Below are 57671 nucleotides of genomic sequence, written 5' to 3'. Positions count from 1 at the left end.
CCCTTATCGCCATCAATAATCCCAATAACCCCACCGGCTCTTTGATGGATGAAAACATGCTCAACGCCATAGTGGAGATTGCCCGCAGCTGTGATGCCTATCTGTTATCTGATGAGGTATACCGGGGCACAGATCAGCAGGGGGATGGCTTTACCGCTTCAGTGGCCGATCTTTATGAAAAAGGCATCAGCACTGCCAGCATGTCCAAATCCTTTTCCCTGGCGGGATTACGCCTGGGCTGGATAGTCGGGCCTAAGCCATTGCTGGGACAGGTGGCCATCCACAGGGATTACAATACCATCAGTGTCGGCTTGCTCGATGATTATTTTGCCGCTATTGCCCTGGAAAACCGTGAAGCTGTCCTCGCCCGCAGCCGGAAGATTACCCGGGAGAACCTGGCGGTACTCGATGACTGGGTGGCTAAAGAGCCGCTGATTTCTTATACCAAACCGCAAAGCGCTACCGTGGCCTTATTGAAGTACAATCTTAATATGAGTTCCCGTGAATTCTGTGTTCAACTGCTGGAATCAAAAGGGGTGATGTTTACCCCCGGTAGCGTGATGGATATGGAAGGTTATGTGCGTATTGGTTTTGCCAATAATCCTGAGGTCTTAGTGGCAGGATTGGCGAAGGTCTCCGAGTTTTTAGCCGAACTTCAACCTTAAAGGCCTGTGTCAGGAAAATAAAAGCCTGATAAGCCTATAGCGTGTTGCTGCTGTCCCGGCAACACGCGTGTTTTACACTTTGCCTGTCGAGATTAGCAGCTGCTTCCAAGTCATTCCGCCTTCCTTTTTTCTGCCTTTCTTCCTGTTTAAGTTGTTGATATTTTGCTTGTTTATTTATTTGTCTTAATGATTGATTTTTGTTTGAGCCAAATCAATAAATTCAGTTGAAAGCTGGACAAATACAACTATTCTTTTGGGGAAAGTGATGAAATTTGGCCTTTGGCCTAAGTGATGATCTGGTTTGTCTACCAAGGTGTGATCTGCTGTTTCTTAGTGCCCGAGGCCGTGAAGCAAGAAACCGGAGAGCCCTATGACTTTTTCACGAAAAAGCTTTTGGCCTGAGTCGGCTTTTTTCCCCAATGATATCGAGCACTGGTTCGGAAAAGATTATCTACCTGCACATGTGCGTGACAGCCAGGTGAGCTTCCCGGCGGTAAACCTGGAAGTCTCTCCCGAAAGTTATGACTATTATATTTTTGCGCCGGGTCTGGATAAGGCGCAAATAGATATTACCCTGGACAAAAACCTGTTAACGGTAACCGGGGAAAGTCCGGTGCTGATCCCCGATGCTGAGGGGGTGACTGTATATCGCAGGGAAAGAAAAACGGGAAAATTTTCCAAGTCATTGAAGTTGGCGAAAGATTGCAGTCTTAACAATATCAGCGCCGGCTATTCCCTCGGGGTTTTGCATATCAAGGTCCAGCGGCTTGCCCACACAAGGCCGGAAAAAATCACCATAACTTAGGAGCATGTCATGGCAAATCAAGTAAATTCCAAGCCTGAAAAAACCTTGCTGACCCCGGCGCTGGATATTTATGAGCAAGCAAACCAGGTGATCATTATTGCCGAATTGCCGGGGGTGAATAATGATAATTTAAATATCCAGGTACAAGACCAAACCCTGAGCATAGAAGGGGTGATTGCCCTGGCCACCGCCGACGGCGAGCAACAAGGCCATGAAGAGGTTACCTCCCCCTATTATACCAGCACTTTACAGCTGAGCCGGGATCTGGACAGTGAAAGTATCGCTGCGGATTTTAAAGATGGTTTACTGACAGTGAAAATCACCAAAAAAACGCTGTCTATACCCCATAAGGTTGATGTCAAGTTTATATAAGGAGGCGATGATGACTGCTTTACACGAGATAAGAGATGGTTTGGGCCGTGCCTGGGACTCAGTGTCTGAAGGCTGGCAGCACCTGTACCGGCGTTGTAAAAGTGCATTGACGCATTTTGATAATAAATCTCAGGAGGTTTCGCTTTCCTCGAGCGGCAATAAGCGTCTTAACTGGGGCCTGTTAAGTACGGATCTGGTGGATGATGATAACTGCTTGCGCCTGACCATGGAAATTCCCGGGTTGGAAAAAGGTGATATCAGCGTCAGTATTGAAGATGACAGGTTAACCATCAGCGGTACCAAGCAATTGCAGGAGGAGCACCACCGGGGCAATTACCATATTATGGAATGCGCCTATGGTAATTTTCAGCGGCGAATTCCCTTGCCTGCCAGCATTGATGAGGCCAAGGTTGAAGCCAGTTATAAAAACGGTATCTTGCGTTTGAGTTTGCCGAAAAAAGAGCAAAGCTTACGGGTGAAAATTGAAGTGAAATAATGATTTATTTCCCTTATCTTGCTTGCCGGGTACTGGTCGGCAAGGCCTGCTTTTACTCGAGCCCCGGCCCCTATTATGCTTAAACTCAAATCTGTCGCTATCGATACCTATAAGGAAAACGTTGCCTATTTACACCGGGATTGTCCTTTATACCGCAGTGAAGGGTTTCAGGCGTTAATGAAAATCGAAATCTCGGTAAAAAATGGCGAGCGGGCCGTGATTGCGGTGCTTAATATCGTCAATGACGACTCCATTATGGATGTGGATGAATTGGGATTGAGCGTACAGGCATTTCAGCAACTGGGGGAGCAGCAGGGGACCCCGGTTTATGTTGCCCCGGCCAGGGCGCCGGCTTCGCTTGAGGAAGTGCGCAAGAAAATTGCCGGAGAGACCTTGTCAAAAAAAAGCTTCGAACTTATTACCCGGGATATTTCGGAAAACCGTTATTCGAAAATGGAGATCGCGGCTTTTTTGGTGGCCTGCAGCCATTCCGGATTAGAGCGTGAAGAGGTTTTATATTTGACCCAGGCCATGGTGGCTTCGGGGAAAAAACTTTCCTGGGGCGGCTCTTTAGTGGTGGATAAACATTGTATCGGCGGTATCCCCGGCAATCGCACCACCATGATCATAGTGCCTATCGTTGCCGCCCACGGTATGTTGATCCCGAAAACCTCAAGCCGGGCCATTACCTCTCCCGCCGGCACTGCAGATACCATGGAAATGCTGGCGAAAGTGGATATCACCAATGAACAAATGCAGCAGGTGGTGCAGCAACACAGGGGCATGCTGGCCTGGGGAGGCACGGCTAAGCTGGCGCCGGTTGATGATATTTTGATCTCGGTGGAGCGGCCCTTGTCTATGGACTCTTCCTGTCAGTTGGTGGCGTCGATACTGGCTAAAAAAATCGCTGCCGGCTCGACTCATTTACTGATCGATATCCCCGTCGGCCCCACGGCGAAGATACATCATACCCGTGAAGCGTTGAAGTTACGCAAAATGTTTGAATATGTCGGCGACCACTTAGGTATCTATATCGAGGTGATCTTAACCAACGGCAGCCAGCCGATAGGTAACGGCATAGGCCCGGCACTGGAAGCGCGTGATGTGATGAAAGTATTAAAAAACCAGGTGGATGCTCCCGGTGATTTAAGGGAAAAATCCCTGCGCCTTGCCGGCCGTATCCTGGAATTTGATCCGGATGTCAGGGGCGGGCAGGGCTATGCCATCGCCCGGGATATAGTAGAGTCCGGGCGGGCGTTAGAAAAAATGCAGGATATTATTCAGGCCCAGGGAGAGCTGCTGCCTGAGCAGGCGCCTGTGCCGCAGGTGTTTGAAGTACGTTGCGAGCTGTCGGGTTATGTACACCAGGTCGATAACCTGCAACTGGCAAAAATAGCCAGTTTGGCGGGGGCGCCGATAGATAAATATGCCGGGGTCGAGCTGTTATGTAAAATTGGCGACAAGGTGGAAAAGGGGGATATTCTCTATAAAATTTATGCCTGTTTCGAGAGTGACTTTCAATTTGCCACTGAGCTGGCGACACAAAAAAATGGCTACAGTATTTATCCCCAGGTGCCGACGGAGCCGGAAATATTTTTGGTATAAGGACAAATAACGGCTTAATCCTGATTTGCTATTACACTTAAATGACTTTATTGAAAGTATTTTTATTTATACGGACGGGCCGTAGCAATAGCAATTGAATGACCGGAGGTTGATGTGGCATTGGTATTAGGATTTGATGATTACTGGCAGGGGGCCAATACACTGGCGGCCGAGCTTGACTTACCCTGCGATAAGGTTGCTGTGCATCACTTCCCGGACGGCGAGTCCAAAATTACCTTGCCCGCCGAGCTGACTGAGACGGTGATTATTTGTCGCAGCCTGCACCACCCGAATGAAAAATTGCTGGAATTAATTTTGGCGGCAGAGACTGCCAGAGGCATGGGGGTGCAAAGATTGTTGCTGGCAGCCCCTTATCTTTGTTATATGCGCCAGGATATCGCTTTCCAACCGGGGGAAGCCGTCAGCCAAAAAATCATCGGTCAATTGTTGGCGCAACATTTTGACGATGTGATCACGGTCGACCCCCACCTGCACCGTATCGACACCCTCAAACAAGCGGTGCCGGCCGCCCATGCGGTCAGCTTAAAGGCCACCGAACCCATGGCGCAATATTTGAGAAGAAATTTTGCCAACCCTGTGATTGTCGGGCCGGATGAAGAGTCCAGGCAGTGGGTCAGCGCCGTAGCTGCGATTTATGACTGGGAATTTTACATTGCAGAGAAACAACGTTTCGATGACCATCAGGTGGAAGTGAATCTGCAGGCATTAACCCTGGATGGCCGCGACCTGGTGATCATAGATGATATCGCCAGTACCGGCGGTACCTTAGTGCAGGCGGCGCGGCAACTGAGGATGTTTAATCCAGCCTCCTTATCCGTGATTGTTACCCATGCCTTTTTTATCGGTAATGCCATGACGGAGCTGAAAAAAGCCGGGGTGCACAATATCTGGAGTTCAGATGCCATTCCGCATCAGAGCAATGTCTTTAGTGTTATTGCTGTTGTAGCCAAAGCTGTTAAAGCCTTGCTGGCGTAAGTAATAACGGTTAGCGCTGCTGTTTATATGGACGCAGGTGTGCGCGCAATCTTTGCTTTTGAGTTCTTAATTTTAATCAAAAGAAACCCCGGCGAAAGCATTGAGAAAAACTATACTTTTAGTGCAAATAGGTGGTTGTCTTCCACAGGTAAAGGATATTGATATGTCTGCAAATACCCCGGCGAAAATACAGGGCGAATATACCTACAGTTTTAAGGAACTTATCGATAACAGCAAGTTACATCTGGTGGAAAATCTTGATGAGCAGCAGCAGGTGTTTGCCAAGATGTCCGCTGCCGGACTGTTAGTTGAAGGGACGCCCGGCTTTGTGATCAGTACCCGCTTATTCCATGACTTTATTGAGAAAAATGAACTTGATGAAGCCATTAAACAGCTGGTGCTGGAATATTCCTATGGTGTTGAGACCTTATCTTCTGCTGCCACGGCGATTCGCGCCCTGATTGGCAAAGGGCAATTTACTCAGACACAGAACCAGGTGATCACCAGTGCCTACCAGCACCTTATGGCAGAGCTGGGACAGCCGGAACTTGTGGTGAAAAGCTTTGTCCCTGAAAGCGGCCGTGAAGCCTATGGTTTTGTCGCCCATCAGGAATGCGAGTTAACAGCCATTTGCCCGCAGACCTTGCTCCAGGCCTGTATAGAGTGCTTTGCCGCTTTGTATAACGATGCTGCTATCCTTTACCGGGAAGAGCAGGGGATCAGTTGTCCGCAAGTGGTGATCTGCGTCAGTGCGGCGGATTAGTTTTCTGCTTTTTGTGTTTGGGCTATAGGCCGACAGCCTTTATTGTCCTTGACTATACTGGGATTAAGAAAAGCAAAAACTGTGGTTAAGGTTATGCGCTACCTGGCAGGTTTTTCGGCTTGTTGTTTGTTGTTCACTGCTTTGCCTCTGGCCGCTGAAACCTTAATCGTGACCCTGTTTTCCGGGGAAGTCCCTCCTTACAGCATGAAAATCAATGGCAAGCGCCAGGGCATCATCATAGACTTGTTTACCCGGCTGGCCAAACATACCCCTCATAAGTATGTCTTGCATGAAGCCCCTGTAGTGCGGGCAATGCGTGAGTTTGATCTGGGGCGGATAGATATCGAACCCGGGGTAACGCCTGCCTGGCGCCAGCATCGGCCGGTGCCGGGCATTTATAGCATAGTCTATGAGGAGGCCGTGGATGTTCTCGTTTTTAAAGAAGAGCATAGGTTTGAGCTAAATAAGGTGTCGGATCTGTATGGTAAAACGGTAGGCATAGTCCGGGGTTATTCTTATCCCGGATACGATCAGGCATTTGCTTCGGGAAAAATTAAAAAAGTAGAAAACAGCATAGAACAGAGCCTGCTGAAACAGTTGGCGCTGGGCAGGATAGAGCAGATATTTATGGGCTATCGTACCGTGTTGTATTTTAAAAAGCAGGGGGGAGTATTTAAGGATTTAGCCATAGGCGATGTCGTTGGCCGCAATAGTATCAGTCTGCGCCTGCATCCGAGTAAAGCTTATTTGTTGCCCGGTATTAATGCAGCCCTGCAAAAAATGCTGGATTCGGGGGAAATACAGGCTATTTTTGATAAATACAAATAACCTGTAAGGCGGAAAATATCAGGCCTTGTTCAACAAATATTGTACCAGTGCCAGATATTGCTCTTTTCCCTTAATTTTATTGTTGACGGGTTTATATTTGCCGTTAATGATCAAGGTCGGTACCGTGCTTATGCCCTGGCTGCGCAGCGACGAAGTATTTTTCTGCATCTTTTTTTGCGTCATATTGACGGTAAAGCTGTTATAAATCTTGTTGAATTTATCGCTATCGACACCTTGCTCAGTGAACAGCTGCCGGACATCCTGTGGTGAAGAAAAGCCTTTTTTACTGACATGGATACGGTGAAAAATGGCTGGAATGATGGTCTTTTCGAGCCCTAATTGTTTGGCGGTGATCATGGCTTTGGTGAGGGCGCCCTGGATTTCATTACTTGCGCCGGGCATGCCATTGACATGATTTTTTTTAAAGCTGGCACCGGGCGGTAAAGCAGCCTTGATTTCCTCCATAAAGGGCTCTTGACGGAAGCAGTGAGGGCAATAAAAAGAAAAGTATTCGACAATTTCTTTTTGTGTGCTCTTTTGTCCTTCAATTTCAATATAATGCTCACCTAAGGTAAATTCCTGCGCCATGGCTGTGGTGACTGAAGCGGTTGTAAGTGCCAGTAAGAGAAATAATTTTTTGAGCATGTAAATGTCCTGATAATTGTTATAAGTATGATGGTGTTACCAGGAAATAATGTACACTAAGTGATTTGTTTTTAAACCGTGACTCACGAATAAGCCTTGAGCTATTTTGTAACTAAAGTTGACTGTCGGTTATCATTGAGGATTTTTTCTGACGGTACATTCGGGCATCTGCCTGTTTCAACAAATCGGCTATCGAGCAGTTGCCATCCGCCGTTACCGCCACTATACCGTCGCTAAAGTCCAGCTTATAGTCCTTGTTCGCCTGGCGGTTATAGCGCTTGAGTTCTTCGCGAAAACGTAAAATGGACTCCCGGGCGAAGGTCTCATCTGAATGGGTCAATAACACCACAAATTCATCGCCGCCAAGGCGGGCGATAATATCCGACTCCCTGAAGCAGGAGCGCATGAGCCGGGAAAAAACCTTCAGGGCCTGATCTCCTTCCTCGTGGCCAAAGCTGTCATTGATGGCTTTGAAACCATTGAGGTCGAAATAGGCCAGGGACAAAGACAAGTGAGCACGGGCCGACAGGGTCAGGGCTTTTTCTGCCAGGGTCAGGAAGCCGCGGCGGTTGGCAATGCCGGTGAGTTCATCGACCGTGGCCAGTTGCACCGCAGCCAGTTCCCGCTCGGCTAATTCAGCCAGGTCTTTTAACAGCATAAGGTCTTCATTGTCTAAGGTTCTGGGGCGGGTATCGGTAATACATAAGGTGCCCAAAATCGTGCCATCGATAAAATGCAGCTGGCTGCCGGCGTAAAAACCGATATACGGCGGCCCGGTTACCAGGGGATTGTCGGCAAAGCGCGGATCTGCTGCAGCATCAGGAATAATAAAGGGATCGTCTTGCAGGATGGCATGACCGCAAAAAGAGATCTCGCGGGGTGTTTCACTGATTTCTATGCCGATGCGGGCTTTAAACCACTGGCGGTTTTTATCTACTAAGCTCACCATGGCACAAGGGACATTAAATATTCTTTTTGCCATGCGAGTCAGGCGGTCGAACCTGTCTTCTGGCGGCGTATCGAGAATATTTAAGGCATGCAGGGTTTTTAAACGTTTTGTTTCATTCTCGGGTTGTTGCGGGGTTTGCATGGCAGTACTCTTGAGCTAATGACGCCTAACCTAGAGTGTATACCAAAGAGATAAAGTCGCCGGGGAGAAATAAATGGACAAATATTTTACCCGGCGATCATGTAAAGTTTTTGAGCATGAGGTTATAAAATTTGTGTTATGTGCTCAGGTAGTAATATGCGCTGCAATACCTGTGGCGATAACCGTATGTTTTCACCGCTTAACTGCGCAAAATAATGATTTGCCGCTGCCTGGTGGTAATTAGCCGACAAGGGGTTCATAAAGCCGTGGGCAAACGGGGTCCGGATACAATCGATACGGGGTTTTTCCGTTAAGCTGTTGATGACCTTATCAAGCGCAAAGTGCGGCTCGTTGTCGGGGAAAACCAGGGTTACCGGGCAGCGGGGATTTATATCTAGGTGATGGCGGATTTGTCCCGGATAAAAACCGATTAAATGCCGGACTGCCTTTTCCTGCGCTGAGCCGTGGGCAAGCTTATCTACGGCCTTGTATGCAGCAGCGGCGCCGACACTAAAACCCAGCATCACTTTTTCCTGGCTGCCGTCAGCAAGGGCTGCCGATATTTGCCTGACATAGGCTGCAAAGCCGCAATCGAGATTAAAGCGCTGATAAGCGATTTGCTCGTTGGCAAATTCTTGTGTTTCCCCCTGGTAAGGGTCGATAATTTCTACCCGGCATCCACAAGTCTCCAGTTGTTGTCCGTAGGCAAATAGCTTGTCGGTGACCCCGAAAATATCAGTAATAATAATAACTTGCATTAAGCGGTTTTATCCTTGCCTTATTGGCTTTGATTAAGGTTTTTTATTGGGCTATCTGCTAACGGGCCAGCCAGGTTTTGCTGAGCAGAACTTGGCCATTGACACTCACCTTGCCGGTAAAGACATCTCCCGGATTAACTTGACCGACACCTTTTGGCGTGCCTGTCATCACGATATCGCCGTCGCTTAAACTCATAAAACTCAAGATTTCTTCTTGTATCTCCCGGGGTTTATAGATCATTAATTCAATATTGCCCGCTTGCACCTGAATGTCGTTAATGGTGAGTTCAAAGCTGAGCTGCTCAAGATCGTCATCGGCTAATTCAACAAAGTCACTAAAGAGTGCCGAACCGTCAAAAGCTTTTGCCCGCTCCCAGGGTAAGCCCTTATTTTTTAGCTGGCTTTGTAAAGTGCGCTTGGTCAGATCTAAGCCTAACGCGACCGCAAAAAAGCGATTGTTTTGCACCAGAAAACATAATTCGGCTTCATAATGCAAGGGTTCCTGGTCAAAGGCGGACAGCTTAGGGGAGATAGCAGAATTAGGTTTTAAAAACAGTACCATATTATCGGGTACTTCATTATTGAGCTCATGGATATGATCGACATAATTTCTGCCGACACAAATGATTTTTGACGGGGTAAAAAGCTGATCGCAGCAACTGACAGAATTCATATTTTCTCCTGAAGGGGTAATGCAGGCCTCTAGTTTACTGTTTTTTCATTGCCTTAGCTTATTTATCTATTAACTTATCACTATTGCCCATTTGAATTTAACCGCTTGTCCTGCGCTTAAAAAATTGCTGTAAACGTCGCGGATAAAACCAGCATCATTATTTTTTAGTTATTTTTCCTCGTTTGATCTCTCCTGACATTATGCTGTCAGGAGAGGGGCTGTATGCTATTGGGGTCCGGACAACAAGATGAATTAATTACTGCGCATTTATTATTGTGCTTTTCTTGTGAATAAATAACACATTGTTATTTATGTTTAATTTTCAAAAGAAAAAGAATATCAGGAGTCAATTATGCAAAACCCAGTGATCGAAATGGTTTCCTATAAATTAAAACCGGGCGTCAGCAGGCAGGATTTAGAGGTCACCCAGGATCAGGTGAACCGTTTTTTACAAACCCTGGAAGGCTTTATGTACCGCTCAGTTGCTGAAAATGAGTCCGGGGTATTATATGATGTCGTTTACTGGCAGGATATGGCCTCGGCAAAAGCGGCGGATGAAGCTTTTATGACACATGCCGCCGGCAAGGCGTTGATGGCCATTGCCGATGAGCAATCGGTCAGCATGTCCCATATGGAGGTATTAAGCCAGGCACAGGGACAATGTAGCGCCAGTTAACCGTGCTGTTTAACCTCATATTAGCAACAAGATACTGATCCACTCTCATGCGTAAAGCCGAACGTTTATTTCAAATTCTTAATATTTTGCGGGGGCGCCGCTCTGTTATCACCGCTTTGCAGCTGGCTCAGCGGCTGGAGGTTTCAGAGCGCACCATTTATCGGGATATGCAGGCGCTGGTGTTATCCGGCATGCCGATAGAATCGGAAGCCGGTATAGGTTACCGCCTGGCGCCCAAATTTGCCATCCCGCCGCTGATGTTTGATGAACATGAACTGGAGGCTTTACTCTTGGGGGTACGTATGGTGCAAAGCTGGAGCGGCGAGAAAATGGGCAGCGCCGCCGACAGCGCCTTGCATAAGATCCACTCGGTATTGCCGGACGAATTGCACCGTCAGTATGTGCAGCAACCGGAATGGTTGATAGTACCTGCGCTACACCGGGAATATAGTGCCCGTAACAGTGATGAAATACAGGCGGGCATTAAGAATAAAAACAAATTGCTGCTGCACTACCGCCGTGAAGATGGTCAGGAGTCACAGCGTACCGTCTGGCCGCTTGGCCTGGTATTTTGGGGGAGCACCTGGACCCTGATCGCCTGGTGTGAAATCCGCGATGATTACCGTATGTTCCGCCTGGATCGGGTGGCGCAATTAACCACCTTAACCGAAACCTTTATCACCACAGATACCTGTAACCTGCAGCATTACTGGCAAAATGCCACTCCCTAGGCGCCAAGTCGGTAGGATTCTTTCTGCCCGTCAACAATTGCTATTAATCCCGGTCAACAATAATGTTAGTATGGGCGGCGCTATTGATGAGGCTAAGGAGTAGTCAAAGCGGTGATCAGGGCTGCAATGGCATTGCCCGATAAGTGTCGTAATATCTTCGGGAGCTCCCCGGGAAAAGTGAGTTGTTAACAGAAAATGAAATTTACCATAGGTTTTAGGAAGGCAACCGAACAAGATATCGCATTTTTGCTTGATCTGCGCCGAAAAACCATGAGCCCGCACCTGAGAAAAGCGGGTATTTTTATGTCCGAAGAGCAACACCTGGAGCGTATTCATGAGTTCTTCAACGACTCCCATATTATTTTACGTGACCGCAAACCCATAGGTTTGTTAAAACTGGGCATGAAACCCGGCAGTTTGCATATCCGTCAGTTGCAGATACTGCCTAAGTGCCAGGGCATGGGGATCGGCAGCAAGGTCTTGGCTGTGGTGAAAAAAAGGGCACTGCAATTGTCTGTACCTATCACGTTAAATGTTCTGCTCGATAATCCGGCGCGCGCCCTGTATATACGTCATGGTTTTCAAATTACTAAAAAAACCAAGCTGGAATACCAGATGTTATGCCCGATGGCGGTGATCGCCGCATAAACCGTCACGGGTGGATGTAATCCGGTGTCATTACTCTAAGTCCAAGAAGTTGCTGCTTTTTATGGCGGCTGGCGCCTGAGGTGAAAAAAGGGAGTTTCTATTAAAGTGGTTATTCGCTATATTAACCGATTAATTCTCATGGAATTAACTTTTTACTAACATTTTTATTTTCCCTTTTTTCGGAAATGCGTTATCGCCGGACGGCCTTAATGCGACAAAAGTAAATGGATAAATCCGGATATCAGGTTAATAAGGACTAATGAATAAATGATCCGAATAGAGAAGTTAAATCGGGTATATGGTAGCGGTGAAACCCAGGTGCGGGCACTGAGTGATGTTTCTCTAAGCATTAGTGAAAATGAGTTTGTTGCTATCATGGGCACCTCGGGCTCGGGTAAATCTACCCTGATGAATGTGCTCGGCTGTCTCGATAGCCCGAGCTCAGGTGAGTATTTACTTTCCGGCGAGTCCGTTAAGGATATTGACGATGAGCAGCTGTCAAAGATCCGCAATGAAAAAATCGGCTTTATTTTCCAGACTTTTCACTTATTGCCGCGCTTAACCGCCCTGGACAATGTTATTTTACCCCTGCGCTATAGTGAACTCAGTGCTGAGCAGGCGCGAAAAAGAGGGGAAGACATGCTGGCTAAGGTGGGGTTATCTGCCAGGGCCCATCATAAACCTTTTGAGATGTCCGGGGGGCAGAGGCAAAGGGTGGCTATTGCCCGTGCTTTGGTCAATTGTCCCAAAGTTATTTTTGCCGATGAGCCCACCGGCAACCTGGACAGTAAAACCTCCCTTGAAATCATGCAGCTGCTGCTTGATTTACATCGCCAGGGACAAACGATCGTCATGGTTACCCATGAAGAGGACATCGCCGCTTATGCCCAGCGGGTGATCAGGATGAAAGATGGTGTGGTTATCGAGGATCGCTCATGTATCAATTAACGTTAATGCTATGCTGGCTTGTGGTAACTGTGCTGGCAAGCAATGTCGCCTCTGCCCAGGCCCGTGGCCTGCTGCTGACCGGGCAAGTAAAAGCCAGTGATAACCAGACCTTTTATTCCCCGAAAACCGACAACTGGCGGGTGCAGCTGCAATGGTTGTTGCCGGAAGGTGAAATTGCCGAAAAAGGCGATTTGGTCGTGGTGTTTGACAGCGGCAATATTCAGTCGCAAATCGAACAGGAACAAGTGAGTTTGATCAGCGCCGAAGAAGAGCTGAAACGCCTGAAAAATAAAGGCGAGCAGAAGATACTTGAAGCAGATTATGGGCTAAAAAAAGAAAAACTACTGCTGGAAAAAGCCCGCCTCGATGCCGGCATTCCCCGTGCTCACCTGAGCAGTTATGATTATGAAAAAAATCAATTGGCCCTGGAAAAGAGCCTAGTGGCAAGCGCCAAGGCAGAAGAAGAGCTGGCACAGGCGAAGGTGGCCCATGAAGTAGCCATAGCCAAACAAACCCTGAAAATAACCCGGCATAAAGATACTTTGGCTTACCAGCAGGGGAAACTGGAGAAAATGAGTCTTTATGCCGAGCGCACCGGGCCTGTGCTTTATGGCTATCACCCCTGGAACGGGGAAAAGGTTTTTGTCGGTATGACGGCGCAGCCTTCCTGGGCCATTGCCGAAATCCCTTCGTTAACCGGTCTTTATATCGAATCCTGGGTGCATGAAGTGGATTACAACCAGCTCAAGTTGGGGCAGAAACTGCAGCTGGTGTTTGATGCCTTCCCGCAAAAGCCCCGGGTCGCCACCTTAACCGAGTTATCGACCCAACCGGAAGAGCGTAAAGAATGGGGCAATGACGTTTATTTTCGCGCGGTATTCAGTTTCCCGGCGGATGAGCAATTAAAGCTGTTACCCGGTATGAGCGCCCAGCTGGAGCTGGGGTCATCACAGGTAAAAAGATCAGAGGGAGAGATCAGTGAATAAATACTTAGTAACCTTGCTTTGCTCTTTGCTGCTTTTGGGCTGCGGCGAAGAAGTGACCACCGAGCGGGTCAAGCAGGAAACCGTGGAAGTTTTTGTTGCCGCCAGCGGTGAACTCGAGTCCCGCCTGGTGAGCGTTATCGCGCCGCCTTCGGTGGAGAGCATGTGGCAATATCAAATCAAGCAGCTGGTACCGGAAAATACCAAGGTCTTAAAAGGCCAGGTGGTGGTTTCCTTTGATGATAAAAAAGTCAGTGAACGTTTAATTGAAAAGCAGGCTGAGCTTGAGCGGGCGCAGCAAGAGCTGGAAAACAAGCAACTTAAGGAAGTGGAAACCGAAGAGGAATTAACCCTGAAGGTGGCCCAGATGCAAATGGAGTATGAAAAAGCCAAGCGCAAGGCCGAAATCATAGATAATTCCCGCTCTGATATCGACCGGAAAAAAGCACAAATTGACTTTACCATAGCACAAAATGAGCTTGCCCTGGCCAAGAGCAAGCTGCTTTACCAGCAGGAGAGCAAAGAGCTCAATATCAAACTGGCCCAGGGGAAAGTTGCCCGGTTAACCTCAGAAGTTGATGCTTTTCTCAGTGATATCGAAAAACTTAAAGTCAAGGCGCCGCGCGATGGCATGGTGATATATAAAGCCAACTGGGAAGGGGAAAAGCCTGCGGTAGGTGAAACGGTGCGCTTTGGTCAGGGGGTGATGGAAATTGCCGTACTCGAACAAATGCAGTTAACCGCTCAGGTGAGTGAGGCGGAAAGTGGCAAGATTGCCGTCGGTCAATTGGTAAAAGTGTATTTAGGCACGGCGCAGGAGCTGATTTACCGCGGCCGGGTACAAAGCTTAGGCAAGGTTTTTCGGGATAAGTCGCATCAGGACAAGCGCCGGATTTTTGATGTCATTATTGAATTTGAACAAACCGATATCGAGGTGATGCGCCCGGGCATGACGGCGCGGGTGGAGGTGATCACCGAAACCCTGGATGATGTTTTAACCATCTCCCAGCAGGCGGTAAAAAATTCCGGCGGCGAGAATATCGTGGTAAAAAGCACCTTAACCGCGAACAAGGATGAGATCATTTCTATCAGCCATGTGCTGGGAACTAAGGTGGTTGTCGATAAAGGTTTAGCCGCCGGCGATGAGGTGGTGTTATGAGCAGGTTTACAGTAAAGCGTGTAGGCTCCCGCCTGACTTTGTTGAGCTTGCTCGGTATCAGTCTGACCGGCTGCGGCCAAAGCAGTAAAAGCGACAATTTGTATCAGGTGCACAAGCAAAACTTTGAGATCAAGGTGCCCGCCGAGGGAGAGCTTTTTGCCGCTAGGGCGACAGTGATCAGTGCCCCCATGGGCGGACGCGGTCCCCAGAATCTTGCCTGGCTGGCTCCTGAATACTCCCAGGTCAAAGCCGGGGATATTATCGCCCGCTTTGACGGTGAAGCCATGCAAAGGGAGAGCAAGGAAAAAACCAATGACATGTCGATCACCGAGCAGGATATCATAGAAAAATCTGCTGCCCTGAACCAGGAACTCAGCGCCATTAACCAGGATATTGGCGTGGTGTTTCAGGAAAAAGGTTTTGCCGAGCAATTCTCGATCGATGATATCCGTATCCGCTCTAAACTGGAGATATTGGACTCGTTGCAAAACACGGTTTTTCTTGGTGCTAAACAGCATTACCTGAAGTGGAAAAAAGACAGCTTCGAGCAAAGTTCGCAGGGGGATATCGGCCTGCTGGAAATGAAACGCTCCCAACAAAGCAGTAAGATTTCCCAGCTCGGCGAGAGTTTATCCCGGTTGGAAATTAAAGCACCCCACGACGGTTTACTGACCTATAAAACCAACTGGCGCGGTGAAAAGCCCAGGGCGGGTAAGTCGTTGTGGCCGGGACAAAAAATTGCCGAATTGCCGGATGTCAGCGAAATGAAAGCCAAGCTGTTTGTTTTTGAGCATGAAGCCATAGACTTAGCTGCCGGGCAGGAAGTGGAGCTGGTATTAAATGCCTTTGGCGATAAGCCGTTTGCCGGTGTGGTTGAGAGTGTCGCGCCATTTCCCGCGTCCATTAAACGCGGCGATCCGCAAAAGTATTTTGAAGTGGTGGTCAGTTTGAATCAGCAGCAAGCGGACTTGTTTGTGCCGGGGCGTAAACTCAGTGCCAGCATTACCGTGACCCCGAGTGCGGATAAAATGATCGTGCCGCTGCAAAGTGTCTTTATAGAAGATAACAAACCTTATGTTTACCTGTTTAGCCAAGGTGCATATCAGCGCAGGAACATTACGCTGGGACAGTCGAGTCTGAGCCATGTTGAAGTGCTTTCCGGGCTGGAGCCAAGCCAGAAAATTGCCCTGATCAAGATAGAGGACGTATAAATGAAGTATATGGCTATTTTGGCAGATACCCTGGCGGAGCTTGCCCAGCATAAGCTAAGAACCCTGCTGACCCTGCTCGGCATGATTTTCGGTGTCGGTGCGGTCATTGCCATGCTTAATATCGGCGAAGGGGCGGAGCGCGAAGCCCTGAGCATGATTGACAGCATGGGGCTGCATAACCTGATAGTGACCGGCAAAACCTTTGAGGAAAATGAACTTAAAGAGCAGCGCAAACATTCCCGGGGCCTGAGTTTACGGGACGGGGAAATCGGGGTCAGCGCCTTGCCTTTTATCGAGGCTTTCAGCGCGCAAAAAGAGATAGATACCTACAGTATTTTCAGTGCCAAAGGTAAAAGCGACGGCGATGCCCTCGGCGTCAGCGCCAGCTTTTTTGAACTGTCTAAATTTGCCCTGTACCAGGGACGTTACCTTGACAGCGGCGATGAACAGGCCTTTGCCCAGGTGGCGGTACTGGGCTCATCGAGCGCTAAACAATTATTCCCTCTGGGCAATGCCGTCGGCCAGAATATTAAAATCAACCATTTGTGGTTTAAAGTGGTGGGGGTGCTCGAAGCGCCGTTTCTGAAAAAAGAAGAGTTTCAGGGGATAAAGCTTGGCGGTGAGCAAAATCAGGTGTTTATTCCGCTGAGCGCCGCCATCCATAAGTTTCCGGCCAAGCAATTGGTCAGTGAAGTCAGCAGCTTGAAATTTAAAGTGAATAAGGATATCGACCCGATTGAAGCGGCCAAGGCGGTTAACCACCTGCTCAACCGCCGTCATAATGATGTCGATGATTTTGATATTACTATTCCCGCGGCCTTGCTGGCGCAGCAAAAACAAACCCAGCAAATCTTTAATATTGTGATGTCCTGCGTTGCCGGTATTTCTTTGCTGGTCGGCGGTATCGGCATTATGAATATCATGCTGGCCACGGTGCTTGAGCGTACCAAGGAAATCGGCCTGTTAAGGGCGGTGGGGGCGACGCAAAAAGATATCCGGCTGCAGTTTGTTGCCGAGAGTTTTACTATCTCTATTTTAGGCGGCCTGCTTGGTGTGGTATTCGGTATTTTACTGTCTGAATTGATCTCCCTTTATTCCCAATGGGCGGTTTACTGGTCGCTGAGTGCCATCGTTTTATCCTTTAGCATTTGTGCTATGGTGGGCATTGTTTTTGGTGTATATCCGGCAATTAAAGCATCAAAACTCGATCCCATAGATGCCTTGCAAAGTGATTAATGTTTGTGGCTAATCTATCGGTGGCTAGTAAAGGGCAGGTTAGCGTTAACCTGCCCTTTTTGATGGTTTAGCGGTGGGAGCGATAATATTATCAAGCAGAAAGCTTTTGTCGCTTCTTGATTTTTTGCAGCGAGTGCCGGCCATTGAAAAAGCCGGCGCAACCCTCGCCTGGTTTGCTTTTGGGGTGGATAACATCTCTGGAATGAGGGCTTTCTACACCTTAACTTGATATGTTTTAGCTATTCTTGCTGTAAAGTTTCTGAGGTGCATGCAATATCCGGCTCTGAGCTATGGGATGACGCCTGAGCCTGGTCGTTTTGGGATGGCTGGCTATCTTCATTGTCTTTATAGGTTCTGGCAACCCTTTCCTGTAGAGTCTTCGAAGCGCAGGCAATATCGGGTGTTGAATTATATTGCGGCGCAGACACCCGGTAGTTCCTGTATAACGAGGGATCTTCGCATGGTTCGCCATTTTCTACCGCTTTAATGAGGTTATAGGTTTCACGGGCGGTCACATAATGCAGGCAATAGTTTTTACCGTCATTATATTTGCTTTCCAGGTAAGTAAAGATATCGTCCATTTCCTGCCCCAGTACGGCATCGCCATCGGTGGCGCCATGGGTGTGCATTTTCACAAATACCCAGTCTTCCTTGCCTTTAACTGAAATGGCAGAGCGGATGCAGGCATCTATTCTGTTGGGTTTTAGCGGGGTGTGGCCGGCAATTTCATCGCCGGAAACCCGCAATTTCGTCAGTTTATTATCCCTAAAATAGGGAAAGGTCGGTCCCTGAACTATCATCAGGTCTTCGGAATCGCACTGGCCGTTTGCCGTCACCGGTTTACCTGTGTTATGGGATTTAGGTTTAGAGGGATCATCTTTGGCGTAAAAAATGGAATTAATCTGCTTCGGAGTCGCCTCATTGGGTGACGGAAAGGTATAGTCGGCATAACAGCCGGTTTCTTTTAATATACTGATCTCATCATTCACACCGCAAAACTGATTATTTCTGGCATTATCCAGCGCCCAGTCCCCATGAATAAAGCCATAGGCGGTTTTGCCATTTTCCTTGCCAAAAATACCGAATTGAGAAAACTCCTCCAGGCAAAGTTTTATCGTTTCCCTGAGGTTGTCCGAGGTATCGGGACAGTGTTTGCCATGGTGCAAATGCAGCTCAACTTCCCCATAACCCTGTTCACAAAGGCTGACAACGTCTCTTAAGTAGTAGTCTTTATGGTAATGGGGGGGAATAAACCAGGTTCTGGTTGGCGGTAAACCTTCACTGTCTTTATGTTTATCGGCAAGTTTCGGGTAGTCTGTCAGTAGTCTGTTGACCCTTTCCCTTGCTTCCTGATCGGATACGTTCCCTGTGCCGGGCTCGTAATGATCCGTCATACAAAAAAATACGTGTATGGGCTGGTTTTTCTTCGTGAGCCGGTGAAATTTTATGGCATTAGGCACCCATTGCAACAGGACGCGGGCCATGAATAATATCTTTTTTAACATACTGCTTTTATCTCGAATTAGTTTACTACTGCGTTATGTTCGTCGCTGGGGTTGGTTTTGACATATTCATCCGCCCAGGCAATCAGGGCTTCACGGGGCCAGACAAGCAAATAGGACTGGGGAGTATATTTACCTTCTTCGTATAGTTTCAGCCGGGATTTGGACTTGCTGATGGCATTGCCGGTTTCATCTTTCCCCATATAAAAGCTTTTAGCCCCGTTTTGTAAAGGGATGGACTGCAGATACATCAGTCGCGGGCTGATATCGGCCAATTGCGGATCATAAAACCAGCTAATACCAAAGAATCCTTTAATTTCCGGGTTTATTTTCATCATCTGGGCCAAGTGGACATAACAGTCGTTCCAGCCCTGCTCATTAAAGCGGCCGAGCTCAGGGGTATAGGTATGGATTTGGTAATAGCCCTTACTGCCGCCGTGTGCGGCGAGAAAGGACAAAAAGGAAAGGGTTCCCAAACGGTTTAAATGGATACCTTGCTTGGCGCTAAAGCCGGAATAGTGTTCGGTAATTTGCGCCCCGGCAGGAAACATCAGTTGTCTGGCCATGGCCAGCTCCTTCCAATAGACATCAAGCTTTTGCTCGCCCCAACCGTCACTGTTTTCACAATTGCCGAGAATGCGGTTAAAGATGATCTGATATTGGTCTAAAACCGATTGGCTATAATTGGCTGGTGTAAAATCGTCCCAGTTTTCAATAAGACAACTGAGGATGACAATTTTTTTGAATGCCTCTTTATCTGCGACATCTTGCATTTGCCCTAAGGCTTTTTTCATATATGCCGGCTGATATGCAACGATGGTTTTGGCCTGATATTGTTTTAGCTCTTGTAAAGTCGGTGCTATTTGATCTGAATACTTAAACTCACCTTTGAGATTTTCTAATAGATCTTTAAATTGTTGAAGCAGCATTATAACCCATTACTTTAAAAGTTGAATTTCAGGATTATTTTACATAAGCATTGAATTGTTAACAATATCTATGGGAGTTGTTAAATCTGGCCCGTTGGCGGATAAGACAACCCCCGGAGACCGCATTTTGTCGAAGGAATGAGCCAAGTTGCTAATTTTATAGCTAATATAACAAAGCATTGATCCCGATCAATGCCGCTATTATTTTGCTCATTATAATGGTTAATATGCGAGAATTGTGAGAGTTGAATATGGTAGCTACCAAAAACCCCATCGTCTATTCCTGCTCGGGTTGCTCTAACCTGGCACAGATAGCACATGATATTTCTTCCATGCTGGACAGTGATGGTATTGCAGAAATGTCTTGTATTTCAGGTGTGATCGGCAAAATAAAACCGGTAGCCGATTTAGCTTATTCCGGCCGTCCTATTATCGCCATTGACGGTTGCGGTTTGGGCTGTACGAAAGCTTGTCTGAGTGCCTGTGATTTGACCCCCGAGTTTTATTTTGATATCAGCCGTTTTGGTTTTGAAAAACGTGGCAAGGATGAAAATTCGCTGATCGAGAACAGTGTTGCCCTGGAGAATATCTATGGCGAACTGCGTAAATCGGGGATCACTTTTCCTTAAGCCCTTATCTGAAAGCATACAGGAGCTTATTTTTAGCTCCTGTATGCTTGCTTTGTTATTTGCCCCAATTAGCCCAGGGATTGCCAGCATTTGAGGCTCTTTCCCTGGATTTTTTCGCTTTTTTCTGGCGCAGGCGTTCAGCGTCTTCAAAGCTTAATACTGCAGGCTCTTTAGGCTTTTGATGTGCCGGGATAATACGTTCGCGCGGCGGTAACTGGAATTGTTCGCTGTCCGCTCTGGGCAGGTTTTTAAACTGATAGAGATAAAAGGCTTCCACTTTTTCCCTGGCCCAGTCGGTTTTCTTCAGGAACTTGATGCTTGAAGCTATGCTGGGTTTGGTTTTAAAACATTTCAGGTTTAAATAGGCGTGTAATATTTCCCAGCCGTAGTGGTCGACAATTTCCGTTAGCAGGGTCTCCAGTTTCAGGCCATGTAGCGGGTTGTTTAAGTACTTATTTTCTGTGTTCATGTTTATACCTGGATGTCTGAGGGGCAGGGGGTTATATCCTGAATAGCGGTATTATAAATTTTACCCGGTGGATTTGATAGTGTTATCTATATAGCCGGTGGCAGAGAAAGCTAATATGCTCATGAAGCAGAAAGCGCTGCCGTTAACCGGCAGCGCTTTTCCGTGGTGGGTATTGTAACAACTGACCCAGGGCTGGTGTGCTTTTAATCGGGAACTTATGGTTGCTGCCTGGTTGCCGCCAGTACGATTTCCCTGATACACACATTTTGCGGTTGGCCGTAGGCAAAAGTTACAGCATTGGCGACATCACTAGCGGCTAATACGCCGCCCATATCCTTTTTCCAAGACTGGTAACCGGCAACGATCTCATCTGATGTCGTATGGGAAAGCAGCTCGGTTTCAACGGCTCCCGGTGCTATGGTGATAACACGGACATTGCTGTCGGCAACTTCTTCCCTGACGTTTTCTGAGATGGCGTGTACCGCGAATTTAGTGCCGCAGTAGGCGGCATGATTACCGAAGGTTTTTCTGCCGGCGACAGAGCTGATATTAACGATAGTGCCTGTATTTCTCTCTTTCATAGCTGCAAGCACGCTTTGCATGCCGTTGAGTAATCCCAGCACGTTAACCTCGTACATGGTTTGCCATTCTGCAGCGCTCTGGTTGTCAACTTGTCCCAGCAACATAACCCCGGCATTGTTGACCAGCAGATCCACCGGGCCATATTGCGCTACGGCGTTATCGATGGCTGCCTGGAATGAAGCTTGATCTGTAACATCGACTTTGGCACAAATGCAGTTCGGTAAGTTCAATGCTTCAAGTTTTTCAAGACGCCTGGCAAGTAGTAACAGCGGATGTCCCTGGGCGCTCATTTGTCTGGCTAATGCTTCGCCGATACCTGAACTGGCGCCTGTGATCACAACTAAATTTTTCATTTTTACCTCGTAAACCTGTTTGTCTTGCTGGTGTGTTTAAAGCGGAGGAAATGATACTTAAGGCGATGCGGCTGATATATGGGATTTTGGCTACATCTGTTGTGACTCAGGGGAAACAATTCGGGAAACTATCTATAAATCATGTGATTAAGCTAAGGTGTTTAGCTTGTTGTTTTGCTTTCTGCTCAGCAACAATTGAATATCCTGGCTTAATAATTGATAATTTTGTTTACTCATTGTTGACAATAAACCAGGCCATGAAACAAAAGATCAGTCTTTCAGATATCCGGACATTTGTTGTCCTGGCACAAAGTGGCAGCTTTACTAACGCTGCCGAAGTGCTGATGTGTTCCCGTTCGCATATTTCAAAGCAACTGGCGCAGCTTGAGTCTGACTTAGGGGTAACCCTGTTAACCCGCACCACCAGAACCCAGAAACTCACGCCCCAGGGGGAGGTATTTTTTGAACGTTGCCAAAGCTCACTGCATAGCATAGATATGGCAGTTGACAGGGTTTTGGAGAGCTCAGCGTCGCTGCATGGGCTGATTAAAATTAACTGTGTTGGTGGTGTTATCGGGGAAGAGATTGTTGCGCCTCTGGTGAATGACTTTATGGCAGCATATCCCGGGATCAGTATCGAGCTGGATTTTAGCAGCCGCCGGGTCGATCTGGTCTCGGGGGAGTTCGATTTTGTCTTTCGTATGGGGCAGCTTGATGATTCGGCGTTAATCGCGAGAAAACTGACCGATATTCATATAGACACTTTTGCCAGTCCGGGTTATTTAAAGCAACATGGCCGTCCCGGTGATCCTAAAGACTTAAAGCAGCACAGATGTATTGTCGGCAGCATGCACCACTGGTCTTTCATCAACCTAGCCAGCGCCAGGAAGCTTGAGGTGCCCGTTAGCGCCAATCTCAGATGCAAAAATGGCCGGGCCATGGTGTCGTCCGCTTTAGCCGGTAACGGTATCATCCGGGTGCCGGAGTTATATTGTCAAAACGAGCTTAAAAACGGTGAACTTGAACCGGTATTTAGCGAGTGGAAAGTGCAGTCGACGCCTTTATATCTGGTTTACCTGCAGGACAAGCATCAGCCGCTGAGGCTGCAAACTTTTAAAGATTTTGTGATGGAAAAGTTCGCCGGCTTTTTGCCTGTATAGCGCTTAATCTGGCCGGTAACAGGGAAGGACAGCTATTAAAAAAGGTTTATTGCTTTTGCTTGTTTAAAGCGGCAATAAACCTTTTTATCTTGTTTCAGCCGCTTTAGTAAATCAGGCCGGTGCCATGTACCTGGGCGGGATCAATTCTTGACGGGGTAACAGTGCCGTCAACCAGGCCCCGGGTACCTGTGGCCAGGGTCTGGATCACCTTAAACATGGAGTCAAGATCCAGGCTGGCCAGGTCATCACTGACCTGGTGGTAATGCTGATCTTTATCCAGCTGGGTGCTGCTGAAACTATGGGCTGGTACCCCTAAACGGGCCAGGGTGGCATTATCCGAGCGGTAAAATAACCCTTGTTCAGGGTAAGGGTCCTGATGAATTTTGTGTTTTTCTTCCTTGATTTGTTTGTTGAGCAACTCGCCCAAATCAGAGCGCTCCATGCCTGTCATCCATATGGTACCTGCGCCGAATTTCGACGGCTTGCCGATCATTTCAATATTGATCATCGCCACCACCTGCTCCGGATTGAGCTGTTTTGAAAAGGCCTTGGAGCCAAAACCGCCAATTTCTTCTGCGGTAAAGGCGCTGAACATCAGGGTTCTGGCATTATCTTTTTGCTGGGCAAAATGCTCCGCCAGGTTGATCATGGCAGTGATGCCGGAAGCATCGTCATCGGCGCCGTTGTAGATGACATCACCTTCTCCTTCGCTGTTGACCCCGATATGATCATAATGGCCGCTATAGAGCACTATTTCTTTTGCCTGGCTTTTACCCGGTAATACCCCGACCACATTGGTCAACCGCTGTTTCTTGGTAGCTGTCGTGCCTGTGATATCCAGGCTGTCAAGGTTGATGAGCTTGGTTAAGGCAATCACGATGGCGCCCTGGTGCCCGAGTTCAAGCTTGGTTAATCCGCGCTTAAAATAATGCTGGTAGCGCTGGAACATGGCTTTTTGGGATGGATGTAGCAATACCAAGTGTTGGCCGCCTTCCTTATTTAATTTTCTCAGGGCATCGCGCAGATTGTCTTTTTCGCCGATGACATGGGTTTTTACCGCACCGGTTTGTTGCCAGGAAAAAGCGGGCATGGTACTGGCCATGGCCAGGTTTTCTTTATCAATCACCTGGTTGTTTAAACTGACCTTAAGTGATTTTGGGCTAATGCTGTAAATGGAAAAACTTTGTTTAAAGCTGGTGTGGCCCGCCATGGGCTTAAGGCCGATATCGGTAAAGCGTTTGCTGATGTAGTCGGCGGCCTGGTCGATTTCCTTGGAAAAACTTGCCCGCCCCCTGAGCTCATCGCTGGCCAGGTAAGTAATATCCCGGGTCATGTTCTCCATGGAAAGTTTTGCCATGCCCTGGCTCAAGGGCATCAGGGCGAATGCTGCGGCCATTGCCAGCGGCAGCTTATGTTGGCAGAAGCTGCGTTTTACTCGTCGTTTATTTAAGTTCATAGCTGTTGATATCCTCAAGACCCTTAACGGGCTCTTATTGTTATAAATGGCTTGCTATTGCAGATGCTCAGTGTTGTAAAAAGCGCCTGAGATTGCAAGAGTGAAAAGGTAACAGCTTTTGTCCACCGGTTACCTTTTCTTGTTTTTTCGTCACTTTTTTGATGAAGGGCGGGGAGTTATAACAGTTTTTTGGTTTCAACCAGAACGGTTTTATCGCCGGAGGTCAGCCATAGCTGGCCATCCTGGATGCTGCATTGAAACTCCATGGTGCGGCTGACTAAATCGGTAAGGGCAGTTGTTGTTTCAACATCAAATTGCTCTATGGATAACTTGTCGAACTGGCGCATTTTACCGGCCACCTGCGACCACCAGGTATCAACGCTGCTGCCGTAACAATAGAGCTTGACTTCATTGGCGCGGTTACAGGCCTTTTTAATTCTTTTACTGTCCACTTGTCCCAGCTCGATCCACAGCTCAATGTCTTCGGCGTAATTCATTTGCCACAAGGCGGCTTCGTCTTCGTCGCTGACGCCTTTACCGAACTGCAGATTTTCATTGGCGTTTAAGATAAAGGCGACGATGCGTACCATCATGCGCAGATCGGTTTCCGACGGATGCTGGGCAATGGTTAACTGCAGGGTATCGTAATAGTTACGATCCATGTCTGAGAGTTGGATGTTGGCTTTAAAAATGGTTGCTTTAAGTGCCATATTTACTGCTGCTTAGCTGGTTATTAGCTTGTTAAGAATTAGGTGCCGGTATAGTACCTTTTACTATAGCACCCGGCCAGCAATACTCATGATATTGATTAAATTGTTTATTTTAGCAACAAGTGAAATTTGTCCAGCTTTATTGCCGTTAATTTATTTGCCGGATATTTGAACTGGGCAAGTTTTCAATGTTAAGGTGAGGAACCACTTTTTTAAGGATACTGCTATGCCAATTCAGTCTTTTATTCCTCCCCAGCGGACATTAATGGGTCCGGGTCCTTCAGATGTTAATCCCCGCATTTTATCTGCCCTGGCCAGGCCTACGGTCGGCCATTTAGATCCTACGTTTGTCGGCATGATGGATGAAGTGAAATCCCTGTTGCAATACGCCTTTCAGACGGAAAATGCCTTTACCATCGCCGTGTCTGCTCCCGGCTCTGCCGGAATGGAAGCCTGTTTTGTTAATTTGCTGACGCCAAAAGACACCGTGGTGGTGTGCCGTAATGGTGTCTTTGGCGCGCGCATGATAGAGAATGTACAAAGGGTCGGCGCTAACTTGATTGTCGTTGACAGCCCCTGGGGCAGGGCGGTCGATCCCCAGCAACTCGAAGATACCTTAAAGCAAAACCCGCAGGCAAACTTTGTCGCTTTTGTGCATGCGGAAACCTCAACCGGTGCCTTATCCGATGCCAAAACCTTGTGTGAAATTGCCAGCAAGCATGACTGCCTGACCATAGTGGATGCGGTAACCTCCCTCGGCGGTGTTGAGCTGAAAGTGGATGACTGGGGCATAGACGCCATTTATTCCGGTAGCCAGAAATGTTTATCTTGTGTGCCGGGTTTATCGCCGGTGAGTTTCAGCGAGCGTGCCACACAAGTGATTAAAAACCGTAAAATGCCGGTACAAAGCTGGTTCCTGGATCAGTCGCTGGTGATGGGCTACTGGTCGGGTGAAGGAAAACGCTCTTACCACCATACCGCTCCGGTAAATTCGCTTTACGCCTTACATGAAGCTTTGGTGATCTTGCAGCAGGAAGGGCTGGAGCAGAGCTGGGCCAGACATAAGGCACAGCATCAGAAATTTGCCAGCGGATTAACTAAATTGGGTCTGGATTTTATCGTGCCACAAGAAGAACGTTTGCCTCAGCTTAACTCTGTTTTTATTCCTAAGGGCGTAGATGATGCCGCAGTACGCAATTATTTGTTAAACGAATATAACCTGGAAATCGGTGCCGGTTTAGGGGACTTTGCCGGTTCGGCCTGGCGTATCGGCCTGATGGGGTATGCGGCAAGGAGTGAAAATGTTGCCCTGTGCCTGAGCGCTTTAGAAGATGCTTTAGGGCGTTTTTCTGCTTAAGGGTTGGGGTTGAAGGCGGTTAACTGGCTTTACTTAACCGCCTGCAGGATGTTCTGCGCCGGGAGGATAAACAGCGGCTTACCAGCTGCCGGTATTTTCCATGCTTAACCAGGGCTCTTGTGGTGGCAGGGCGCCGCCTTTTTGTAACAGCTCTATCGAGATCCCGTCGGGGGATTTGATAAAGGCCATATGACCACACCGGGGCGGGCGGTTGATGATCACACCTGATTGCTGCAGTTTTTCACAGAGTTGATAGATGTCATCCACTTCAAAGGCCAGGTGACCAAAATTACGGCCTTGGCTATAAGTTTCGCTTGCTCCCCAGTTATGGGTCAATTCCACTTCCGGTGCGCCGGGCTCAGTGGCCAGATAAATCAGGGTAAATTTTCCTTCGGGGTAATCGCTGCGCCTAGTTTCCACTAAACCTAACTGATTGATGTAAAAGTTGAGTGAGGCATCCAGATCCAGCACCCGCACCATGGCATGTAAAAATTTCATTGTTTGTTCCTGCTTATTGGGAAAAGTCTGCTTAAAGCTCTGTTTTATCTTTAAATTCACATAAATCTTCGATAATACAGGAGCCGCATTTGGGTTTACGGGCAACACAGGTATATCTGCCGTGTAATATCAGCCAGTGGTGGACATCGACTTTAAATTCTTTCGGCACTACCTTTAACAGTTTTTGCTCCACCAGGTCGACATTTTTACCCATGGCGAGTTTAGTGCGGTTGCTGACCCTGAAAATATGGGTGTCCACCGCTATGGTCGGCCAGCCAAAGGCGGTGTTTAATACTACGTTGGCGGTTTTTCTGCCGACCCCGGGCAGGGCCTCGAGCGCCTCGCGGTTTTCCGGTACTTCGCCGCCATGTAAGTCCACCAGCATCTGGCAGGTTTTCATGGTGTTGACTGCCTTGGTATTAAACAGGCCTATGGTTTTGATATAGGATTTAAGTCCTTCCAGGCCAAGGTCTAAAATGCCCTGCGGGGTATTGGCGACCGGGAACAATTTGTCGGTGGCTTTATTGACGCCGACATCGGTGGCCTGTGCCGATAATAATACCGCGATCAGCAATTCAAACGGGCTGGAGAAATTCAGCTCTGTGGTCGGGTGAGGATTGTCGTCCCGTAACCGGGTCAATATTTCCAGGCGTTTTTCTTTATTCATAACAAGTTTCTTTTCTATCTCTTATCTCAAGTCAGTGAAGACTTATTGGGCATCAAAATTGACCCGTACCCTTTCTATATTTTGTTCTTCTGGTTGCGGCTGGGCCTGGGCTATTTTGCTGTCGATAACATTTTTGATGGCGATTAAAAAGCCCATGGCGATAAAGGCGCCCGGGGGCAGGATCGCCAGTAAAAACTGGCTGTCGAGGTTGTAGACTTCAACACGCAAACCCGCGGCCCATTCGCCAAGCAATAAATTGGCGCCGTCAAACAAGGTTCCCTGGCCGAGGACTTCACGGATAGCCCCTAAGGCCAACAGCACTAAGGCAAAGCCGGTGCCCATCATCAGGCCGTCAAAGCCGGCCTGTTTGACCGGGTTTTTCGAAGCATAGGCTTCTGCCCGGCCGATAATGGCGCAGTTGGTAACGATCAGGGGCAAAAATAATCCCAGCGACTGGTAGATGCCGTAAGTAAAGGCATTCATCAGCAATTGCACGCAGGTCACAAAGGCGGCTATGATCATCACAAAAATCGGGATGCGGATTTCTTTCGGTACCCATTGGCGAATAGCCGATACCGTGATGTTGGAGCCGATTAAGACCAGTAAGGTCGCCAGGCCCAGTCCCAGGGCGTTGGTGACGGTTGAGGTGACCGCCAGCAGCGGACATAAGCCCAGTAACTGTACCAGGCCGGGGTTGTTTTTCCATAGCCCCTGCCTGGCGAGTTCTTTATATTCATTGCTCATTAGCTTTCTTCCCCGCTGGTGTCGGAGTTCTGGTTCTTGCTCAGGCTCTGGCCTTCATCACGGCAGCTGCCGCTATTGCTGCTACCTTCGAGGGCAAACAAGGCCTGCTGATGCTGCTTAAAATAAGTGACGGTTTGTTTTACCGCTTTGACCACGGCCCTGGGGGTAATGGTGGCGCCGGTAAACTGATCAAACATGCCGTTGTCTTTGGTGACGGCCCAGCGGCTGTCTTTTTCATCGCGTATTACTTTGCCGTTGAAACTTGTGATCCAGTCACTTTTTCTGATTTCAATTTTATCTCCCAAGCCCGGGGTTTCATTGTGCTTTAACTGGCGTACGCCGCTGACCGAGCCGTCGGCATTGACGGCGACAATCAGTTGGATATTGCCGTTATAGCCGTCAGGGGCGGTGGTGCTGATGGCGGCGGCAACCGGCTCGCCGTCGAAGCGGGCCAGATAGACGGTTTGCGGCTCACTGCTGCCGAGTAAGGGATCGGTTACCAGGCGACAGTCATTGGCGAGATTATTATTCAGGCGCTGTGGCTCGATAATACTGTGCAAAATCGTCAGCAAATGCTGTTGTTGCTGGTTTTGAATATGACCCTTGGTAAATTCATTCACCAGACCCACCACCGCAGTGCAGGCAATGGCGAACAGGGCGAGAATTTTACTGTTTTTCTTAATGGCGATGCGCATTACTTAGTTCCTGACTGGTGGCCATAGGTACGGGGACGGGTATATTGGTCGATAAGCGGCGCCGACATATTACAGAGTAAAACGGCAAAAGCGACCGCATCCGGGTAACCGCCAAAGCTGCGGATCAAGTATACCAAGAGTCCTGCCAGGGCGGCAAAAACGATACGCCCTCTGGTGCTGGTGGCGCCGGAGACGGGATCGGTGAGGATAAAGAAGGCGCCGAGCATACAGGCACCGTTGAACCAGTGGAACATAGTCGAAGCGCTGCTGTCCGGGCTGATTAAAAAGGCAATCAGCGAGCAGATAAATAAGCTGGCTAAAAAGCTGGCGGGGGTGACCCAGTTAATGGCTTTTTTGGCAATTAAGATCAGCCCGCCGATCAGGAAGCCAAAGTTGATCCATTCCCAGCCGACACCGAAATAGTCGCCAAAGACCGGTGACTGTAAGCTCTCACTCACGGTAAGCCCCATGGTAGTACCGGTTTTTAGGGTGTCTAACGGCGTGGCCATGGTAAAGCCGTCAATATGGGTACGTAGTTGGTCCGGGGAAAAACCTTCGGCGGTAAAGCCGGTGAAAATGGTGCTTAAGGTATTGCTAAAGGTCAGCTCCATGCTCATCAGGCTCAGCGGCGGCTGCCATAAGGTCATTTGCACCGGGAAAGAGATCAGCAACATCACATAGGCCGCCATGGCCGGGTTAAAGGGGTTATGTCCCAAACCGCCATAAAGCTGTTTTACCACGACAATGGCAAATACCGCGCCTATGACTGAAACCCACCAGGGGGCCAGGGCGGGTAAGCTGATGCCGAGTAATACCGCGGTTAAGATGGCGCTGCCGTCGAACAGCTGTTTTTTGATGTTTTTATTCCTCAGTGCCAGCACGGTATATTCGGCGACAAAGGCGCTGAAAATTGCCAGGGCGATATGTATGATATTGCCCCAGCCAAAAAAGTACCACTGGGCGAAGATGCCGGGCAGGGTTGCGTAAATGACCAGGCGCATTAACGCCGAGGTTTCATTCTGGGTATGGTTGTGAGGCGAGCTCGCTATCCAAAAGGCCATAGTTTTATTCAGACTCTAAATGTTGTTGTTCTTTTGCTTCGGCTTTTGCCTTAGCTTTTGCTTTCGCTTTTGCCACGGCGGCAGCAATGCGCTGAGCTTTTTGATCTTTTTGTGGGCTTTGTTCACTATCGGCAGCGGTAATTTCTTCCTGCTCTGTAGGCTCAGTAGCCGTTGAAGGTGCTGTTGGCGCTTCACTATCCTGGTTTTGCGGGGATAACTCTGGTTCAGCTTCCCGGGCATTTTTCGCTTCGGCTTTTGCCTTGGCTTTGGCCCTGGCTTTTTCTTTGGCCTTGGCGACCGCAGCCTGAATTTTATCCTGCTTACTGGGCTCGGCAGCCTCGAGCGGCTCGCTTGTCTGCACGGGCTCTACGGCGTCATTTTCTGCTTTACTGACTTTTGCCGGCTCTTCGCTGACATCATTTGCCGGGTTTTCATCCTGATTTTCTGACGCTGATCCTGCCTTTTTCTGGGCGCTGAGCTTTTTCGCTTTGGCGCGGGCAATGGCGGCAGCAATTTTTTGCTTTTTATCTGAGGGCTTATCTTCAGAGGGGGCATCTTCGGGACCTTTCTCTTCAGGGCTTTGGCTGCTATCTGCGTCCTCAGCTGTCCCGGCCTGGCCGGGGGCTTCAGCACTTTCCGGCGCTTGAGCGAGTACCTGCTCTTGCTCGGCATCTTTTATGCCTGCTTGCTCTTGCTCGTTTTCAGCTTTTGCCTTGGCAGCTTGCTTTTTGGCTTTCGCCCGGGCAATGGCGGCGGCAACCTGACTTTTTTGCTCGGCCTTAGGGTCTTGTGTTTGTTCCTGGGCCTGGGATGAAACCTCTTCGCCATTGGCGTTAGTACTTACTTCATCTGCCTTGCCTGTTGCTGCTTTGTCCTGCGCAGCAGCATTGCCTGCTGTCTGGGCCTTCTTCGCTTTTACCCGCGCCAGTGCGGCGGCAACGGCGGATTTGGCGCTTTGGCCTTCTTCCGTTGGTTTGTTCATGGCGGCGCGGCGGGCTTCTGCTGCCTTTTTGTGTTTTTCTTCCCGGGCTTTTTTCTCTCTTTCCAGCCGGGCTTTACGGGCTTCGAAGCGGTCTTTGGCTTTTTCGGCCTTTAACTCCTGTACCTGCAGCTGGCGAATTTCCGCCTTGGCCACCCGGTAATATTGCACCAGGGGGATCTGGCTCGGGCAGACATAGGCACAGGCGCCGCAGTCGATACAGTCAAATAAGTTCAGCTTTTGCAGCTGCGGATAATCTTTGGCCTTGGCGCTCCACTGCAGTTCCTGGGGTAACAGCTGGCTCGGGCAGACTTCTGCGCACTGGCCGCAGCGGATACACTCCACTTCTTTATTATCGGCAGGAATTTCGCTTTCTTCGGGAGCGAGCAAACAGTTGGTGATTTTGACGATCGGCACCTGGGTGCTCGGCAGGCTAAAGCCCATCATGGGGCCGCCCATGATCAGGTGCCGGCGTTTGCCCGCCTGGTAGCCGCATTGCTCCAGTAAGTATTCCACCGGGGTGCCGAGCAGGGCCCAGACGTTTCTCGGTTTGCTTAATGCCCGCCCGGAAACCGTGACCACCCGGCGTATCAGCGGGGTATCGTTGAGTACGGCTTCGGCGATGGCAAAGCAGGTGGCGATGTTTTGCATCACTATGCCCAAACTAATGGGCAGGATGCCGCTGGGCACTTCCTGGCCGGTTAAGACTTTGATCAGTTGTTTCTCACCACCGGCGGGATATTTGGTGGGGATCACGCATAATTTGACCTTGTCGTAATTTTTCGTGGCCTGGCGCAGTGCTTCGATCGCTTCGGGCTTATTGTCTTCGATGCCGATCAGGATAAAGGCTGGCAGCAGTAGATGATCCAGTATTTTGATACCGTCGACGATTGCTTCGCTGTGTTCGCGGATCAGCAAGTCATCGGCGGTGATATAAGGTTCACATTCGGCGGCATTGATGATCAGGTAATTAATTTCCGGTTTATTATTGACCTTGATATGGGTAGGGAATCCTGCTCCCCCCATACCGGCAATGCCTGCCTGGGCTATTTTTTTGACGATTTCCTGGCGGCTGAGCTCATGAAAATCATCGCAGACCTGGCGTTCGCGCCAGCGGTCTTCGCCGTCCGGGGTAATAAAGATGCAAGGTTCGCTCAGGCCCGACGGGTGGGCAATAACCGAGTCTTTGATGTCGGTGATGGTGCCGCTGGTGGGGGCATGCACCGGCAAGGTCATCGGCGCCGAGTTTTGCGTCAGCGGTTGGCCTTTTAATACTTTATCGCCGACGGCGACCAATAATTCTCCGCCATTGCCTATATGCTGGCGCAGCGGAATAATCAGCTGCTTGGGCAGGGGTAAATGACGTATCGGTTTGTCGTTGGTGAGAAACTTTTGCTCCGGCGGGTGTATGCCGCCGTGAAACTTCCAAAAATGTCCGCGTTCTATGCGCTCAATTACAGATTCCACTAATGTCCTTCCCTAATCAAGCTGTACTACAGGTATGTTGTTGAGATCCCATTGCCAGTTATGCGTGCCCACGGGGATGGGGCGCATTTCGATGCAATCGACCGGGCAGGGGGCGACACAAAGATCGCAGCCGGTACATTCATCGGCAATGATGGTATGCATTTGTTTGGCGGCGCCGATAATGGCATCGACCGGGCAGGCCTGGATGCATTTGGTGCAGCCGATACAGTCTTCCTCAATAATAAAGGCGACTTTCGGGGTATTGTCCTGTTCATGGGCGGCATCTAACGGCTGTACCTCAACCCCCATCAAATCGGCAATCTTTTTGATGGTTTCATCGCCGCCGGGGGCGCATTTGTTGATGGCTTCGCCATTGGCCACGGCTTGGGCATAAGGTTTACAGCCGGGGTAGCCGCATTGTCCGCATTGGGTTTGCGGCAAGAGTTCATCAAGCTGCTCGACTAAAGGGTCGCCTTCGACCTTAAATTTAACCGAGGCATAGCCGAGCAAGGCACCAAACAAGAGCGCCATTAAACCAAGCACAAGTACTGCAATTAACGTGCTCATTAAAACTTCACCATGGGGTTATTTTCCATCACTCGATAATTCATATAACTAAACGACATTACAATTTTACCAGGCCGGTAAAGCCCATAAAGGCCAGCGACATTAATCCTGCGGTGATCATGGCAATCGCGGCTCCCTGGAACGGGGCGGGGACGTCGGCATTGGCAAGTTTTTCCCGCATCGCAGAAAACATAATCAGCACCAGGGAAAAACCTGCTGCGGCGCCGAAGCCGTAGACAATCGACTCAAGGAAATTATGCTGCTCATAAATGTTGAGCAGGGCAACCCCGAGTACGGCGCAGTTGGTGGTGATCAGCGGCAGGAATATGCCCAGCAGGCGGTAGAGGTTGGCGCTGGTTTTATGCACCACCATTTCGGTAAACTGCACCACCACGGCAATGACCAGGATAAAGGCCATAGTGGTTAAATATTCCAGTGCCAGCGGCGCCAGGATATAGGTATTGATCAAATAACTGAGTAACGAGGCCAGGGTCATGACAAAGGTGGTCGCAAAGGACATGCCGATGGCGGTTTCTGTGCGTGAAGAGACCCCCATAAAAGGGCATAATCCGAGAAATTTTACCAGCACAAAGTTGTTTACCAATACTGTACCGACAAGCAGCAGTAGATATTCAGTCATTATATTCTAAATTAACGTTAAAATTCGTACTATTATCCGTCTTTCTTCGTCATATAACAACAGATCAGTTGTAGGGTTATTACCTTAACGGGTTTGTTTGCTGCTAATTTGTGCCAGATCATGTAGCAAGGCAGTATAAAACGCTGATGCAGAAGGTTTGCCCGGCAATGACCGTTGGCTCAGAGTTTGTTCGGTTTGCCGATATAAAACCCCTGGTAGCCGTCGATAAAGAGTTTTTGCAGGGCATGTTTTTCTTCCTGGCTTTCTACGCTTTCTGCCAGCACACTGATACTGAGGCGGTGGGCCAAATCCACCATCAGGCGTAAAAAGTACTGGTTGTTTTTATCTTCATCGATATCCCGGGTATAGGTGCTGTCCATTTTAATAAAATCGGGTTTGAGATCCCGGAAAAATTTGAACGAGGTCAGTCCGACGCCAAATTTTTCTACCGTGACCCGGGAGCCTACCCGGTGCACCATATCAATAAAACGTTTACTCGATTGAATATTCTGTTGCAGGCCATATTCGCTGATTTCAAAAATCAGCCGGCTGGTGATGGCCGGCTCCCTGAGCAGGCGACGTTCGAGCCAGATAAGAAAATGTTCGTCGTTGATGCTTCTGGAGCTGATATTCAGGCCGAAACTTTGTTCCGTCAGGTTCTTGCTTGAGATTTCACCGATAGCGGTTTCGACGATAAGGCGGTCGACGGCAACTATTTTATCCAACTTTTCCGCCATGGCGATAAAAGAGGCGGTGGGCAACATCTCGTTATTGGCATTGAGAAAGCGCGCCAGCACTTCTCCATAAACCTTATTAGTACTGCTTGGCTGTATCGGCTGGACAAACAGGCTCAGACGCTGGTTTTCAAGTACGCTGTCGATTTCCTGGCGCCAGTTCTGATTGCCGTAATTGGCACTGGCACTTTTTAAGATATCGGTATCTTTTTGTGCGAACCAGGCATTGATACCCTGGGTTTGCGCCAGGCTGATGCCGGTATCCGCCAGCGCCAGCAATTCCCCTAGAGGTTTGTTTTGATCGAAATACACCAGTCCGGTATAAGCAACCGAGTCCAGATCTGAGGCTTGCTGGTAGCCGTTAAACTTATCGGTTAATTCCTGGGCAAATCTTTCCGCTTCTTTGAGCACTACATTGGGTAAAATACTGGCAAAATCTGAGCTGTTTAACCTGAATAACTCCGCACCGGGATAGCTGCTCAGGGCGGCGGCAATAATTTTTGCCACCCTGGCAATATAATTGTCTCCCTCATGATAGCCGTGGATCTGGTTGACGGTTTGTAACTCAGAGCAACGGGTGATCAATAACACGCCAAAATTTTCTCCGCCTTCCTGGTTGAGCTGGCTTTCAAAATACTGGATAAAACGGCTGCGGTTGTTGAGCTGGGTCAGGGGATCGGTATAGGCTTCTTTTTCCAGGGCGGTAGAGGCGGCGACCTGGGCTTCAATCAGGCTCTTGATCTCTGCTATGCCTTGCTTTAATGCCGGGATTTGAAAAATATCTTCCCGGGTTTCGCCTTTGCTTTCGGGGCTAAGCAAAGACATATCCAGCTTGATTTGCTGGCTGACGCTGGCAAAAAACTGCTTATATCTGCGGGTACTTAATACCCCGGCAATGACAATGACAACGCAGGTGGTGATCATGATAGCCAGTAATATCTTGACGATAAGCAGCAAGCCTTTATCTGCCGCCAGCTGAAAATTAATTTTTATATTTTGCTGCTTGAGGAAAAATTCGCGGCTCTTGGGCATGAGCTGGGGCAGGGCAAAGGCCTGTTCTGTTTTGGTAAAATGATAAAGACTTTCGCCGGCGGCATTGGACAAGGTCAAAAGGTTATAGTCAAACCCTGCGCGCAAGATTTGCGTGAGATCTTTGATTTCTCCCCGGGGCAGTATGCGCGCCACCAGCTTAGTTAATACCTGCTGATGTTCAACTTGCTGCTGTGTAAGGTGTTTGTTTAAAAAAAACAGGGAGCACGATGAGATCACCAGGCAAAATAGCAACCCAAGAACGGCATTTCTGGCCAATAGCTGAGAAAATGTATACATAAAGGCTTGATTAGCTCCCAAAGACCCGGTTATTTTTATTCGTGCGCGATTAAATTTTTTGTTAAATAAGCGTTCCTTCCTTAACTGTTATAGCATGTTCGCCCTTATTATACTAACTACTTGTAAAGCATGTAATATTTTAAAGGTGGCAGCAGCGGTCCCGCCAAAGCCATCAAAGGCGCTGTTTAAGGGGATAAGCGCCGGGGATCACAGGCGAAAAAAGTAAAAGTTTTTATACGGGGGAATTTCGATTGAATTGCCATTTCTCCTTGCGATATTTGCCCACTAACTATATAATTCGCGCAGCTTTACTATTACAGGTCGACACTGAAAGATATCTGCGCCGATGAAACGCCGGTATTTACGGCCTGTAGTATCGAGTCAATTATTGTGCTGTTGATGCCAATAATTGATGAACACAAAGGGTTCAGTGAAATAAGCCCCGAGTGATGGGGCTTTTTTGTATTTGTTTCTTTGTTATGCGTTTCTTTACCATCGGCTTTGACGGAAAGAAAGATGATAAAGAAACAAATACAATCACAGCAAGAACTATTCGCTGGGCTATATGCCCTTTTTTTGTATCTGGAGAAATCGATTGGCTAAATTTGAGCAAAAATTGACTGAAATGTTACGACCTGCCGTTGAGGAAGTCGGAAAAGAGCTGCTGGGCATTGAATATATCAGCGCCGGCAATCATTCAGTTTTACGTTTGTTTATTGATCACGAAAACGGCATCAATGTAGATGATTGTGCCGAAGTTAGCCGCCAGGTCAGTGCGATACTGGATGTGGAAGATCCCATCAGTACCGAATATAACCTGGAAGTTTCATCGCCTGGCCTGGACCGCCCTTTATTTGAAAAGGCGCATTTTGAAGCTGTTATTGGTGAAACGATAGAAGTGAGATTGTCAATGCCGCTAAATGGTCGACGTAAATTTAAAGGTTTACTAGAAGCGATAGAGAATGACACTTTGATTGTCACGGTTGATGGCCAGGATTATGAGCTGGTACTCACCAATGTCGACAAGGCAAACCTTGTTCCGAATTTTACAAAATAATGATTAACTAGGGCTAAGTAGCATGAGTAAGGAAATATTACTGGTTGTAGACGCCGTTTCCAATGAGAAGGCAGTGCCTCGTGAAAGCATTTTTGAGGCCATGGAAACCGCTTTAGAAACAGCCACTAAGAAAAAATATGAAGGCGATATTCTGGTACGTGTCAGTATCGATCGCCAAACCGGTGAGTTTGATACTTTCCGCCGCTGGTTAGTTGTCGATGACGACCAGGAAATGGAAAATCTGTTTGCCGAGATCAGTTTATCTGCCGCCAAGTTCGACAATGAAGAGGCCGAAGTTGGTCAGTATATCGAAGAGCAGATTGAATCGGTTAAATTCGATCGTATCACCACACAAACCGCCAAGCAGGTTATCGTACAGAAAGTACGTGAAGCCGAGCGTGCCCTGATTGTTGATGCCTATCAGGATCAGGTGGGCGAGCTGATCACAGGTGTGGTGAAAAAAGCCAGCCGCGACAGCGTGATTTTGGATTTAGGCAACAATGCCGAAGCCATCATTTATCGTGACGATATGTTACCGCGTGAAGTATTCCGTCCGGGTGACCGTGCCCGTGGTTTATTGTACGCCATTAAGCCGGAAGCACGCGGCGCCCAGTTATTTGTCAGCCGTACCAAGCCGGAAATGCTGATGGAGCTGTTCCGGGTTGAAGTACCTGAAATCGGTGAAGAAATGCTGGAAATCAAGGGAGCTGCCCGCGATCCCGGTTCCCGTGCGAAAATTGCCGTTAAAAGTAACGACAAACGTATCGACCCGGTCGGTGCCTGTGTTGGTATGCGCGGCTCACGTGTTCAGGCGGTTTCCGGTGAGTTGGCCGGTGAGCGTGTTGATATCGTGTTATTTGATGATAACCCGGCGCAATTTGTTATCAATGCCATGGCGCCTGCCGAAGTTGCTTCCATCATTGTTGATGAAGACCGCGGCACTATGGATATCGCCGTTGAAGAAGGCAATTTGGCCATGGCCATCGGCCGTAGCGGTCAGAACGTACGTTTAGCCAGCCAGTTAACCGGCTGGGAATTAAACGTGATGACGGTTGCCGACATGAACGAGAAGCACCAGGCGGAAAATGACAAGGTATTAACCCTGTTCACCGAAAAGCTTGATATCGATGATGATTTCGCCACTATGCTGGCCGAAGAAGGTTTTACGTCTTTAGAAGAAATTGCCTATGTACCGGTGGGTGAGCTACTGGCCATCGACGGCATGGATGAAGATATTGTTGATACCTTACGTGAGCGTGCCAAAGAGGCATTAACCACGCAGGCATTGGCCAGTGAAGAAAGCCTGGAAGGGGCCGAGCCAGCCGAAGACCTGCTTAACCTTGAAGGTATGGAGCGCCACCTGGCGTTTGTATTGGCAAGTCGCGGTGTGTCAACGCTGGAAGAGCTTGCCGAGCAAGGTGTTGATGATATCGCTGATATTGAAGAATTAGATGAAGATAGGGCTGGTGAGCTGATCATGGCTGCCCGCAATATTTGTTGGTTTAACGAAGAATAACTAGCGCCGGGAGAAAATTATAGATGGCAAATGTAACAGTTGAAGAACTTGCCAAAGAAATCGGTACACCGGTAGAACGCCTGATTAGCCAGTTGGCTAGCACAGGTGTTCATAAATCGGAATCGGATTCAGTGACGCAACAAGAAAAAGAAGCGTTATTAGAGCATTTGAAAAAGCAGCATGGCGATGACTCTGCTGCAAATCCAAATAAGATGACATTAAACCGTAAGAAAAAATCAACCTTAGTGATGGGCAGCGGCAGCAAAGCCAAATCTGTCCAGGTTGAAGTACGTAAAAAACGCACCTATGTCAAACGCAGTGAATTAGAAGAGCAGCAAAAAGCAGAAGCCGAAGCCAAAGCTAAGGCGGAAGCCGAAGCGAAAGCAGCGGCAGAAGCCGAAGCGAAAGCGGCAGCCGAAGCACAAGCGAAAGCCGAGGCCGAAGCCAAAGCAGCAGCCGAAGCCAAAGCGGCAGAAGAAGCCAAAGCTGCAGCGAAAGCCGAAGAAGAGCGCAAATTGAAACAAGAAGCACAAGAAAAAGCGAAACAGGCAGCTAAAGCGCCAGAAGCAGCGCCTGCTGCCACCACTTCAACCGAGTCTGAAGAAGCGAAGAAACTTCGTCTGGCCCAGGAAGCAGAAGCTGCTGCCAAGGTAGAAGAAGAAGCCCGTCAGTCTGCGGAAGCCGCGAAAAAATTAGCGGAAGAAAATGAAGCCCGCTGGAAAGCACAGGAAGCAGAGCGTAAAGCGAAAGAAGCCGAAGTTGTGCATCTGACTTCTTCTAAATATGCCCAGGAAGCCGAAGATAAGGTTGATTCTGAGGAAGAAGGTGGCGGTCGCCGTCGTCGTAAGAAGAAAGGCGGCAAGCAAGATAAAAATGCCCGCGGCGGACGTGACAGGGGCGGCAAGCAAACCTTGTCGGCACCGCAAAGCTTACGTCATGGTTTCCAGAAGCCGGTTGAGGCGAAAACTCAGGAAATTCGCATCGGTGAAACCATCTCTGTTGCTGAATTAGCCAACAAAATGTCGGTGAAAGGCGCTGAAGTGGTTAAGGTGATGTTCAAAATGGGCGCTATGGCGACCATTAACCAGGTGATTGACCAGGAAACTGCTGCCCTGGTTGCTGAAGAAATGGGTCACGACGTAGTATTGGTGAAAGAAAATGCCCTTGAAGAAGCGGTACTTTCAGATCGCGGCGCTGCCGGTGAAGAGATTTCCCGTGCTCCTGTCGTCACCATCATGGGTCACGTTGACCATGGTAAAACTTCACTGCTTGACCATATCCGTGAAGCAAAAGTTGCCGCGGGCGAAGCCGGTGGTATTACCCAGCATATCGGTGCTTATCACGTAGAAACCGGTCATGGCATGATCACTTTCCTTGATACCCCAGGTCACGCTGCCTTTACCGCGATGCGTTCACGTGGTGCCAAAGCCACGGATATCGTTATTATCGTGGTTGCCGCCGATGACGGTGTTATGCCACAAACGATTGAAGCGATTCAGCATGCTAAAGCGGCTGGTGCGCCGATTATCATTGCCGTGAACAAGATGGATAAAGAAACCGCCGATCCGGACCGCGTTAAAACTGAGCTTTCTCAGCACGACGTTATCCCGGAAGACTGGGGAGGCGATGTACAGTTCGTTCACGTATCGGCGAAAACCGGTTTAGGTATCGATGAATTGCTTGACTCTGTCTTGCTACAGGCGGAAGTATTAGAGCTGACGGCTGTTGTTGATAAACTTGCCAGCGGTGTTGTCGTAGAGTCTAAACTGGATAAAGGCCGTGGTCCTGTTGCCACTATCCTGGTTCAGGAAGGTACCTTAAACCAGGGCGATATCGTGTTATGTGGCCTTGAGTACGGCCGTGTACGTGCGATGCGCGATGAGCTTGGCCGTTCAATCAAAACTGCCGGTCCTTCAATTCCTGCTGAAATCATCGGCCTGAGCGGTGTGCCGCAATCGGGTGATGAAGCTACCGTGGTTAAAGACGAGCGTAAAGCCCGTGAAGTTGCCTTGTACCGTCAAGGTAAATTCCGTGACGTGAAACTTGCCCGTCAGCAGAAAGCGAAACTGGAAAACATGTTCTCCAACATGGCCGAAGGTGATGTTTCTGAAGTGAATGTGGTACTCAAATCTGACGTGCAAGGTTCCCTTGAAGCGATTTCCGATGCCCTGACCAAGCTGTCTACCGATGAAGTAAAAGTGAAGATTATCGGCTCAGGTGTTGGTGGAATTACCGAAACCGACGCTACCTTAGCCGCGGCTTCTAACGCGATTGTGGTTGGTTTTAACGTACGTGCCGATGCAGCTGCCCGTAAGGTTATCGAAACCGAAAACATCGATTTACGTTACTACAGCGTTATCTACAGCTTGATTGATGAAGTGAAGCAGGCGATGAGCGGTATGCTGGCGCCTGAATTCAAGCAAGAAATCATTGGTCTTGCCCAGGTTCGTGACGTCTTTAAATCGCCGAAAATCGGTGCTATTGCCGGTTGTATGGTGACCGAAGGTATCATCAAGCGTAACAACCCGATCCGCGTATTACGTGAGAACGTGGTTATTTACGAAGGTGAGCTGGAATCACTGCGTCGCTTTAAAGATGATGTTCAGGAAGTTCGTAACGGTACCGAATGTGGTATCGGTGTTAAGAACTACAACGATGTTAAAATTGGTGACCAAATCGAAGTATTTGAAACAGTTGAAGTTAAACGTTCTCTTTAATTGTTGAAACTAAAATTTGATCATCTAAATGGGGGCTAGGCCCCCATTTTATATTCAGGGATGAATCATATGTCATGGGTACAGGATGTATAGGAATGACGATATTCAGGGATGAATCATATGTCATGAGTACAGGATGTATAGGAATGACGATATTCAGGGATGAATCATATGCCGTAGTTATAGAGTTATTAGCGCGGCGATATTTAAGATTTTATACTTGCCACTTATACCTGATGTACATAAGCGGCAATTGCAGGAGTTACTTATGGCAAGAGAATTTGCCCGTACTGACCGTGTAGGTCAGCAAATACAAAAAGAAGTGGCCATTATTCTACAGCGGGAAGTTAAAGATCCGCGTTTAAGCATGGCGACGGTTTCTGCGGTAGAAGTATCCCGTGACCTTGCCTACGCCAAGGTATTTGTGACTTTCTTTACCAACGAAAAAACAGAAATTGACGAGTCGGTCGCCATTTTAAATGAAGCGGCGGGTTTTATCCGCTCTTTACTGGCTAAGCAGTTAAGGGCGCGTATCATGCCCCAGTTACGCTTTGTTTATGATCACTCTATGGCAGAAGGTGTGCGCATGACTTCTCTGGTTGATCAAGCCATTGCTAAAGATCAAGCGCGCAGTGGCAACGGCCAGTCTGACAGCGAAGCTCCCGAGCAGGCAGAGGACAAATAATCATGGCAAAGCGTAGAAAAGGCCGTGCTATCAACGGCATTTTATTGCTGGACAAGCCCTATGAAATGTCGTCCAACCATGCCTTACAGGCGGCAAAACGGGTTTATTTTGCCAATAAAGCCGGTCATACCGGGGCATTAGATCCGCTGGCTACCGGCATGCTGCCGATTTGCTTTGGCGAAGCCACCAAGTTTTCCCAGTTCTTGCTTGATACCGATAAGGTCTATCAGGTCACGGCGAAATTGGGCATACGTACCACCACCAGTGATGCCGATGGCGAAATCGTCGCGGAAAAGCCGGTTGATGTTACCGACAGCCAGCTGGCCCCGGCGCTGGATAGCTTTCGCGGCACCAGCAAGCAAGTACCTTCTATGTATTCGGCGTTAAAATATCAGGGGCAACCTTTATATAAATATGCACGCGAAGGTATCGAAGTTCCGCGTGAAGCACGTGATATTACCGTGTTCCGCCTTGATTTGCTGCGTTTTGAAGGGGACGAGGTCGAGCTGGAGATCCATTGCTCCAAAGGCACCTATATCCGCACCATTGTCGATGACTTAGGCGAGTTATTAGGCTGTGGCGCCCATGTCGCCGAGCTTCGCCGTGTCGCGGTCGGCAGTTATCCAGCGGATAAGATGGTGACCCTGGAGCAGGTTGAAAACTTGCTGGCTCAGGCAAAAGAGCAGGACATTTCTCCTTCTGAGTTACTCGATCCCTTGCTATTACCTATGCACACGGCCGTTGACGGTATTCCTGCCGTTTATATCGATGAAGCATCGGCCAGTTATCTCAGGCATGGTAATCCGGTACAAGTTTCCGGCGCGCCTGTTGATGGCCTGGTACAGGTCCATATCGGTGATGAAGGCCAGGAGAGTGAAAGCGAGTTTATCGGCATTGGCCAAATCAATGACGATGGCCTGGTGGCGCCTAAACGTATTGTTGTTGCCTGAATTTGATCGTCGGCCGGGTTAATTCCCGGCAATTGCGATATTCTCGGGTGAAACGGTTGCAATCACCGGATTTACTGATAGAATGTCGCCTCTTTCGTTGCCCGGGCTGAATTAGTGATCGGCAGGGTATATTTTAACTTTATAAAACTTGGAGTTTTATTATGTCGCTAAATGCAGAGCAAAAAGCAGCTATCGTTGCTGAATACGCACAAAAAGAAGGTGATACAGGTTCTCCTGAAGTACAGGTAGCTTTATTAACTACTCAAATCAACCACCTTCAAGGCCACTTTAAAGAGCACATCCACGATCACCATTCACGTCGTGGTTTGTTACGCATGGTAAGCCAACGTCGTAAATTACTTGATTACCTTAAAGGTAAAAGCGTAGATCGCTACACCTCGTTAATCGGTAAGTTAGGCTTACGTCGCTAAGACGAGTTTAACATATAAAAAAGGAGCCTTACGGCTCCTTTTTTATACATGGAAGTATTTATCCTGCGTGCTCAGGACGAGTATAAGCAGGGTTTATACATGGAAGTATTTCAGCTTACTCGCTCCTGGCGTAAGCTAAGTACTTACATCCTGTAAGTAATCATGCGTGCTCAGGATGAGTATGAGCAGGGTTTTTGCCTGCCTTTTGGCTTTACTCAAGTTGAGTCAAACTGTAAGCCAAAGTTTCATCATTAAAGTTCAGCAGGTAAGTGCCACTAACCTGGCTATAAATATCCCCGCCATTGGCTTCAAGATAGCCGTCATCATTATTGTCGCCATAGTTTTGCGACCAGTCGCCATTAATGTCGAGCTTGAACCTCTGCTGCTCCCGGCCGTCAAAACTGACCGCTACTTGCCAGTGATGATCGCCCACTAAGGTCATGGCACTGGTTTGCCAGTTATTGGCGGTACCGCGAAAATAGACCTGGTCAAAGTTGGTTTGATAGTCAGGCGCCGGATCTAAGGGGAGCAGTTGGTAGTTTAAGCTTTGATCATTGATTTTAAGGCGGTAAAGGCCGCGGATATCGGTAAAAATATCATTGCCGGTGAGTTCCAGATAACCGTCAGCGTCATTATCACCGTAATTGACGGACCAGTCGCCATTGATATCCAGCTTAAATCTTTGCTCAGCGCGGCCGTCAAAGTTAATGTCCAGTTGCCACAGGTGATCGCTTACCAGCTCCATGGCTGAGTTGCTCCAGCCATTACTGGTGCCGCGGTAATATAATTGTGGGAAATTCTTCATCGGTTCGTCACTGGCTACGGTAATGAAAATACTGCTGCTATGGCTTGCCCCCAGGTTGTCGGTGACTGTCAGGGTATAGCGCTGGCTGCTGGCAGGGGAGACGGTGATCTCCTGTGTGTTTTCGCCGGTGCTCCACAGGTAACTGTCAATTGTGCCATCGCTGTCGCTGGAGCCGGCTGCGCTTAAGGTTACTGCCATGCCGGGAGGAATGGTTAAATCTTGCGGGGAGATATGGGCGACCGGCGGCTGGTTTTGCTCCAGGGAGTCGGGGATCCCTTGCATTATTGTGCCCTGATCTAAATGCCAGCTGCCTGCGCCGACCTGATAATCTGCCCCCCCATTATTGTCCCAGCGGCTGCTGCAATCATTGGTGACAAAAATAAGCTGTTCTGTAGCTGTCAGCTCAAGGGTATATTTAAACCAGTTATTGGCGAGGGCCGTCATGGCTGCTCCCGGCACCTGGGTCCAGGTGCCGGCATTGTCCAGGCTGTAATGCAGGCAAACTTGTCCCCAATTACTGCTATCCCGGTAGTAGAGGGTGGTCGTCAAGGTCTCGCCGATAATGCCTATGGTAATGCTGGTGGTGGCGGAACTGCCTTTATCGTCGGTGACTGTCAGGCTAAGGTTTGTCCGTTCATTAACGGTGATCTGAATATTGGCGGTGGTTTCGCCGGTACTCCATAAATATGAGGTAATTTCTCCGTCTTCATCGCTTGAAGCTGTTGCCGATAAAGTTACCTGTGTTCCTGCATCAACCTTATGGCTGCCGGGAGTGATCACGGCAATAGGTGCTTTATTGCCGGGGATCAGGTGGTCGGTGAAAAAGGCCGGTGTGCCGGCGATATTTCCCTGGGGATCTTCAATCAGTTTACCGTTTTCATTCTTATAGCGCCCGGCGCCGACATAAACTTGCTGGATATCGGTTTTGCGGATATTACCCCGGCTGTCGGTGGCTTCGATATAATAATCGAGCAGTTGTTCGGAGAATTGATCCAGGTAGGTATAGTAGAGGTCGGCAATCTGCTGTGCCGGTACTACATCAAACATGGCTTTTGAAGCGGGCTGCCAGTCGACACCGTTGATGTCCGGTGTCAGATCACGTTTTAACATGGCAAAGCTTTGCCATGGCCCTACCCGGGACGGGTCGACATCGGCATCGTTTTTATGGGCCTGGGGGTCATAGAGCTTAAAGGTTTTATCTTTGGCATCTGCCCGATTATTGGTGTGCACGCGTACCTTGAGCTTGATGTCTGTGATACCGCTGGCATCAAAACCATAGCTGTAAATGACAAATTTGTTATCGGCATAAAGGGCATCCCACCCTTCGGCTTTGCTTTTATTGGCGCTGCCGGGATTATAGGGATAGCGCTGCGGCCACCACAGGGAAGGGGGGGTTTTGTCCTGGGCAATATTGTCACTGACATAGGGCTTGGAAAAATATAACGACTGGTTGAAGGAGATGGTGGGTTTGACGCCGTCATCGACATTTTCGTCATAATAGCCAAAACCCGAATCGATGGAGGCGATCAAAAAATACCAGCTTAATTCTGCCGGATTGGCGCCGCCGGCATAGTTATTGGCAGCATCGCCTTTGACCGGATAAGACATCATCCAGGGATTTAGCTGGTTGCCGGCATAGGTGACTTCATGATCCAATGCCGTTGTCGGCTGCCAGTGATTGGGGTTGGCATCAAGCCAGATCTGCTCTGCGGTGTTGGCGTAGTTCTCGGCCACTTGCAGCAGGGCAAAGTTTCGCTCCAGGTAATGATAACCATATTCCATGGACACCATATGGTTGCGGTTGACGTTAAAATTTGTGCCTAAGGCATTATTAAAGTCTGTCATTTGCCCGGCCCAGACCCCCATAGGCAAATGCCAGTGGTACCAGGTGGGATCCGCCGATGAATCCCTGGTATCTATCCAGGAGCCGTCCTGGACATGTACAATATCATCTTCGGGAATCGGAAAAGCACGTAAATACTCATCTACCCCCATGCCGGTCACCGAGCCGTCGGCATAGGTCACATTGCCGGAATTGGCCCAGGTTCCGCCGTCACCGGCGCGGCCGCTGGAATTGTCGCCGTCATGGGCAATGACAAAATATTGCCGGCGATCACCGGCTGCTGCGGTAAACGGCTTGAGTACGTCGGCGGTGACGCTGCCTTGGTAGCCTTCTTCCCACGAACTGGCCTGCTCGACCGGGATACCGGCAATTTTATGCTGCTCGCCGGTATCCGGGTCTATGTATTGTACCCAGTGGGGGATGGAGGCAAAGGGAAACTTGTTATGGGTAACCTGCTGCTCGTTAAACATGGGGATGGCTAACCAGCTGCCGGCATCGCTTTCATTTTGCAGGTCGGCGCGGTTGGGGGGAGAGATCAGGGTATCGATACCCGGGTCATTTAAATAAGGGTAATCGCGCAAGGTCCGGGAGTAGTGGACATTGCCGAGCACAGACCATTCTATACCCAGCTTGGTCAGCACCGGGATAATACGCTCGGAAAAGCCCAGCTCGGTGGGGAAAAATCCTTTGGATGAGGTGAACTGGTTGCCCAGCATATAATCCTGCGCCAGGGTCACGTTTTGATAAATTAAATCTTTAAGAAAATAATCATTCCCCACTAACGGCCCCATAGAGTGATGGCCGGTAAAATGTATGGTATCGAGTGCCTTGTTGCCATTGGCGGTAAGGGTATTTTGCCATGTGTGTCGCCAGTAATCTCCCCAGCCGGGATTATAACCGGATAAATTGCCCAATTCGGCAAAGCTTTGCACATTATTAACCACAGAAGCCGACATAGTGACATGAGTCTGGCTCAGGGGATGATTTTGCCTGTTGTTATTGGCGGTATCCATGGGCCAGGAAAGATAGGCGCCGGTTTTGGCATGGTGGGAATAATAGGAAACGAGGTCGTCATGGGGCATAGGTGCGCCGCTGCCGGGAATAAAAAAGCTGTAATTTGGTGGCGGATTATTTTTGAGGTTAATCACCTGGCCGTCATAGGCATAACGTATCGGGGCCCCGACGGCCAATCCCGGGTATTTGCTGACATCATAATAAGGCCAGAAATTGGGCATATGGTTATGGTAGATATGGGTGGCGGCAACGTTGGCCAAAGCCGTTGACGGGCTAAGCACATTCAGTGTACCGCACAGACACAGTAACAACAGCGACGGCTTTAAGGGGATATCTGGACGGTTTTTTTGAGACAGTTCCATTTTCTCATACCTTTCATTATTTTATTTTGACGTTTTATCTATTTGTTTTGTTGATTTTTTTTGTGGGCATTTCCCGGTTAGCACATTAAAGCTGATGCATAAACAACCGGAATTACCGGTTTCAGGTTAGGCGTAGCGGGAAGAAAGTACAATGGTGCCCGGGGGCGGGAAGCGCTATTTAATGGCTGGAAAAAGCGCTGGACAACTTTATTTTATTTTAGGTTAGTCTTTGTATTTTAAGGAGTTAATTTTTTGTGATTCCTTAACTGCATACGCCTGATGTTTATTTTATGAATACGAATGCAGTTATGATACAAGTTGCTGCTTAACAAGCTGATTTTCTAACCGTCTACTTCCGGCACAGTTGAAAATGCTGGCTCATCAGCAGCTTTTGGGTGTATTTATGCTTGGGTTTTTGCATGATTTGGTGGGTGGGGCCGTATTCGACCACCTTGCCGCCGCATAACACCATCATTTCATCGCTGAAATGCCGGACGATCCCCAGGTTATGGGAAATCAAAATAAACGCCAGTCCCATCTGCTGTTGTAAGTCCAGCAGCAGGTTGATCATTTGCGATCGCAGCGAAGGATCCAGGGAGGCCAGTGCTTCATCGAGGATGATGACTTGTGGCTGTAAAATTATCGCCCGGGCCAGTGAAATACGCTGTTTCTGGCCACCTGAAAACATATGGGGATAAAAATTCATATGATCGCTGAGCAGGCCGACCTTTTGCAGGGTCATGCGGATCAGCTGGCTTCTGGCGGCTTCGTTGAGCTCGGTATTGAGTTTTAACGGCTCGTCCAGCAGCTGGTGTATGGTCAGGCTGGGATTTAAGGTGGTGCCCGAGTCCTGGAAAATCATCCGGATATGCTGACACCTTTGCTTAAAGTTTTTCGGCTCCAGGGTCTGGCCATTTAATTTTATCGTGCCGGTATTGGGGGTTTCCGCCCCCACCAGCAATTTAGCCAGGGTAGATTTTCCCGAGCCGATTTCGCCGACGATGGCCAGGGTTTTATAGGCCTTTAATTCAAAGGAAAGCGGCTCCAGTGCGGTAAAAACCCTGCGGTTATACCAGTAACCTTTGAGTTTATAAGACTTGCTGACATCGGTAACCTGCAACAGGGACGGCATCTTAATAGGTATCCTTTAACGAATAGTGGCAGCTGACCTGATGGCCGTGATGGTTTTTTACCTTAGGGGCCTGGACACAGGCCTGCTGTGCCCGGGGACACCTGGGACCGAGGCGACAACCTATCGGCAGGTGCTGCAGGATAGGGATACTGCCGGGCAAGGTCATTAATCTTGATTTTGCCGGCAGCAACATATTGGCCTTGGGGCTGGAGTCCACCAGGGCCCGGGTATAGGGGTGAAACGGGTGGTTAAAGATCTGCTCTGTGGTACCTGCTTCGACAAACTGGCCGCTGTACATTACGGTAATGGTATTGGTCCAGTGGGTGACATTTTCCAGGTCATGGCTGATCAATAAGATTGACATGTTTTTCAGCTGGTTCAGGCTGGCCAGCAAACGGAAAATCTGCCCCTGGTTGCTGCTTTCCATTGCCGCTGTCGGTTCATCGGCAATGAGCAGTACCGGGCGGGTGGCCAGGGCGATGGCGATCATCACCCGTTGGCACAAGGCCTCGGTTAACTGGTGCGGGTAACTGCGGATACAAAATTCGTGGTGTTTGATGCCGACCTTATGCAGTAATTTAATCGCAGCGGCTTTGCGCTGCTGGCGTTTTTGCCAGAAATAACCGCTTAGCTGGCGGCTGTCTACCGCTTCTTCGAGCTGCTCCCCTATGGTGGTGGTGGGATCCAGGCAGGCCATGGGCTCCTGGAAAATCATCGCGACATCTTTGGAGATAATGGCCTTGCGCTCTTCCAGGGACAGGCGCAGCAGATCTGTGCCGCGCCAGTGGAAGCGGTCGGCATCGACCTGCCATTTGTCATCAAGAACCCCGACGATTGCCTGGGCCAGTAAAGACTTGCCCGAGCCGGACTCTCCCACCAGGCCGCGCACTTCGCCTTCTTTCATGCACAGGCTGACACGGTCAACCGCCAGGATGGGTTTGTTGCCGGATACCAGTTCAATCGAAAGGTTACGGATATCAAGTAGGTTCATTAGCTTTCTTTCCGTTGTCTTATCGCGTGCCGCATGCCTTCCCCGACTAAGTTAGTGGCCACCACGGCAAATAATATTGCCAGACCGGGTAAATATACCGTCCAGGGGGCAATATAAAACAGATCTATACCGTTAGACAACATGGCTCCCCATTCCGGCAAAGGAATTGGCGCGCCCAGGCCGAGAAAGCCCAGGGCGGCAATATCCAAAATGGCCGCCGACTGCGCCAGGGTCGCCTGGCTGACAATTTTTTCTATGATATTGGGAAAGACCGAATAGCTGAGGATCCTTAACGAGCCGGCGCCGTCGAGCCGGGAAGCGAGTACATAATCCTTGGTGAGCTCTTCTTTGACGGCATTTCGGGTAATATGGACAAATTGCGGGATCAACACCATGACAATGGCCCATAAGGTATTGTCCAGTCCCGGGCCGAGAATGGCGACGATGACTATCGCCAGCAATAGCGAAGGGATGGATAAAATCACATCGAGAAAGTGATTCAGAAAGCTGGATTTTATGCCTTTGGTCAGCGCGGATAATGAGCCGATAATGACGCCGATCACCAATGAGATAATCACCACGATAAAACTTAAGCCAAAGGTGAGGGAAGTGCCGTGCATCAAGCGTGACAGCATATCCCGTCCCAGGTTGTCTGTGCCCAGCAGATAACTGATATCGCCGGCATCGTCCCAGGCCGGCGGCAGTAATAAGCTGTTTAAATGGCTCTCAACCGGGGAATAGGGGGTAAGCAGCGGCGAGAACACCGCCAGTACCGTTAAAAATAAAAAACTGCCAAAGCCTATCATCACCACCGGGCTTTGCCTGAAAATGAGCCATAGCTGAATAAAAGGGGAAGGAAATTCTTCCTCCTGGTAAATCTTATGACGTGCCATGGTTATGCTCTCTTGCCAGTGGATTTAACGCGGCATAAATAAAATCGGTCACTATGTGGACGATAAAAATAAAGGTGGAAAGCACCAGCAAACCGCTTTGGATACCGGTGTAATCCCGCTGATAAATACTTTCTATCAGCCAGCGGCCGATACCGGGCCAGCTGAAAATGACCTCAGTGATCATCGCGATAGTCACCAAATTGGCAAACTGCAAGCCGATATGGCGGATGATCTGCAACAGGGAGTTTCGTACCGCATGGCGAAAGATAATTTGCCGGAAGGTCAGGCCTTTGGCCCGGGCAGCTTTAATATAATGGGTTTCGAGCACCGCCAGCATGGAAGAGCGGGCCAGGCGGATAAAAATGGTCGCCGGCGCCGTGGCCACCACGCAGGCAGGCAACACAATATGGGCGCTGGCATCCCTGAACGCCTGCCATTTATAGACGCTGTCGCTGAGCAAAATATCGATAAACTGGATGCCGGTCACATGTTCGATTTCATACACCAGGCTTAATTGTCCCGCCGACGGGAACCAGCCCAGCTGGATGGAAAACACTAAAATTGCCACTAAACCCAGCCAGAATACCGGCACTGAGTACCCCAGCATGGCAACGGATAAAATGATATTGTCGGCGGTTTTTCTGTGGTTGACGGCGGCAATAAACCCCAGGGGGATGCCGACAAACATTGCCAGCATTAAGGCGATCAGGCTCAGCTCTATGGTGGCGGGTAATAAATTGATGATTTCCGAGGTGATTTGTGTCTGGCTGGCCATGGACAAGCCGAGATCACCTTCGGCCAAATGGCTCAGGTAGGCAAAATATTGCTGCATGATGCCCTGATCGCTTTTATAGGCCAGTTTAAGTTGTTCCAACTGCTGCGGCGTGGCATTGATTTGTCCGCTTAAATTGACCAGGGGATCGCCGGGAAATAAAAACGACAGACTAAAGGTCAGCAGGGTCAGTAGCAACATAGTAAAGAAGAACAGGTTCAGCCTGCGGATAATAAAGACCAGCATATCAGTTTTTACTTACCCCGCTAAAGTCGATGCCGCCAAAGGGATGTAACAATTCTCCCTGAACGTTTTTGTGCCTGGCCTGATAACGCCTGGAGTGGGCGATGGGCAAGAGCGGGACTTCCTCGGAAAGGATCCTTAAGGCCTGGGCGTAATGTTTTTTCCGCTCCCGGGTATTGGTGGTTTGCAGCGATTGATAAAGGAAGTCATCAAAGGCGGGATCACACCAGAAGGCGCGGTTATTGCCGGTATTCATGGAGGCGCAGCTTAAGATCGGGGTGAAAAAGTTATCGGGATCCGGATGATCCGCCGACCAGCCGAGCAAGACCGCCTGGTGCTCACCCCTTGCCAGCAAACGGGAAAAAGTACTCCATTCGTAATTACTGACGATATTGACGGTGACGCCGATTTGCTGCAGATCCGCCTGGATGAGCTTGGCAGTCGTCAGGGCATTGGGGTTGTAGGCTCTTTGCACCGGCAAGGCCCAGATATCCATGGTCAGGCCGTCGGGGTAACCCGCTTGTGCCAGCAGTGCTTTGGCCTTGTCGATGGAAAAGCCGTGGCCTGAAATACTTTCATCATGAGCCCAGGAAGAACCGGGTAATAACGATTTGGCCACTTCGGCATGGCCGAAATAGATGGCTTCGATGATGGCCTGTTTATTAATGGCATAGGCGATGGCCTGACGGACTAGTTTATTATCAAACGGGGGTTTTTGGGTATTAAAACCTAAATAACTGACATTAAAAGAAGTCACCGCTTCCAGGGTCAGGTTGGGATGCTCGGTGATTTTTTCATGGGCTACCGGGTAGGCAATAACATCACATTCATTGGCCAGCAACTTGGTCAGACGGGCGGTTTTACTCGGGGTAATATCATATACCAGCTGCTCTATCGCCACCTGGTCACGCCAGTAGTTCTCATGGCGGTAATAACGGATTAAAGAGCCGACCCGGTATTCTTTAAATTTATAAGGGCCGGTACCTATGGGTTGCAGGTCGATTTTTTGATGGTTACCTGCTGCCGCCAGTTGCTGGGCATATTCGGCGGATAAGATCACGGCAAAGTCAGTGGCCAGGTTAGCCAAAAAAGAGCTGTCGGCGCGGCTGAGTTTAAAGCGCACCGTATAATCATTGATTTTTTCTATGTCTTCTACCAGGGAGCTAAAGCCGACACTCTGGAAAAACGGGTATTTGCCTCCGGAAACATGGTGGAAGCCATGAGCGGGATCTAACAGGCGGTTAAAGCTGAATAAGACATCATCGGCATTGAGGGGACGGGTAGGGGTAAAATAATCGGTTTGGTGGAAGGAAACATCTTTGCGCAGGTAAAAAGTGATCATTTTACCGTCCCGGGTGACGTGCCAGGACTTGGCCAGCGAGGGGCCGATTTCGTTGTCTTCGGTTTGGAAACTGATCAAACGGTCATAAAGCTGATAAGACACCGCGTCTATGGTGGTGCCCGAAGTCACGGTTTGCGGATTAAAACTTTCCGGTGAGCCTTCGGCGCAATAAATCACGCTGTTGGCGCTTAAGGAGCCTTTGTCATCGCCATAACAGCCGCTTAAAAGTAAAAGCAGCACACTCAGCATATAAAACTGTTTCATCTGGATAAGTGGCCGCGAAACCTTACTCTTCATCATTGATGTTTCCATCAAGCAAATTGTATTTTTTCAGATAACCCCTGAGCTGGTGATAGGTGAGCTTGAGGGCTTCTGCGGTTTTTTTCTGGTTGAACTGGCAGGCGGACAGGGCGTTATTAAGCAGTTCTATTTCATAATCCTGGGACAAGTCTTTTAATGACACAGGAAACTGCAGTCCCTGGCCGTTGGTTTTCACTTCTTGCTTTATTTCTGCCTGGGCTGTGTCGGTATGGGCCTGGGGCTTGACCGCTTCGTTTCTGGGCTCGGCTATCCTGTCCTGGGTTTTTACCCGGCCACTTGGCCGGTAGGGGGACTCAAACGGGTCGATCACCAGTTCATGTACCGGCAGATGCGGGTTGTTGCAGCGGTAGACACTGCGTTCAACGACATTTTTCAGTTCACGGATATTGCCCGGCCAGTGATAATCAAGCAGGGCTTTTTTCGCTTTGGCGCTAAAGCCGCTGAATAATTCAAATTCCAGCTCGCGCGCCATATTAATGGCAAAGCTTTCCGCCAGCAGCAGAATATCTTCTACCCGCTCCCTCAGCGGCGGCAGGGTAATAACATCAAAGGCAAGACGGTCAAGTAAATCGGCGCGGAACTCTCCGCGCTCGGCCAATGACGGTAAATCTTCATTGGTGGCGGCAATCAGCCTGGCATCGGTTTTAATGGTTCTTGAGCCGCCGACACGTTCAAATTCACCGTACTCCACCACCCGCAAGAGTTTTTCCTGGATAAGGCCGGAAGTATTGGCAATCTCATCTAAAAATAAGGTGCCGTTGTCGGCACGCTCAAAGCGGCCTTCATGACGTTTATTGGCGCCGGTAAAAGCGCCGCTTTCATAACCGAACAATTCACTTTCCAGTAAATTTTCATTGAGTGCTGCGCAGTTGAGCTTGAGATAATTCTGCTCCCAACGCTTGGAAAGGTAATGCAGGCGGGCGGCGACCAGCTCTTTACCGGTACCGCGTTCGCCGATAATAAGCACGGGTTTGCTTAACGGCGCGATTTGTGAAATTTTTTCCAGCACTTCAAGAAAATTGTTGGATTGACCCAGGAGGTTGTCTTGCTGGTTAAAACGTGCCATTTACTGACCTAATTATTGGTTTATTTCACTAACAAATAGTGTATTTTATTAAACAAGAGGATTAAAGGTTTTTTTATAAATATAATAAAGCCTTAAAAAACAAACTATTACCTGAAGTGTGAATCTTGGCTTAGAAAGTGAATAGCTATTTAGCAAGTATTACCGCTCAATTTTTAGTAAGAGGAAGTCGTTATGGGTGTTTTTTCAAGATTTACAGATATTATTAATTCCAATATTAATAGCTTATTGGATAAAGCGGAAGATCCCGCAAAAATGGTGCGTTTAATCATTCAGGAAATGGAAGATACCCTGGTGGAAGTACGCTCTTCATCGGCGAAAACCCTGGCAGATAAAAAGGAACTTAGCCGTCAGGTAACCCGCTTTGAAAATGAAGCGCAGCAGTGGCAGGAAAAAGCCGAACTGGCGCTCAATAAAGGCCGTGAAGATCTCGCCCGTGCTGCTTTAATGGAGAAAAAGAAAGCGGCGGACAATGCCCAGTCCCTGCTGGAAGAGCTCAGCCATGTCGATGAGCATATTGCCAAGCTACAGGGAGAAATCTCTCAGCTGCAGGATAAGCTGGCAGATGCCAAAGCGAGACAAAAAGCGATCATCATGCGGGAAAAAACCGCCAGTTCACGGTTAAAGGTTAAGAAAAACATCAGCAGCGACCGGGTGAATGATGCGTTAAGCAAATTTGACCGTTATGAGCGTAAAATTGATGATATTGAAGCCCAGGTGGAGTCACATGATCTGGGGAGCAAGTCGCTTGCCGATGAAATCGCCGAGCTTGAAGCCGATGAAAAAATTGATGATGAATTAGCGCAATTAAAGGCTAAAATGACGTCTGATAAAAAGAAAAAATAAACCGTTTGTTTAAGCGCTAATAGAGGAAAAGAATTGTGCAAGAAATCATCATGGTGCCGTTTATTATTTTTATGTTAATTGTGGCGCCTATGTGGCTGATATTGCATTACCGCAGCAAACGCCAGGTCAGCCAGGGGTTAAGTGAAAAGGAATATTTTCAGTTATCCGAACTGGCTGAAACGGCGGATAAAATGGCCGAGCGCATCAAAACACTCGAAGCTATTCTCGATGTGGAGTCGCCCAACTGGCGAGATAAAACCTGACATCTGAGGCAAATATCGAATTCCCGGCAAAAGTGGGGACAGGTTTTTTACCAGGAAAGCCTGGGTGAAGTTTAACTAAACCGTCAAAGTACGGGTAGGGGAGAGAGATTGTGAATGACATCATTATGGCACCTGTGATTATTTTTATGTTGGTTGTGGCGCCTATCTGGCTGATATTACATTACCGCAGTAAGCGCCAGGTCAGCCAGGGCCTGAGCGAAGAAGAATATATCCAGTTATCTGAATTGTCTGAAACCGCAGATAAAATGGCTGAGCGCATTAAAACCCTGGAAGCCATCCTGGACGTGGAAACCCCTGACTGGAGAGATAAAGTATGATTGAGCGTAAACGAGGTGAACTGTACCGTATTCCCAGCCAGGGCAGGGTTGCCGGGGTCTGTGCCGGGGTAGCCGATTATTTCGGCTGGGAAACCTGGCTGGTGAGAATCCTGCTGGTATCCGGTATTTTGTTAGGCATGGGCTGGTTTATTGTTATCTATATTGCCGCCTGGTTTATTTTAGATAAAAAAGAGGGTGAGCCTAAGGTCAGAGGGGCAAAAACCAAATATCAGCAGACCGTTAAAAAACAGCCGGTTAAGGAAGATATCACCACTGAGTCTATCAAGGTTAAGGCGCGTATCTGGCAAGCCGGAGAGCCGCCGAAGCAGGCGCTTTATGATATCAGGCGGAAATTTATGGCGTTAGAGAAACAGCTGCGCTCAATTGAAAGTTATGTGACTTCGGCTGAGTTTACGGTTTCGAGGGAAATTAACCGCCTGTAAGCCATAAAAAGCCTCATCTTGCCATTTAGCTTAACATCAGCGGGGCGATATTGCCCCTGATGGATATTATCTCTAAGAAAAGTCAGAAAAGGATCTGCTCATGAAGTTAACTCAGAAGATGTGCCTGCAAGTAAAAGATAACTATAGGTTTATTCTCTTTATTGCCTTAATGCTGGTTTTTCGCAGTGCCGTTGCCGACTGGAATAGCGTACCTACCGGCTCGATGAAACCGACAATTGTCGAAGGGGACAGAATTTTAGTCAACAAAATGGCTTATGATCTGCGTTTGCCCTTTACCAATATTTCACTATTAAAACTTGCAGACCCCCAGCGGGGAGATGTCGTGATTTTTGACTCACAAGTCAGTGATATCCGCCTGGTGAAACGGGTGATAGGGTTACCCGGCGATACGGTGGAAATGCAGGATAATGCTTTGATAATTAATGGCGAGCAGCTTAGCTACCAGGCCCTTTCCCTGACAGCGTCCCAGGCTGACAGCATTGAATACTTACCGGGCATGAAACACCAGATCCGGGTACGGCAAAACGGTTCAACATTGTCGAGTTTTAGGGAAGTTACCGTGCCACAAGGCCACTATCTGGTGCTGGGAGATAACCGGGATAACAGCACGGATTCACGTGTCATCGGTTTTGTGCCAAGGCATGAAATCGTTGGCCGCTCAAAAACCGTGGTGATGTCTTTTGATTATGATAACTATTATTTGCCCCGCGGTGAGCGTTATCTGCATACTTTATAAAGCTCATGCTTGCGAGTTTTTCACGACGATAGGGAAATTTTAGAATTAGATCTCCCCGGGCCTTAGCTATTATCTAAGGCCCGGGTTATTTTTTTGCAGGCAAAGAGCTAGGAACTCACGCAGTATGGCGTTAATAAACAAAGAGAAAATTAAAAAATTAAAGAATAAAACCAATGAATGGTTTAACCGCTCGATAGACCAGCATGTTACCCTGGCGGTAACCGGGCTAAGCCGCAGCGGTAAAACCGCTTTTATCACCTCTTTAGTGAACCAGCTGATCAATGAAGGCAACGGCGCCCAGTTAAGTTTTTTTAACCCGGTACACCAGGGGCGGTTTATCGGCGCCAAGCGGGTGCCGCAAAAGCATTTTAATGTGGCCCGTTTTGATTTTGACCAGGCGATGACGGCGTTTTGTGCCGAGCCTGCCGTCTGGCCCGAGCCGACGCACGGCATTAGCGAATTGCGCCTGGCGATCCGTTACCAGCCAGAGGCGTCTTTATTAAAATATGCTACCGACATGGCTACCCTTTACCTGGATATTACCGATTATCCGGGGGAGTGGCTGTTAGACTTGCCGATGATGAACCTATCTTTTAAAGCGTGGTCGGCGCAAACCTGTGAATTATTAAACCAACCGCCGCGCCAAGCGGCTGCGGCTGATTTTATCGAAAAACTTCAACAGGTAGATCTGTTGCAAAAGGCGGATGAGGATTTACTGGCCGCGCTATCGCAGGAATATACCCAACTGTTGCACCATTTTCGTTATGAGCTGGGTTTGTCTGTTATCCAGCCGGGACGTTTTATCCTACCCGGCGAACTTGCCGGCGCCCCCGTGCTGCAGTTTATTCCTTTTCCCGGCCTGGAGTTGCTTGATAACGAGTTATATCAAAAAGCCGGCGACGATACCCTGCTCGGCATGTTAAAAGCCCGCTACCAGGCCTATAAGCAGGATGTGGTAGCGAAGTTTTATAAACAGCATTTTGTTAACTTTGACCGGCAGATTGTCCTGGCGGATTGTTTAACGCCGCTTAATAACGGCCGGGAGAGCTT

Annotated in this window: 57 protein-coding genes (2 of these 57 cut by a window edge); 31 read left to right on the top strand and 26 right to left on the bottom strand. The window is 48.8% G+C overall.

The genetic code is table 11. The annotated features are described in order from the left end of the window. From QL234_RS14640 to QL234_RS14605, 8 genes are all read left to right on the top strand, one after another. A protein-coding gene (locus tag QL234_RS14640; RefSeq protein WP_281558569.1) for an aminotransferase crosses the window boundary here: on the top strand, positions 1 to 665 show its 3' portion. It extends 460 nt beyond the left edge of the window; the window shows 665 of its 1125 coding nt (coding positions 461–1125); the start codon falls outside the window, past its left edge; its stop codon occupies positions 663 to 665. A 370-nt stretch (positions 666 to 1035) separates the two neighbouring features. Then, entirely contained in the window at positions 1036 to 1470 is a 435-nt protein-coding gene (locus QL234_RS14635; protein WP_281558568.1) for an Hsp20/alpha crystallin family protein, read from the top strand. Positions 1471 to 1479: 9 nt separating this feature from the next. Continuing rightward, on the top strand, positions 1480 to 1842 hold the full coding sequence (locus tag QL234_RS14630) for an Hsp20/alpha crystallin family protein (RefSeq protein ID WP_281558567.1): 363 nt from the start codon (positions 1480 to 1482) through the stop codon (positions 1840 to 1842). Between the two features lie 7 nt (positions 1843 to 1849). After that, positions 1850 to 2338 carry an Hsp20/alpha crystallin family protein gene (locus QL234_RS14625; protein WP_281558566.1) on the top strand — a complete coding sequence of 163 codons (489 nt, stop codon included), beginning with the start codon at positions 1850 to 1852 and terminating at the stop codon, positions 2336 to 2338. Positions 2339 to 2413: 75 nt separating this feature from the next. Beyond that, positions 2414 to 3943, top strand: a complete 1530-nt coding sequence (locus QL234_RS14620) for a thymidine phosphorylase family protein (protein ID WP_281558565.1) — start codon at positions 2414 to 2416, stop codon at positions 3941 to 3943. A gap of 114 nt (positions 3944 to 4057) precedes the next feature. Further along, on the top strand, positions 4058 to 4939 hold the full coding sequence (locus tag QL234_RS14615) for a ribose-phosphate diphosphokinase (protein ID WP_281558564.1): 882 nt from the start codon (positions 4058 to 4060) through the stop codon (positions 4937 to 4939). Positions 4940 to 5102: 163 nt separating this feature from the next. After that, entirely contained in the window at positions 5103 to 5702 is a 600-nt protein-coding gene (locus QL234_RS14610; RefSeq protein ID WP_281558563.1) for a PEP/pyruvate-binding domain-containing protein, read from the top strand. Positions 5703 to 5783: 81 nt separating this feature from the next. Continuing rightward, entirely contained in the window at positions 5784 to 6530 is a 747-nt protein-coding gene (locus tag QL234_RS14605) for a transporter substrate-binding domain-containing protein (RefSeq protein WP_281558562.1), read from the top strand. An 18-nt stretch (positions 6531 to 6548) separates the two neighbouring features. Here the strand turns inward: QL234_RS14605 and QL234_RS14600 are convergent, their stop codons facing one another. From QL234_RS14600 to QL234_RS14585, 4 genes are all read right to left on the bottom strand, one after another. Continuing rightward, on the bottom strand, positions 6549 to 7175 hold the full coding sequence (locus QL234_RS14600; RefSeq protein WP_281558561.1) for a thiol:disulfide interchange protein DsbA/DsbL: 627 nt from the start codon (positions 7173 to 7175) through the stop codon (positions 6549 to 6551). 112 nt (positions 7176 to 7287) lie between these two features. Continuing rightward, entirely contained in the window at positions 7288 to 8265 is a 978-nt protein-coding gene (locus QL234_RS14595) for a sensor domain-containing diguanylate cyclase (protein ID WP_281558560.1), read from the bottom strand. A 122-nt stretch (positions 8266 to 8387) separates the two neighbouring features. Beyond that, positions 8388 to 9023: a dienelactone hydrolase family protein gene (locus QL234_RS14590; protein WP_281558559.1), complete on the bottom strand. Its 636-nt coding sequence runs from the start codon at positions 9021 to 9023 to the stop codon at positions 8388 to 8390. Positions 9024 to 9081: 58 nt separating this feature from the next. Then, positions 9082 to 9696 (bottom strand): fumarylacetoacetate hydrolase family protein, encoded by a 615-nt coding sequence (locus QL234_RS14585; RefSeq protein ID WP_281558558.1) that lies wholly within the window; start codon positions 9694 to 9696, stop codon positions 9082 to 9084. 352 nt (positions 9697 to 10048) lie between these two features. On the opposite strand from QL234_RS14585, the gene QL234_RS14580 reads away from it, so the two are divergent. The 8 genes from QL234_RS14580 (at position 10049) to QL234_RS14545 (ending at position 17288) form a co-directional block, all read left to right on the top strand. Then, positions 10049 to 10372 (top strand): hypothetical protein, encoded by a 324-nt coding sequence (locus QL234_RS14580; protein WP_281558557.1) that lies wholly within the window; start codon positions 10049 to 10051, stop codon positions 10370 to 10372. Between the two features lie 47 nt (positions 10373 to 10419). Continuing rightward, on the top strand, positions 10420 to 11103 hold the full coding sequence (locus tag QL234_RS14575) for a YafY family protein (protein ID WP_281558556.1): 684 nt from the start codon (positions 10420 to 10422) through the stop codon (positions 11101 to 11103). A gap of 195 nt (positions 11104 to 11298) precedes the next feature. Further along, positions 11299 to 11751, top strand: coding sequence for a GNAT family N-acetyltransferase (locus QL234_RS14570; protein ID WP_281558555.1), 453 nt, complete (start codon positions 11299 to 11301; stop codon positions 11749 to 11751). A gap of 267 nt (positions 11752 to 12018) precedes the next feature. Next, positions 12019 to 12699 (top strand): ABC transporter ATP-binding protein, encoded by a 681-nt coding sequence (locus tag QL234_RS14565; protein WP_281558554.1) that lies wholly within the window; start codon positions 12019 to 12021, stop codon positions 12697 to 12699. Beyond that, the gene (locus QL234_RS14560) at positions 12687 to 13685 is read left to right on the top strand and encodes an HlyD family efflux transporter periplasmic adaptor subunit (protein ID WP_281558553.1); all 999 of its coding nucleotides are present in this window, start codon (positions 12687 to 12689) and stop codon (positions 13683 to 13685) included. The genes QL234_RS14565 and QL234_RS14560 overlap by 13 nt, the downstream gene beginning before the upstream one ends. After that, positions 13678 to 14841 carry an HlyD family efflux transporter periplasmic adaptor subunit gene (locus tag QL234_RS14555; RefSeq protein WP_281558552.1) on the top strand — a complete coding sequence of 388 codons (1164 nt, stop codon included), beginning with the start codon at positions 13678 to 13680 and terminating at the stop codon, positions 14839 to 14841. Before QL234_RS14560 ends, QL234_RS14555 begins: the two co-directional genes overlap by 8 nt. Further along, positions 14838 to 16052, top strand: coding sequence for an efflux RND transporter periplasmic adaptor subunit (locus QL234_RS14550; RefSeq protein WP_281558551.1), 1215 nt, complete (start codon positions 14838 to 14840; stop codon positions 16050 to 16052). The genes QL234_RS14555 and QL234_RS14550 overlap by 4 nt, the downstream gene beginning before the upstream one ends. Next, positions 16053 to 17288 (top strand): ABC transporter permease, encoded by a 1236-nt coding sequence (locus tag QL234_RS14545; RefSeq protein WP_281558550.1) that lies wholly within the window; start codon positions 16053 to 16055, stop codon positions 17286 to 17288. A 239-nt stretch (positions 17289 to 17527) separates the two neighbouring features. Here the strand turns inward: QL234_RS14545 and QL234_RS14540 are convergent, their stop codons facing one another. Both QL234_RS14540 and QL234_RS14535 read right to left on the bottom strand, forming a co-directional pair. Further along, on the bottom strand, positions 17528 to 18682 hold the full coding sequence (locus QL234_RS14540; protein ID WP_281558549.1) for a hypothetical protein: 1155 nt from the start codon (positions 18680 to 18682) through the stop codon (positions 17528 to 17530). A gap of 128 nt (positions 18683 to 18810) precedes the next feature. Next, positions 18811 to 19719 (bottom strand): hypothetical protein, encoded by a 909-nt coding sequence (locus QL234_RS14535; RefSeq protein WP_281558548.1) that lies wholly within the window; start codon positions 19717 to 19719, stop codon positions 18811 to 18813. 251 nt (positions 19720 to 19970) lie between these two features. Here QL234_RS14535 and QL234_RS14530 point away from each other — a divergent pair, with 251 nt between their 5' ends. Further along, positions 19971 to 20348 (top strand): putative zinc-binding protein, encoded by a 378-nt coding sequence (locus tag QL234_RS14530; RefSeq protein WP_281558547.1) that lies wholly within the window; start codon positions 19971 to 19973, stop codon positions 20346 to 20348. 55 nt (positions 20349 to 20403) lie between these two features. Here the strand turns inward: QL234_RS14530 and QL234_RS14525 are convergent, their stop codons facing one another. After that, on the bottom strand, positions 20404 to 20817 hold the full coding sequence (locus tag QL234_RS14525; RefSeq protein WP_281558546.1) for a VF530 family DNA-binding protein: 414 nt from the start codon (positions 20815 to 20817) through the stop codon (positions 20404 to 20406). Positions 20818 to 21032: 215 nt separating this feature from the next. Then, positions 21033 to 21752, bottom strand: coding sequence for an SDR family oxidoreductase (locus QL234_RS14520; protein ID WP_281558545.1), 720 nt, complete (start codon positions 21750 to 21752; stop codon positions 21033 to 21035). Between the two features lie 257 nt (positions 21753 to 22009). Here QL234_RS14520 and QL234_RS14515 point away from each other — a divergent pair, with 257 nt between their 5' ends. Beyond that, complete coding sequence (locus QL234_RS14515) at positions 22010 to 22912, top strand: LysR family transcriptional regulator (RefSeq protein ID WP_281558544.1); 903 nt, start codon at positions 22010 to 22012, stop codon at positions 22910 to 22912. A 103-nt stretch (positions 22913 to 23015) separates the two neighbouring features. Here QL234_RS14515 and QL234_RS14510 read toward each other — a convergent pair whose 3' ends face one another. Both QL234_RS14510 and QL234_RS14505 read right to left on the bottom strand, forming a co-directional pair. Beyond that, complete coding sequence (locus QL234_RS14510; protein ID WP_281558543.1) at positions 23016 to 24368, bottom strand: M20/M25/M40 family metallo-hydrolase; 1353 nt, start codon at positions 24366 to 24368, stop codon at positions 23016 to 23018. 176 nt (positions 24369 to 24544) lie between these two features. Beyond that, the gene (locus tag QL234_RS14505; protein ID WP_281558542.1) at positions 24545 to 25078 is read right to left on the bottom strand and encodes a YaeQ family protein; all 534 of its coding nucleotides are present in this window, start codon (positions 25076 to 25078) and stop codon (positions 24545 to 24547) included. 226 nt (positions 25079 to 25304) lie between these two features. Between QL234_RS14505 and QL234_RS14500 the strand changes: the two genes are divergently transcribed. After that, positions 25305 to 26435 carry an alanine--glyoxylate aminotransferase family protein gene (locus QL234_RS14500; RefSeq protein ID WP_281558541.1) on the top strand — a complete coding sequence of 377 codons (1131 nt, stop codon included), beginning with the start codon at positions 25305 to 25307 and terminating at the stop codon, positions 26433 to 26435. Between the two features lie 78 nt (positions 26436 to 26513). Here QL234_RS14500 and QL234_RS14495 read toward each other — a convergent pair whose 3' ends face one another. The 9 genes from QL234_RS14495 to QL234_RS14455 form a co-directional block, all read right to left on the bottom strand. After that, positions 26514 to 26933, bottom strand: coding sequence for a VOC family protein (locus tag QL234_RS14495; RefSeq protein ID WP_281558540.1), 420 nt, complete (start codon positions 26931 to 26933; stop codon positions 26514 to 26516). 31 nt (positions 26934 to 26964) lie between these two features. Next, positions 26965 to 27600 carry an endonuclease III gene (nth, locus tag QL234_RS14490; protein ID WP_281558539.1) on the bottom strand — a complete coding sequence of 212 codons (636 nt, stop codon included), beginning with the start codon at positions 27598 to 27600 and terminating at the stop codon, positions 26965 to 26967. 42 nt (positions 27601 to 27642) lie between these two features. Continuing rightward, complete coding sequence (locus QL234_RS14485) at positions 27643 to 28344, bottom strand: electron transport complex subunit E (RefSeq protein WP_281558538.1); 702 nt, start codon at positions 28342 to 28344, stop codon at positions 27643 to 27645. Further along, positions 28344 to 29039: an electron transport complex subunit RsxG gene (gene rsxG, locus QL234_RS14480; protein ID WP_281558537.1), complete on the bottom strand. Its 696-nt coding sequence runs from the start codon at positions 29037 to 29039 to the stop codon at positions 28344 to 28346. Before rsxG ends, QL234_RS14485 begins: the two co-directional genes overlap by 1 nt. Further along, the gene (gene rsxD, locus QL234_RS14475; protein ID WP_281558536.1) at positions 29039 to 30100 is read right to left on the bottom strand and encodes an electron transport complex subunit RsxD; all 1062 of its coding nucleotides are present in this window, start codon (positions 30098 to 30100) and stop codon (positions 29039 to 29041) included. The genes rsxG and rsxD overlap by 1 nt, the downstream gene beginning before the upstream one ends. Positions 30101 to 30104: 4 nt before the next feature. Beyond that, complete coding sequence (gene rsxC / locus QL234_RS14470; RefSeq protein WP_281558535.1) at positions 30105 to 32546, bottom strand: electron transport complex subunit RsxC; 2442 nt, start codon at positions 32544 to 32546, stop codon at positions 30105 to 30107. 12 nt (positions 32547 to 32558) lie between these two features. Beyond that, on the bottom strand, positions 32559 to 33113 hold the full coding sequence (gene rsxB, locus QL234_RS14465) for an electron transport complex subunit RsxB (RefSeq protein ID WP_281558534.1): 555 nt from the start codon (positions 33111 to 33113) through the stop codon (positions 32559 to 32561). Positions 33114 to 33171: 58 nt separating this feature from the next. After that, positions 33172 to 33753, bottom strand: coding sequence for an electron transport complex subunit RsxA (rsxA, locus tag QL234_RS14460; RefSeq protein ID WP_044835051.1), 582 nt, complete (start codon positions 33751 to 33753; stop codon positions 33172 to 33174). Between the two features lie 179 nt (positions 33754 to 33932). Continuing rightward, entirely contained in the window at positions 33933 to 35816 is a 1884-nt protein-coding gene (locus QL234_RS14455; RefSeq protein ID WP_281558533.1) for a GGDEF domain-containing protein, read from the bottom strand. Positions 35817 to 36411: 595 nt separating this feature from the next. Between QL234_RS14455 and rimP the strand changes: the two genes are divergently transcribed. The 6 genes from rimP to rpsO all read left to right on the top strand — a co-directional run bounded on the left by rimP (position 36412) and on the right by rpsO (position 43172). Next, positions 36412 to 36873 carry a ribosome maturation factor RimP gene (gene rimP / locus QL234_RS14450; protein ID WP_281558532.1) on the top strand — a complete coding sequence of 154 codons (462 nt, stop codon included), beginning with the start codon at positions 36412 to 36414 and terminating at the stop codon, positions 36871 to 36873. Positions 36874 to 36895: 22 nt separating this feature from the next. Continuing rightward, positions 36896 to 38389 (top strand): transcription termination factor NusA, encoded by a 1494-nt coding sequence (gene nusA / locus QL234_RS14445; RefSeq protein ID WP_281558531.1) that lies wholly within the window; start codon positions 36896 to 36898, stop codon positions 38387 to 38389. 23 nt (positions 38390 to 38412) lie between these two features. Next, positions 38413 to 41106 (top strand): translation initiation factor IF-2, encoded by a 2694-nt coding sequence (gene infB, locus QL234_RS14440; RefSeq protein WP_281558530.1) that lies wholly within the window; start codon positions 38413 to 38415, stop codon positions 41104 to 41106. A 268-nt stretch (positions 41107 to 41374) separates the two neighbouring features. Further along, positions 41375 to 41791, top strand: a complete 417-nt coding sequence (gene rbfA, locus QL234_RS14435) for a 30S ribosome-binding factor RbfA (RefSeq protein ID WP_281558529.1) — start codon at positions 41375 to 41377, stop codon at positions 41789 to 41791. A gap of 2 nt (positions 41792 to 41793) precedes the next feature. After that, on the top strand, positions 41794 to 42741 hold the full coding sequence (gene truB / locus QL234_RS14430; RefSeq protein ID WP_281558528.1) for a tRNA pseudouridine(55) synthase TruB: 948 nt from the start codon (positions 41794 to 41796) through the stop codon (positions 42739 to 42741). Positions 42742 to 42902: 161 nt separating this feature from the next. Continuing rightward, a complete protein-coding gene (gene rpsO / locus QL234_RS14425) occupies positions 42903 to 43172 on the top strand; it encodes a 30S ribosomal protein S15 (protein WP_044835044.1) in 270 nt (89 codons plus the stop codon). Positions 43173 to 43383: 211 nt separating this feature from the next. On the opposite strand, the gene QL234_RS14420 is transcribed toward rpsO, so the two are convergent. The 7 genes from QL234_RS14420 to pspF all read right to left on the bottom strand — a co-directional run bounded on the left by QL234_RS14420 (position 43384) and on the right by pspF (position 53956). Next, positions 43384 to 47196, bottom strand: a complete 3813-nt coding sequence (locus QL234_RS14420) for a carbohydrate binding domain-containing protein (protein WP_281558527.1) — start codon at positions 47194 to 47196, stop codon at positions 43384 to 43386. A gap of 349 nt (positions 47197 to 47545) precedes the next feature. Continuing rightward, positions 47546 to 48328, bottom strand: a complete 783-nt coding sequence (locus QL234_RS14415) for an ATP-binding cassette domain-containing protein (protein ID WP_281558526.1) — start codon at positions 48326 to 48328, stop codon at positions 47546 to 47548. A 1-nt stretch (position 48329) separates the two neighbouring features. Next, on the bottom strand, positions 48330 to 49319 hold the full coding sequence (locus tag QL234_RS14410; protein ID WP_281558525.1) for an oligopeptide/dipeptide ABC transporter ATP-binding protein: 990 nt from the start codon (positions 49317 to 49319) through the stop codon (positions 48330 to 48332). Beyond that, positions 49319 to 50212, bottom strand: a complete 894-nt coding sequence (locus QL234_RS14405; RefSeq protein WP_281558524.1) for an ABC transporter permease subunit — start codon at positions 50210 to 50212, stop codon at positions 49319 to 49321. The genes QL234_RS14410 and QL234_RS14405 overlap by 1 nt, the downstream gene beginning before the upstream one ends. Next, entirely contained in the window at positions 50199 to 51230 is a 1032-nt protein-coding gene (locus QL234_RS14400; RefSeq protein WP_281558523.1) for an ABC transporter permease, read from the bottom strand. The genes QL234_RS14405 and QL234_RS14400 overlap by 14 nt, the downstream gene beginning before the upstream one ends. Position 51231: 1 nt before the next feature. Next, positions 51232 to 52869, bottom strand: a complete 1638-nt coding sequence (locus QL234_RS14395) for an ABC transporter substrate-binding protein (protein ID WP_281558522.1) — start codon at positions 52867 to 52869, stop codon at positions 51232 to 51234. Beyond that, on the bottom strand, positions 52856 to 53956 hold the full coding sequence (gene pspF, locus QL234_RS14390; RefSeq protein ID WP_281558521.1) for a phage shock protein operon transcriptional activator: 1101 nt from the start codon (positions 53954 to 53956) through the stop codon (positions 52856 to 52858). Before pspF ends, QL234_RS14395 begins: the two co-directional genes overlap by 14 nt. Positions 53957 to 54148: 192 nt before the next feature. Here pspF and pspA point away from each other — a divergent pair, with 192 nt between their 5' ends. From pspA to QL234_RS14360, 6 genes are all read left to right on the top strand, one after another. After that, a complete protein-coding gene (gene pspA, locus QL234_RS14385; protein ID WP_281558520.1) occupies positions 54149 to 54820 on the top strand; it encodes a phage shock protein PspA in 672 nt (223 codons plus the stop codon). 50 nt (positions 54821 to 54870) lie between these two features. Next, complete coding sequence (gene pspB / locus QL234_RS14380; RefSeq protein ID WP_044835150.1) at positions 54871 to 55083, top strand: envelope stress response membrane protein PspB; 213 nt, start codon at positions 54871 to 54873, stop codon at positions 55081 to 55083. Between the two features lie 107 nt (positions 55084 to 55190). Beyond that, positions 55191 to 55421, top strand: a complete 231-nt coding sequence (gene pspB, locus QL234_RS14375; RefSeq protein WP_281558629.1) for an envelope stress response membrane protein PspB — start codon at positions 55191 to 55193, stop codon at positions 55419 to 55421. Next, positions 55418 to 55864, top strand: a complete 447-nt coding sequence (pspC, locus tag QL234_RS14370; RefSeq protein ID WP_281558519.1) for an envelope stress response membrane protein PspC — start codon at positions 55418 to 55420, stop codon at positions 55862 to 55864. The genes pspB (QL234_RS14375) and pspC overlap by 4 nt, the downstream gene beginning before the upstream one ends. A gap of 100 nt (positions 55865 to 55964) precedes the next feature. After that, entirely contained in the window at positions 55965 to 56621 is a 657-nt protein-coding gene (gene lepB, locus QL234_RS14365; RefSeq protein ID WP_281558518.1) for a signal peptidase I, read from the top strand. A gap of 124 nt (positions 56622 to 56745) precedes the next feature. After that, on the top strand, positions 56746 to 57671 hold the 5' portion of the coding sequence (locus QL234_RS14360) for a YcjX family protein (RefSeq protein WP_281558517.1). It continues 505 nt past the right edge of the window; 926 of the gene's 1431 nt are visible here — the first part of the coding sequence; the start codon lies at positions 56746 to 56748; its stop codon lies off the right edge, out of view.

Source organism: Thalassomonas sp. RHCl1, from assembly GCF_947387555.1.
Classification (GTDB): domain Bacteria; phylum Pseudomonadota; class Gammaproteobacteria; order Enterobacterales; family Alteromonadaceae; genus Thalassomonas.
Note: the sequence above shows the minus strand (reverse complement) of the source record. Positions and strands in the feature narration are given on the sequence as shown.

Bases quoted from the DNA above. Each gene is read 5' to 3' on its own strand.
- QL234_RS14530 (WP_281558547.1), top strand. From the start codon at position 19,971: ATGGTAGCTACCAAAAACCCCATCGTCTATTCCTGCTCGGGTTGCTCT.
- infB (WP_281558530.1), top strand. From the start codon at position 38,413: ATGGCAAATGTAACAGTTGAAGAACTTGCCAAAGAAATCGGTACACCG.
- QL234_RS14625 (WP_281558566.1), top strand. From the start codon at position 1,850: ATGATGACTGCTTTACACGAGATAAGAGATGGTTTGGGCCGTGCCTGG.
- QL234_RS14630 (WP_281558567.1), top strand. From the start codon at position 1,480: ATGGCAAATCAAGTAAATTCCAAGCCTGAAAAAACCTTGCTGACCCCG.
- QL234_RS14560 (WP_281558553.1), top strand. From the start codon at position 12,687: ATGTATCAATTAACGTTAATGCTATGCTGGCTTGTGGTAACTGTGCTG.
- pspC (WP_281558519.1), top strand. From the start codon at position 55,418: ATGATTGAGCGTAAACGAGGTGAACTGTACCGTATTCCCAGCCAGGGC.
- QL234_RS14510 (WP_281558543.1), bottom strand. From the start codon at position 24,368: ATGAACTTAAATAAACGACGAGTAAAACGCAGCTTCTGCCAACATAAG.
- rsxA (WP_044835051.1), bottom strand. From the start codon at position 33,753: ATGACTGAATATCTACTGCTGCTTGTCGGTACAGTATTGGTAAACAAC.
- QL234_RS14575 (WP_281558556.1), top strand. From the start codon at position 10,420: ATGCGTAAAGCCGAACGTTTATTTCAAATTCTTAATATTTTGCGGGGG.
- QL234_RS14585 (WP_281558558.1), bottom strand. From the start codon at position 9,696: ATGAATTCTGTCAGTTGCTGCGATCAGCTTTTTACCCCGTCAAAAATC.
- QL234_RS14455 (WP_281558533.1), bottom strand. From the start codon at position 35,816: ATGTATACATTTTCTCAGCTATTGGCCAGAAATGCCGTTCTTGGGTTG.
- QL234_RS14400 (WP_281558523.1), bottom strand. From the start codon at position 51,230: ATGCTGGTCTTTATTATCCGCAGGCTGAACCTGTTCTTCTTTACTATG.
- rsxB (WP_281558534.1), bottom strand. From the start codon at position 33,113: ATGAGCACGTTAATTGCAGTACTTGTGCTTGGTTTAATGGCGCTCTTG.
- pspF (WP_281558521.1), bottom strand. From the start codon at position 53,956: ATGGCACGTTTTAACCAGCAAGACAACCTCCTGGGTCAATCCAACAAT.
- QL234_RS14505 (WP_281558542.1), bottom strand. From the start codon at position 25,078: ATGGCACTTAAAGCAACCATTTTTAAAGCCAACATCCAACTCTCAGAC.
- QL234_RS14610 (WP_281558563.1), top strand. From the start codon at position 5,103: ATGTCTGCAAATACCCCGGCGAAAATACAGGGCGAATATACCTACAGT.
- rbfA (WP_281558529.1), top strand. From the start codon at position 41,375: ATGGCAAGAGAATTTGCCCGTACTGACCGTGTAGGTCAGCAAATACAA.
- QL234_RS14420 (WP_281558527.1), bottom strand. From the start codon at position 47,196: ATGGAACTGTCTCAAAAAAACCGTCCAGATATCCCCTTAAAGCCGTCG.
- QL234_RS14580 (WP_281558557.1), top strand. From the start codon at position 10,049: ATGCAAAACCCAGTGATCGAAATGGTTTCCTATAAATTAAAACCGGGC.
- lepB (WP_281558518.1), top strand. From the start codon at position 55,965: ATGAAGTTAACTCAGAAGATGTGCCTGCAAGTAAAAGATAACTATAGG.
- rsxD (WP_281558536.1), bottom strand. From the start codon at position 30,100: ATGGCCTTTTGGATAGCGAGCTCGCCTCACAACCATACCCAGAATGAA.
- QL234_RS14540 (WP_281558549.1), bottom strand. From the start codon at position 18,682: ATGACGGATCATTACGAGCCCGGCACAGGGAACGTATCCGATCAGGAA.
- QL234_RS14590 (WP_281558559.1), bottom strand. From the start codon at position 9,023: ATGCAAGTTATTATTATTACTGATATTTTCGGGGTCACCGACAAGCTA.
- QL234_RS14620 (WP_281558565.1), top strand. From the start codon at position 2,414: ATGCTTAAACTCAAATCTGTCGCTATCGATACCTATAAGGAAAACGTT.
- QL234_RS14600 (WP_281558561.1), bottom strand. From the start codon at position 7,175: ATGCTCAAAAAATTATTTCTCTTACTGGCACTTACAACCGCTTCAGTC.
- QL234_RS14495 (WP_281558540.1), bottom strand. From the start codon at position 26,933: ATGAAATTTTTACATGCCATGGTGCGGGTGCTGGATCTGGATGCCTCA.
- QL234_RS14515 (WP_281558544.1), top strand. From the start codon at position 22,010: ATGAAACAAAAGATCAGTCTTTCAGATATCCGGACATTTGTTGTCCTG.
- pspB (WP_044835150.1), top strand. From the start codon at position 54,871: ATGGTGCCGTTTATTATTTTTATGTTAATTGTGGCGCCTATGTGGCTG.
- truB (WP_281558528.1), top strand. From the start codon at position 41,794: ATGGCAAAGCGTAGAAAAGGCCGTGCTATCAACGGCATTTTATTGCTG.
- pspA (WP_281558520.1), top strand. From the start codon at position 54,149: ATGGGTGTTTTTTCAAGATTTACAGATATTATTAATTCCAATATTAAT.
- QL234_RS14485 (WP_281558538.1), bottom strand. From the start codon at position 28,344: ATGAGCAATGAATATAAAGAACTCGCCAGGCAGGGGCTATGGAAAAAC.
- QL234_RS14565 (WP_281558554.1), top strand. From the start codon at position 12,019: ATGATCCGAATAGAGAAGTTAAATCGGGTATATGGTAGCGGTGAAACC.
- QL234_RS14545 (WP_281558550.1), top strand. From the start codon at position 16,053: ATGAAGTATATGGCTATTTTGGCAGATACCCTGGCGGAGCTTGCCCAG.
- nth (WP_281558539.1), bottom strand. From the start codon at position 27,600: ATGAATAAAGAAAAACGCCTGGAAATATTGACCCGGTTACGGGACGAC.
- QL234_RS14395 (WP_281558522.1), bottom strand. From the start codon at position 52,869: ATGATGAAGAGTAAGGTTTCGCGGCCACTTATCCAGATGAAACAGTTT.
- QL234_RS14595 (WP_281558560.1), bottom strand. From the start codon at position 8,265: ATGCAAACCCCGCAACAACCCGAGAATGAAACAAAACGTTTAAAAACC.
- QL234_RS14525 (WP_281558546.1), bottom strand. From the start codon at position 20,817: ATGAACACAGAAAATAAGTACTTAAACAACCCGCTACATGGCCTGAAA.
- QL234_RS14550 (WP_281558551.1), top strand. From the start codon at position 14,838: ATGAGCAGGTTTACAGTAAAGCGTGTAGGCTCCCGCCTGACTTTGTTG.
- QL234_RS14500 (WP_281558541.1), top strand. From the start codon at position 25,305: ATGCCAATTCAGTCTTTTATTCCTCCCCAGCGGACATTAATGGGTCCG.
- QL234_RS14410 (WP_281558525.1), bottom strand. From the start codon at position 49,319: ATGAACCTACTTGATATCCGTAACCTTTCGATTGAACTGGTATCCGGC.
- nusA (WP_281558531.1), top strand. From the start codon at position 36,896: ATGAGTAAGGAAATATTACTGGTTGTAGACGCCGTTTCCAATGAGAAG.
- QL234_RS14415 (WP_281558526.1), bottom strand. From the start codon at position 48,328: ATGCCGTCCCTGTTGCAGGTTACCGATGTCAGCAAGTCTTATAAACTC.
- QL234_RS14535 (WP_281558548.1), bottom strand. From the start codon at position 19,719: ATGCTGCTTCAACAATTTAAAGATCTATTAGAAAATCTCAAAGGTGAG.
- rsxG (WP_281558537.1), bottom strand. From the start codon at position 29,039: ATGCGCATCGCCATTAAGAAAAACAGTAAAATTCTCGCCCTGTTCGCC.
- QL234_RS14570 (WP_281558555.1), top strand. From the start codon at position 11,299: ATGAAATTTACCATAGGTTTTAGGAAGGCAACCGAACAAGATATCGCA.
- QL234_RS14520 (WP_281558545.1), bottom strand. From the start codon at position 21,752: ATGAAAAATTTAGTTGTGATCACAGGCGCCAGTTCAGGTATCGGCGAA.
- QL234_RS14405 (WP_281558524.1), bottom strand. From the start codon at position 50,212: ATGGCACGTCATAAGATTTACCAGGAGGAAGAATTTCCTTCCCCTTTT.
- rpsO (WP_044835044.1), top strand. From the start codon at position 42,903: ATGTCGCTAAATGCAGAGCAAAAAGCAGCTATCGTTGCTGAATACGCA.
- QL234_RS14635 (WP_281558568.1), top strand. From the start codon at position 1,036: ATGACTTTTTCACGAAAAAGCTTTTGGCCTGAGTCGGCTTTTTTCCCC.